This is a genomic window from Roseomonas populi (assembly GCF_024594815.1).
Classification (GTDB): Bacteria; Pseudomonadota; Alphaproteobacteria; order Acetobacterales; family Acetobacteraceae; genus Roseomonas; species Roseomonas populi.
Window position 1 is genome coordinate 1 of the sequence record NZ_JANJOU010000041.1, and the last position, 42,115, is coordinate 42,115.

Consider the following 42,115-nt stretch of genomic DNA (forward strand, 5'->3'; position numbering starts at 1 on the left):
GAGCCCGCGCCGCGCACGGAAACGGCGCCGACGCCCCAGGCCGCTCCCCCGGCCCCGCGCCCCGCGCCCGCCCCGGCCCCCGCGGCCGCGCGGCCGGCGCCTGCCCCGCGCGAGGAGGCTCCGGCGCCCCGCCCGGCGCCTTCCGTCCGTCCGTCCTACGACCGCAGCAGCGACCGCGGCGCTTATGCCCCGCGTCCGGCTGCTGCCCCTGGTGGGGATCGCGGCGGCGAGCGCGGCTATGTCATGCGCACGCCCAGCGGCCCCGGTGGGGATCGCGGCGGCTACGCGCCCCGTCCGGCCGGTGGCCCCGGTGGTGACCGTGGCGGCGAGCGCGGCTACGTCATGCGCACGCCCAGCGGCCCCGGTGGGGACCGCGGCGGCTACGCGCCCCGTCCGGCCGGTGGCCCCGGTGGTGACCGTGGTGGCGAGCGTGGTGGCGAGCGCGGCTACGTCATGCGCACGCCCAGCGGCCCCGGTGGGGATCGCGGTGGCGACCGCGGCGGCTACGCCCCGCGCCCTGGCGGCCCCGGTGGGGACCGCGGCGGCGACCGTGGTGGCTACGCCCCGCGCCCGGCTGGTGGCCCCGGCGGCTACGGCCCGCGCGCGGGTGGCCCGGGTGGTGGTGGCTATGGCGACCGTGCCGGCGGCGGCGGTGCCCCGCTGGCGGCGCGTCGCCCCGGCCCCGTGCCGAGCGGCATCGGCGCGCCCGGCGCCGGCAAGCTCTCCTTGCGGCCCCGCCCTGGCGAGGGTCCCGCCCCCGGTTCGCTGGAGGACGAGAACCGCCGTCCGCCGCCGCGCCGCCTCGGCGGCCCGGCGCCTGCCGGCGCGCGCAAGCCGGTCCCTGCCCCCGCGAAGAAGGGCATGGCCCCGGTCGATCGCCGGCATGGCCGCATCGACGTGGCCGCGGCGATCGAGGGTGACGACGATCGCGGGCGCAGCCTTGCCTCCGTCCGCCGCGCCCGCGAGCGCGAGCGGCGCCAGGCCGAGCTCGCCCGCCTCCGCTCCGGCCAGGAGCGCGTGGTGCGCGACGTGGTCATCCCCGACATCATCACCGTGCAGGAGCTGGCGAACCGCATGGCCGCCCGCGCCGGCGAGGTGGTGAAGGCGCTGTTCCGCATGGGCGTGATGGCCACCATCACCCAGTCCATCGACGCAGACACGGCGGAGCTGGTGGCGACCGAGTTCGGCCACCGCATCCGCCGCGTGTCGGAGGCCGATGTGGAGCAGGGCCTCGAGGGCGAGGTGGACACCGAGGAGAACCTCGAGCCGCGTCCCCCCGTGGTCACGATCATGGGCCACGTCGATCACGGCAAGACGAGCCTTCTGGACGCCCTTCGCAAGACGGACGTGGCGGCGCGCGAGGCGGGTGGCATCACCCAGCACATCGGCGCCTACATGATCCAGATCCCGAGCGGCGACCGCGTGACCTTCATCGACACCCCGGGCCACGAGGCGTTCACCGCCATGCGCGCCCGCGGTGCGAGCGTGACCGACATGGTCGTGCTGGTGGTCGCGGCCGATGACGGCGTGATGCCGCAGACGGTCGAGGCGATTAAGCACGCCCAGGCGGCGAACGTTCCGATGATCGTGGCCATCAACAAGATCGATAAGCCCGGTGTGAACCCGGACCGCGTGCGGCAGGAGCTCCTGCAGCACGAGGTCGTGGTGGAAGCCCTGGGCGGCGACACGCAGGAGATCCAGGTCTCCGCGCTGAAGGGCACGGGCCTCGACAAGCTGCTGGAGGCCATCATCCTCCAGGCCGAGGTGCTGGACCTGAAGGCCAACCCGAACCGGGCGGCCGAGGGTACGGTCATCGAGAGCAAGCTCGACAAGGGCCGGGGCCCCGTGGCCACGGTGCTGGTCCAGAAGGGCACGCTGAACCAGGGCGACATCGTGGTGGCCGGCGCCGAATGGGGCCGCGTGCGCGCGATCATCGACGACATGGGCATCCCGCTGACCGGCGCCGAGCCCTCCGAGCCGGTGGAGATCCTCGGCCTGACGGGTGTTCCGTCGGCCGGCGAGACCTTCGTCGCGGTGGAGGATGAGGGCCGCGCCCGCGAGATTACCGAGTTCCGTCAGCGCAAGGCGCGCGAGAAGGTGGCGGCAGCCGCCGGCGCCGCCCGCGGCACGCTGAACGACATGCTGGCCCGCATCCAGGCGGGCGAGCAGAAGGAGGTGGCGGTCGTCGTCAAGGCGGACGTGCAGGGCTCCTCCGAGGCGCTCGGCGTCACTCTCGGCAAGCTGTCCCGCGAGGAGGTGCGCGTCCGCGTGCTCCACTCCGCGGTCGGCCAGATCACCGAGAGCGACATCCAGCTCGCCAAGGCGTCCAACGCGGTCGTGGTGGCCTTCAACGTGCGTGCGACGACGCAGGCGCGCGAGATGGCGAACCGGGATGGCGTGGAGATCCGCTACTACTCGATCATCTACGAGGTGGCCGACGACATCGAGAAGCTGGTCAAGGGCAAGCTTGCCCCGATCCAGCGCGAGAAGTTCCTGGGCTACGCGCAGATCCTGCAGGTGTTCGAGGTCAAGCGCCTCGGCAACATCGCCGGCTGCCGCGTGACGGAAGGCGTGGTGAAGCGCGGTGCGGGCGTCCGCCTGCTGCGCGACGGCGTCGTCATCCACCAGGGCACCCTCTCCACGCTCCGTCGCTTCAAGGACGACGTGAAGGAGGTCGCGAACGGCTACGAGTGCGGCATGTCCTTCCATAACTACAATGACATCCGCGTCGGCGATCAGATCGAGTGCTACGAGACGGAGACGGTGGCGGCGGACTGATCCGCCCCTCCCCTCTTCGGGTTTGATGATCCGCCGCGCCCCGTGAAAGCGGGGCGCGGCGGACGCTTTTAGGGCTTAAGGACCAATGGCCAGGGACGCCAAGAACCAGGGTGGCGCGGGTGCCCCCTCGCAGCGGATGCTCCGCGTGGCGGAGGAGGTGCGGCACGCGCTCTCCGCCGTCTTCCTGCGCGGGGATGTCAGCGACCCCGACCTCGCGGATGCGCGGGTGACGGTGACAGAGGTGCGGGCCTCCCCCGACCTCAAGCACATGACGGTCTTCGTCTCGCGCCTCGGGACTGCGGCCGATCCGGCGCTGCTGAAGCTGCTGAAGGCAAACCAGCCGGAGCTGCGGAAGCAGGTGGCACGGGCCGTGCGTCTGAAGTTCGCCCCGGAGCTGCACTTCCAGGCGGACACCGCGCTCGACTATGCCATGCAGATCGACGCGGTGATGCGCCGGCCGGAGGTGCAGCGGGACCTGACCCCCCGCCCCGATGCCGACAGGGACGACGACGAGACGTGAACGACCAGCACCTGCCGCCCGAGATGGCACCGATGATCCGGACCATCGCCATGCCGGGCGACACCAATCCGGCCGGCGACATCTTCGGCGGATGGTTGATGGCGCAGATGGACCTGGCGGCGGGAAATGCCGCCGCCCGCCGGGCGCGCGGGCGCTGCGCGACGGTGAACGTTGAGGGGATGACCTTCCACCGGCCCGTGCATGTGGGAGATGAGGTGAGCCTCTACGCCCGCATCCTCTCGGTCGGCCGCACCTCTCTGCGGATCCAGGTCGAGGCCTGGCGGCGGGAGCGGCACTCCGACCTGCGGGAGCGGGTGACGGAGGCGGCCTTTACCTTCGTGGCGCTGGACGAGACGGGGCGCCCGCGGCCGGTGCCGGCCGAGGGGAGCTGAGGGGCCCGGCGTGGGGCTGTTCCTCTACGTTGTCCTGAAGGACGCCCCCTTCTGGCTGCCGAGCTTCCTGGCCTGGTACTTCATCGTCCGCGGCGGGCCGGCCCGGCGGCGCTGGGCCGCCATCCTATGGGTGCCGGCCGTTCTTCTCGTCTCGCTCGGCCCCTGGGCGGCGGGGCGGGAGTTCGGGGACCTGATCGTGATGGTCCTTGTCGCCGCCGCGCTGGGCGGGCTGATGGGATTCTGGCAGCGCCGCATCAACCCGCTTTGAGCCCCGGCGAACCAAGGGGCGCGTGACCCGTTCCCCAGACATGGAACGCCGCATCGCCTGGGTCTGCCAGTGGCTCGACCCCTCCCTGCCCACCAAGGAGCAGGCCGCGCTGAACCTGCGCGACACCACCGTGACCTACATCTCCAAGATGGAGCCGAAGGACGCGATCGCGAAGCTGATCGGCCTGGTGCAGACCAATGGCGAGACGCTGCTGGCCCAGATCTCCCGCACCGCCCGCCTGCCGCCCGGGCAACGGGCCATGCGGATGGGCAGCAACGTGCTGCCCGTCTACAGCCACCCGGCCGTGCGGCCCCTCTACGAGGACCCCGCCCTGAAGCGGGTCGTGGAAACCAGCCTGGCCCCCGCCGCCCGCGCGGCGAAGGAAGGGGGCGTGCGCCTCTCCATGCATCCCGGCCAGTACACGGTTCTGGCGACGGAGAAGGAGCACACCCGCGCCGCCGCGGTGGCCGACATCGAGTACCACACGGACGTCATGCGCCACCTCGGCCAGGCGGGCGGCTGGCACCCGAACGGCGCCCACATCAACGTCCATGCCGGCGGCCGCGCGGCGGGGATCGAGGCCTTCCGCTCCGGCCTCTCCCTTCTCTCCCAGGACGCGCGCAACCTGCTGACGGTGGAGAACGAGGAGACCGCCTACGGGCTGGACGACCTGCTGCCCCTGGCCGACAGCCTGCCCATCGTGCTGGACCTGCACCACCACTGGGTGGTCACGGGCGAGTACCTGGAACCCGACGACCCGCGCATCGCCCGCGTGATCGAGTCCTGGCGCGGCGTGCGGCCGATCATCCACATCAGCGCCCCCAAGCCCGACCTGGTGCCCGACCAGGACCCGGAGGTGCTGCCCGACCGCGCGGCCCTGATCGCCGCCGGCGTCTCCGCCCGCGACCTGCGCGCCCATTCCGCCCGGCTGTGGAACCGGCCCCACGCGGCCTGGGCGGCGCGGCACCTGGAATGGGCGGATATCGAGGTTGAGGCGAAGGAGAAGAACCTGGCCAGCGCGGAGTTCGCGGCGGTCTGCTTCCCGGTGGTGGCGGCCTGAGCGGCCTTAGGGGGGAGGGAGAAGGAATTCTCCCTCCCCCTGGCCCCCACCCTCATCTTCTTCTGGGGGGCTGCCGCGGGATGCGGGGCTTGCGGCGCGCCGAGCGGCCACGCCGCCCGGCACGGGACATGTCCCACCGCGCCAAGCCGAAGAAGATGATGGGGTCCGGGGGAAGGAAGCCCCCGGACAGGTCCTCAGAGTTCCGTTAACGTCACCGGCATCCCACCCACCGGCTGGCGGGGCGGGCCTTCCTGGGCGGTCAGGGCGCGGTCCAGGTAGTGGGCGGCGCTGATGAGGGCGAGGTGGGTGAAGGCCTGGGGGAAGTTGCCGAGGTGCTCTCCGGCGGGGCCGAGTTCCTCGGCGTAGAGGCCGAGGTGGTTGGCGTAGCCGAGCATCTTCTCGAAGAGGAAGCGGGCCATCTTCACGTCACCGGCGCGGGCCAGGCACTCCACGTACCAGAAGGAGCACATGTTGAAGCTGCCCTCGACGCCGTCGAGGCCGTCCACGCTCGCGTCCTCGTAGCGGCGGACGAGGCTGTCATCCACCAGGCGCTCGCCCACCGCCTTGAGGGTGGAGAGCCAGCGCGGGTCCGTGGGGCTGATGAAGCGCATCAGGGGCATGAGAAGGCAGGCGGCGTCCAGGCAGCTGCCGTTCCGGCTCTGCACGAAGGCGCCGATGCGCTCGTTCCAGAAGTTGGTATGGATGTCCTCGTAGATGGCGTCGCGGGCGGCGAGCCATTCGGCGACCGGCGCAGGGAGGGAGCGCTTGAAGGCCAGGCGGATGGCGCGGTCCAGCGCCACCCAGCACATCAGGCGGGAGTGGAGGAAATGGCGGCGGCCGCCTCGCACCTCCCAGATGCCCTCGTCCGGCTGCTCCCAGTTCCTGGCCACCCAGTTCATGGAGCGGGTGATGCCCTGCCAGGCCTCGTGGGAGATCTGCTCGCCGTACTCGTCCGAGAGGTAGGCGGCGTCCATCAGCTCGCCGTAGATGTCGAGCTGAAGCTGGCCCTCGGCACCGTTGCCGATGCGGACGGGGCTTGAGTTCGCGTAGCCGGAGAGGTGGGGGAGGATCGTTTCCTCCAGCTCGCGGTGGCCGTCCAGGCCGTACATCAGCTCCAGCTTGCCGTCCGTGCACTCCTTCTCCCGCGCGGCGAGCCAGCGCATGAAGGCGTTGGCCTCCGCCGTGTGGCCCAGGCGCAGGAAGGCGTAGACGGTGAAGGCGGCGTCCCGGATCCAGGTGTAGCGGTAGTCCCAGTTACGGACGCCGCCGATCGTCTCCGGCAGCCCGAAGGTGGGGGCGGCGACGATGGAGCCGTGCTCGGCCGAGGTCATGAGCTTCAGCGCGAGGGCGGAGCGGTTCACCGTGTCGCGCCAGCGGCCGCGGTAGGTGGAGCGGGCGCTCCATTCCCGCCAGGTGTCGGCGGTGTGCTTGAAGCACTCCGCCACCTCGTTCGGGTCTGCGGGGCGGGCGTGGCCGTGGGCCGCGTCCTCCAGCACGAAGGCGGCGGACTCGTTGGGGGCCAGGGTGAACTCGGCCACGGCGTCGCCGCCCTCGATCCGCAGCGGCACGGTGGCGCGCAGGCGCAAAGCCTGCCCCCCGCCCTCGAAAACGATCGTGCCGGCCTCCTCCCGCACCGCGTGCTCCGCCCGGGCATAGTCCAGGCGGGGGGCGCAGCGCATACGGAAGGCGCGGGGGCTGCGGATGGCCTTGGCCCGGCGCACCAAGCGCTGGGTGGGGCCGAGGGCCATGTAGTCCGAGATCTCCGCCACCCCCTCCTGCGAGAGGAAGCGGGTGAGCAGCACGTTGGTGTCGGGCAGGTAGAGCTGACGGTGTCGGATGCCGTTCAGCTGGGGCGCCAGTTCGAAGCGGCCGCCCTTCTCGTCATCGAGGAGGGAGGCGAAGACGCTCGGGCTGTCGAAGCGGGGCCAGCAGAGGAAGTCCACGGTTCCGTCCAAGCCGATCAGGGCGGCGGTGCGGAGGTCGCCGACGATGCCGTGGTTCTCGATCGGCTCTCCCATTCGGGGCTCACTCCACTTCACCTAAGTTAAACGCGGGTCGGCTGTGAACAGCGCAAACCCTGCCGCGTTTGCCGCGGGGCGACTTCACGGTTCCAGGCGGAACCCTCAGCCGTTGCCGACGAAGCCGGGATAGAGGCTCATCCCGCCATCCACGAAGAGGGTGGTGCCGGTGACGTACTCGGCCTCGTCGGAGAGGAGCCAGGTCACGGCGCGGGCCACGTCCTCGGGCTCCCCGATGCGGCCGTAAGGGATCAGGCGCAGCAGCTTCTCCAGCGCCTCCTCCGTGCCCCAGGCCTCCTTGTTGATGGGGGTGCGGATGGCGCCGGGAGCCACGGCGTTCACCCGGATGCGCTCCGGCGCCAGTTCCTGCGCGAGGGTCTGCATCATCATCCGCACGCCGCCCTTGGCCGCCGCGTAGTTCACATGGCCGGCCCAGGGGATCAGCTCGTGGACGGAGGACATGCAGACGATGCTGGCGCGGGCATGGTTGGGGCGGTCCGGGCCGGCGCGGAAGGCGCGCACGGCCTCCCGGCAGCAGAGGAACTGGCCGGTGAGGTTCACGCCGATCACCGCCTGCCAGTCCTTCAGCGTCATCTCGCCGAGGGGGGCGTCCTTCTGGATACCGGAATTGGCCACCAGCAGGTCCAGCCCGCCGAGCTCGGCCACGGTGTCGTCCACCAGGCGGGTCGCCTCCGCCTCCTCCGAGACGTCGGCGCCGAGGGCGACGGCCCGGCCGCCGGCGGCGCGGATCTCCTCCACCAGCTTCTCCGCCGGCTCCCGGCTGGAATGGTAGTTCACGGCCACCGCCGCCCCGGCCATCGCCAAGCCCCGCGCCACGGCGAAGCCGATGCCGGAGGAGGCGCCCGTGACGAGGGCGCGCCGGCCGGCAAGGATGGGGCGGGTTGCGGTTTCGGGCATGGGCACCTCGGCTGGTTGGGCCGCATGGCCCGGGCAGGGGAACGCCCCCGCCGGCCCGAGGGTTGACCGGCTGCGGTGCAACAGAGTGTTCCGGGTGCGCCGAGTCGGCGGCCGAACACATGCCGAACGCAGCGAGCCGGAAATGACGGTGAATCAGCGATATCGCCCGAGTCGCGCGAACGAATCGCTGACGCGCGTTCCCGGCCGCCAAAACACAAGATCTGGTGGGATGCCCCGCTGAGGGGACACAAGCGCATTCACGGCCCGTTCCGATCCGTGCCTCGGACCCGAATGGGGATCACGGCAGCCCCGCGCCCGTTTCGCCTTCCGTCCGGGGCCGCCGCGCGCTATCCGCCCCGCCCATGGCCACCCTCCCCATCCGACGCGCCCTCCTCTCCGTCTCCGACAAGACGGGGCTGGTGGAGTTCGCCCGAACCCTCGCCGCCCAGGGGGCGGAGATCCTCTCCACCGGCGGCACGGCAAAGGCCCTGCGAGAGGCGGGGATCCCCGTGAAGGAGCTGTCCGACCACACGGGCTTCCCGGAAATCCTGGATGGGCGGGTGAAGACCCTGGTGCCGGGCGTCCACGGCGGGCTGCTGTTCCGGCGGGACGTGCCGGAGCACGTGGCGCAGGTGGAGGCGCACGGGATCGCGCCGATCGACTTGGTCTGCGTGAACCTCTACCCCTTCGAGGCGACCGTCGCGCGCGGCGCCTCCTACGAGGATTGCGTCGAGAACATCGACATCGGCGGGCCGGCGATGATCCGCAGCGCCGCCAAGAACCACGCCCATGTCGCCGTGCTGACCGAGCCGGAGCAGCTGGTGACGGTGGGCAAGGAGATCGCCGAGACGGGCGGGACGAGCCTGGAGACCCGCAAGACCCTCGCCGCCGCCGCCTATGCCCGCACGGCCGCCTATGACGCGGCCATCTCCCGCTGGTTCGCTGCCGAGCTAGAGCAGGACTTCCCGCAGCGCCTCTCCGTGCCGGGGATGCTGAAGCAGACGCTCCGTTACGGCGAGAACCCCCACCAGAAGGCCGCCTTCTACGTGGACGGCACGCACCGCCCGGGCATCGCAACCGCCGAGCAGGTGCAGGGCAAGGAGCTGTCCTACAACAACCTGAACGACACGGACGCCGCCTTCGAGGCGGTGGCGGAGTTCGAGGAGCCGGCGATCGTCATCGTCAAGCACGCCAATCCCTGCGGCGTAGCGGTGGCGGGCGACCTGAACGCGGCCTGGGACGCGGCGCTGCGCTGCGACCCCGTCTCCGCCTTCGGCGGGATCATCGCGGCCAATCGCGTGCTGGATGCGGCGGCGGCGGAGCGGATCACCGCCATCTTCACCGAGGTGGTGATCGCGCCGGACGCGGATGACGCGGCCCGCGCGATCTTCGCGAAGAAGAAGAACCTGCGCCTGCTGCTGACGGGCGGCCTGCCCGATGCCGCCGCGCCGGGGATGACCTTCCGCAGCGTGGGCGGCGGCTTCCTCGCCCAGTCCCGCGATGCCGGCCGCGTGGCCGTGGCGGACCTGAAGGTGGTGACGAAGCGCCAGCCCAGCGCGCAGGAGATGCAGGACCTGATCTTCGCCTTCCGGGTCTGCAAGCACGTGAAGTCGAACGCGATCGTCTATGCCAAGGGCGGGGCGACGGTGGGCATCGGCGCGGGGCAGATGAGCCGGGTGGATTCCGCCCGCATCGCCGCCTGGAAGTCCGCCGAGGCCGCGAAGGCCGCCGGGCTGGACACGCCGCTCGCCCAGGGCTCCGTGGTCGCCTCCGACGCCTTCTTCCCCTTCGCGGACGGGTTGCAGGCGGCGGCGGCAGCGGGCGCGACGGCCGTGATCCAGCCCGGCGGCTCCATGCGCGACAACGAGGTGATCGCGGCGGCCGACGAGGCCGGGCTGGCGATGGTCCTCACGGGGATGCGCCACTTCCGGCACTGAGGGCGTTCGGGGAAGGCTCTGCCTTCCCCCAAGCCCCCCCCATCCGGCGGGAACCCGAGCTTCCCTGCACCTTCCGCCTGTAAAAGACATGCCCACGGCGCGAGGGGCCCCAAAGGGGCCCTCGCGCCGTGGGCGTTTAACGGATGGAAGGTCCAGGAAACTCAGTTTCCTGGCGGGTTGGGGTCCGGGGAAGGGCAGCGCCCTTCCCCGAAAGCACCCTCAGCGCCGAACAGGCCGGCGCGGCCCGCGCGGGATCGGCTGCATGGGCTCGACGCGGATGTGCGCTTCCTCGCCGCCGGGGCGGCGGGCGTTGGCCGCGAAGTGCGCGGCGGCGTAGGGGGCGATCTCCACCTGGGATTCGTGGCCCTGGATGCGGATGCGGCCGATCTCGGCGCGGGAGACGTCGCCGCGCTTGCAGAGGAAGGGCAGCATCCAGCGCGGGTCGGCCTGGCCGTCGCGGCCGACGGAGACGCGGAACCACACGCCCTCGGAGGACGGGGGCGGGCCGCCGGCGCCGCGCGCGCCGTCGTAGTCGCCCGGGGCACGGCGGGGGCGGTCGGAGACGGAGGTCAGCTCCTCGGGCGCGGGCAAGGGCGCACGGAGGAGCTTCACCAGGGCGGCGGCGAGAGCGAGCGGGTCCACGCCGGAGGGGGCGGCGCCATCGGCCTGGCTCCAGCCGGCGGTGTCGTCCTTCGGGGCGCCCTGCAGGCCGGTGAGGGTGCGGGCGATGGCCAGGTCCTCCTCCGCGATCTCCTCGCCCAGGATCTCCGTGGCACGGGCGGCGATGCGCTCGGCGTCCTTGGCGCGCACCTGCTCGGCCGAGGGAGCCGGGCCCCATTCGGCCTGCACGCGCGCGGCGTGGAGCAGGCGCTCCGCGATGCGGCGGCGGGAGGGGGGGACAACGAGGAGACTGGTGCCCTTGCGCCCGGCGCGCCCCGTGCGGCCGGAGCGGTGGAGGAGGGTTTCCGGATCGCGCGGGAGCTCGGCGTGGATCACCAGGTCTAGCTCGGGCAGGTCGATGCCACGGGCGGCCACGTCGGTGGCCACGCAGATGCGGGCCTTGCCGTCGCGCAGGGATTGCAGGGCGCGGGTGCGCTCGGCCTGGGAGAGCTCGCCGGAGAGGGCCACGGTCTCGAAGCCGCGCTCCGTCAGATTCCCGTGCAGCCGGTTCACCGCCGCACGGGTGGAGCAGAACACCATGGAGATGGGCGCATCTTCCAGGCGGAGGGCATTCACCACGGCGCGCTCCACGTCGCCGGAGGAGACCAGAGCGGCGCGGTAGGTGATGTCGCCGTGGGGTTCGTCCTTGGAGGACACCTCGAGGCGCAGGGCGTTCCGCTGGAAGTCCTTCGCCATCTTGGCGATCGGCGCGGGGACGGTGGCGGAGAAGAGGAGGGTGCGGCGCTCCTCCGGCAGGGCGCCGAGGATGGCCTCCAGCTCCTCGCGGAAGCCGAGGTCCAGCATCTCGTCGGCCTCGTCCAGCACGACGGCGCGGATGTCGGAGGTGCGGAGGTTGCCGCGCTCGATGTGGTCGCGCACGCGGCCGGGGGTGCCCACCGCGATCTGGGCGCCGTTCTGGAGGACGCGGCGCTCCGCCACCGGGTCCATGCCGCCGACGCAGGAGGCCACACGGCCGCCGGCCGGGCCGTAGAGCCAGGTCAGCTCCGCCTTCACCTGCAGGGCGAGTTCACGGGTGGGGGCGACGATGAGGGCGAGGGGGGCGCCGGGCGGGGGCAGGCGAGTCCCCTCCCCCAGCAGGTCGGTGGCCATGGCCAAGCCATAGGCGACGGTCTTGCCGGAGCCGGTGCGGGCGGAGACGAGCATGTCCCGGCCCGCCGTGTCCTCCGCCAGCACGGCGGCCTGGACGGGCGTGGGGCTGGCATAGCCGCGGGTGGTCAGGGCATCGCGCAGCGGCGCGGGAAGGGTGTCGAAAGACATCAGTGAGAGGCGTCCGGTGGTTTGGGGCGCCTGGGCGCGGCAGCCCTCCTCCATGGAGGGGCGTGGCGCGGGGGGCGGCGCGGAAAGGGCGGGGCTTCGGCCCCGCGACCGGGCTCATATCGGGGCAGGGCCCGCCCGCCGCAACCGGTGGCTTCGCATCCCAGCCCTGCGCCGGGGCCCCTCGCCTATCCGGCGATGGTGATCTCCGTCTCCAGCAGGGCGCCGGCCTCCAGCAGGATGTCCTCCCGGTAGCGCCCGGCGACGAGCTGGACGCCGAGGGGAGCGGGGCCGGAGAGGTCGGTGGTGACGGTCAGGCCGGGCAGGCTCATCAGCGGCAGGCCCACCTGGGGGAGGAGGGCCTCGATCACCCGGTCGAAGGCCTCGGGCGATTCCAGGTCCAGCAGGTCGGGGAAGGGCGGCTCGGCGGAGACGGGCATGAGGGCCACGGGGTAGCGCTCCAGGAAGAGGCTCCACTCCCGCAGGAAGCCGGCGCGGGCCTGGAGGGCGTCCTGAAAGGCGTTCATGTCCGGCTCGGGGCAGAGGCGCTCCATCTGGGCGAACACGAAGTTGGCGTCGGGGTCGTTCTCCTCGGCCAGGGCCCGCTTCAGGCCGCGGCGGCTCTCGGCGAGCCAGAGCAGGGCCTGGAGGCGGGCGGGCTGCCGCATGGGCGGAACCGGGGTCTCGGCCACGGTCCAGCCAGCGTCCTGCAGGCGGCGGCCGGCGGCACGGACGGCTTCCTCCACCTCGGGCGTGGTGGCCATGCCTTCCGGGCGCACGCAGAGGGCGGCGCGCTTGGGGAAGGGCGCGCCCTGGAGCGGGGCGGGCACCCACCAGGGGTCGCGGGCATCGGGGGCGGACATGGCCTGCAGGGCCAAGCGGATGTCGGCGATGGAGCGGGCGAGCGGGCCAGAGACGGCCATGAGCTGGGCGCCGATGGCGCGCTCCGGGCCGCCCGGGTTCCAGGCGGGGATGCGGCCGATAGTCGGGCGCAGCCCGTGGATGCCGCAGGCATAGGCGGGGTAGCGGACGGAGCCGCCGATATCTGTGCCGTGCCCGATGGCCCCGATCCCCGCCGCAGTGGCCGAGGCCGCGCCGCCGGAGGAGCCGCCGGGGGTCAGGGCGGGGTTGCGGGCGTTTCGCGTATGGCCGTGGAGCGAGTTGCGCGTGAACCAGTGGAGCGAGAAGGCGGGGGTGTTCGTGCGGCCGATGATGACGGCGCCCGCCTTGCGGAGGTTGGACACCACGGGGTTGTCGGCCTTCGCGATCAGGTCCTTCTGGATGCGCAGGCCGTTGGTGGTGGCGTGGCTCTTCTGGTCCACGTTCACCTTCGTGGTCACGGGCACGCCGGCCAGGGGACCAGGGTCCTCCCCGCGCGCGAGGGCGGCGTCCACGGCGCGGGCGGCGGCCAGCGCCTCCTCCGGCATGAACTGCACCACAGCGTTGATGGCGGGGTTGGCGGCATCCAGCCGGGAGAGGGCGTCGCGCGCCACCTCCTCCGCCGAGAGGTCGCGCGCGCGGATTCGGGAAGCGAGCTCTGTCGCGGTGAGGCGCCATGAATCGGTCATGGCCGCCATTCCAGACCGGGCGGGCGGGCTTGTCCAATCGCCCGTGCTCGGCGAGCGCTGCCCGGGTGCCCTTGGAGCAACCTCACGCCTTCGCGCCATACCGCATTGCAGCAAACCCCTCTAAACGGCTGGCGCATGGACCGATCCGCGCAGGGCGTGCTGCTCGCCTTCCTCGCCTATGCCGCCTATGCCGTCAGCGACGCTTCCGTGAAGCTGCTGCACGGCTCGCTCTCGGCCTATGAGGCGGTGTTCTTCGGCGCCCTCTCCGGGGTGGCCGCCCTGCCCTTCATCCGCGAGCCTGGCGAGAGGCTCTCCGGCGTGTTCCGGGCGCGGAACCGGGCCATGTGGGTGCTGCGCGCCGTGGCGGCCTTCACCGGCAGCGTCGGCAGCGTGACCGCCTTCACCCATCTCTCCATGGCGGAGGCCTTCTCCCTCCTCTTCCTCATGCCGACCTTCGTGACGGTCCTGTCCGTGGCCTTCCTGGGGGAGAAGGTGGGGTGGCGGCGCTGGCTGGCGGTGCTGATGGGCTTCGCGGGCGTGCTGGTGGTGCTGCGCCCGGGCTTCCGCGAGCTGAACATCGGCCATCTCGGCGCCGTGGTCGGCGGCCTCTCCGGCGCCGTCACCGTCGTCATGATGCGCGCCTTCGGGCGGACGGAGACGCGCCTCTCCCTCTACGGCGCGGGCCTCGTCGGCCCCGTCCTCGGCGCCGGGCTGCTGATGTTGCCGGAGTTCGCCTGGCCCACGGCGATGCAGTGGGTCTGGATCCTGGGCTACGGGCTGCTGATGGCGCTGGCCAACGTGTTTGTCATGATGGCCTCCAACCGCATCGAGGCGAGCCTGGTGGCGCCGGCGCAGTACAGCCAGATGATCTGGGCGATCCTGTTCGGCTACGCGGTCTTCGGCGACGGGATCGACGCGGTGATGGGCCTGGGCGTCGCCATCATCATCCTCTCCGGCGTCTTCACCTTCATGCGGGAGCGCGTGCGCCGGCCGCGCGGGTGGCGGCGGGCGCCACCCGTGCATCCGCAGTGAGAGGCCGCCCCGCGGGCTAGACCTCCATGTCCGCCGTCTTCAGCAGGGTGGCGAAGGCGAGCTGCATGTCGTGCAGGGTCTGCTGCGGCTCCACGTCCACCCACTCGTCCAGCGAGTGCGCGCCCGCGCCGGCGCCAGCGCTGAGGGCGATGCCGGGCACGCCCATGGAGATGGGGATGCTGGCATCGGTGGAGCTGGCAACGGTCTTCGGCGCAAAGCCCAGGGCCTTCGCGGCGGCGGTGGCGTTCGCCACCAGGGCGCTGTCGCGGTCGATGGCGCCGGCGGGGCGGTCGCCGATCTTCTTCCACTCCGCGGTGATCGCGCCCTTGGCGGTGCTGCGCGCGGCGTTCTCCGCATCCACCGCCTTGCCGACGATCGCCTTGAAGGCGGCGTCGATGCGGGCGAGCTCCTGCGCGGAGTCCGAGCGCAGGTCCACCTCCAGCCACACCTCGTTCGGGATGGAGTTCACGGAGGTGCCGCCGCCGATCACGCTGGCGCTGAAGGTGGTGCGGGGCGAGGCCGGGACCTGCAGGCGGGAGAGGCCGGCCATCGCCTCGGCGAGGGCGAAGGAGGGGCTGACGAGGCCGAAATCCATGAAGCTGTGCCCGCCCGGCCCGCGGAAGGTGATGCGGTAGCGCAGCGAGCCGGTGGCGCCGGAGACGATGGTGCCCATGCCCATCGGGCCTTCCACGGAGATGAAGGCGGCGATCCGCCCGGCGTAGCGGCCCTTCTGAAAGAGGTGCCGGATGCCGCGCAGGTCGCCCAGCCCTTCCTCGCCCACATTGCCGACGAAGAGGATGTCGTGCCGCGTGCGGATGCCCGCCGCGTCCATGGCGCGCAGGAAGGCGAGGTTCATCGCCAGGCTGCGCGTGTCGTCGCCGATGCCGGGGGCGTAGAGGCGCGTTCCCTCCCGCCGCACCTTCAGGTCGGTGCCCGGCGGGAACACCGTGTCCAGGTGCGCGGCGACGACGATGAGCTGGCCGTTGCCGAGGCCGCGGCGCAGCCCCATCACGTTGCCCTCCGTGTCCGTCTCGCACTCCTCCAGCCCGGCCTCCTGCAGCATGGCCAGGTAGGCGCGGCCGCGCTCCTCCTCCTGGAAAAAGGGGGCGGGGATTTCCGTGAGGCGGATGGTCTCCTCGACGAAGCGCTCGTGGTTCGCCGCCAGGTGGCGCAGCGCCTCCCCGTAGGCAGGGCTCTTCATCACGTTCTCGACCATGCTCGGCATCCCCTGGCGGAACGGATGCCCATGCGACGCGCGGGCGGGGATGTCCAGATGCGCCGGACCAGCCTCCCCCGCATGCCGGCCCGCAAGAGACCGCCGGGGGAGCGCACCCCAGGGCCCTGCCTGCAGGGCCCCGCCGCCGCCTCGGGCCGGAAAGCCTCGGCGCCGGGGCTGCGCCCGCCGGCACGAAGGGGCTGCCCGCGGCGATCAGGCCGGCGTGAACATGGGGATGGCCTGGCCGTCCTCGCTCCTCTCGAAAACCAGGCGGACGGGCTGGCCCACCTGTAGCGCCGCGATGTCGCAGCCGACGATGTTGGTCATGATACGCGGCCCCTCCTCCAGCTCCACATAGGCGATGACGTAGGGCACCTTCGTCCGCATCACGCTGAAGGTGTAGATCGTGCCCAGGCCGCTGGCGGGCACGAGTTCCACCTCTCCCTCGTCGTCGAAGGGGTCGATGGGGCGCGGCGGGTAGTGGAAGCGGCCCGTCCTCGCGTTGCGCCCGATTAGCAGCTTTCCGTCTCTCGCCGCGTCCCAGAAGGCGCGGGTGGAGGGGTCGGGGGTGGGGCCCGGCGGCACGCGCCGGGCACTCGTCTCGCTCATCCCCATCACTCCCTCTCCAGCACCAGGGTGGCGCTGCCGTGCCGCGTGCCGAGGGAGCCGCCCGTGCCGTGGGCGAGCGCCAGATCGCAACTCGGCACCTGCACCGCCGGATGGGCTTCCCCGCGCAGCTGGCGCACCGCCTCGATCACCTTGGTGATGCCGCCGCGATTGGCGGGGTGGTTGTTGCAGAGGCCGCCGCCATCCGTGTTGAAGGGCAGCCGGCCCACGCCGCTGATGAGGTTGCCGTCCTGAACGAAGCGGCCGCCCATGCCCTTCTCGCAGAAGCCGAGATCCTCCAGCTGCATCAGCACGGTGATGGTGAAGCTGTCGTAGATGCTGGCGTACTTGATGTCGGCGGGCGTCACCCCGGCCTCCTCGAAGGCGCGGGGGCCGGAGAAGCGCGCGCCGGTATAGGTCAGGTCCAGATCCCCGCCCATCTGGTGCTTCACCGCCTCCCCCGCGCCGCGGATGGTCACCACGGGGCGCTTCAGGCCGCGCGCGATCTCCGGCCGCACCACCACCAGCGCGCCGCCGCCATCGGAGATGACGCAGCAGTCCAGCCGGTGCAGCGGATCCGCGACGAGGGGGGAGGCCAGCACCTCCTCCACCGTCACCACCTTCGGCAGCATCGCGTGCGGATTGTGCTGCGCGTGGTGGGAGGCGGCGACCTTGATCCAGGCCAGCTGCTCGCTCGTCGTGCCGTACTCGTGCATGTGGCGCCTCGCGCACATGGCGTACATGTTCGCGATGGCGGCGCCATAGGGGTACTCGAACTGCACGTCCGGCTGCGCGGGGTTGCCGGCGCGCGGGGCCGTGCCGGTCGCCTGCCCCTCGGAGCGCGGGCGCCCGGCGAGGGTGATCAGCGCCACGTCGCACCGGCCCAGCGCGATCGCCCCCGCCGCATGGGCGACATGGGCGAGGTAGGAGCTGCCGCCGATATCTGTGGAATCCACGTGGCGCAGCCGGTTGAGGCCGAGATAGTCGGCCATGCTCAGCGGCCCCATCCCCGGCGCGTCGCCGGCGCAGAAGTAGCCGTCCACGTCGGCGCGGGTCAGCCCGGCGTCGCGCAGCGCGCCGAGCGCGACCTCGGCATGGAGTTGCGCGGTGCTCTTGTCCTCGGCCTTGCGGGCCGGGTGCTCGTAGGCACCGGCGATGCAGGCCTTGCCTCTGATGCTCACGCGCACTCCCCTCTCCCGCCAGCCCTTGATGCCGGGCGGCATGCCTTGGCGCTCCCCCGCTGCGTCTCCGGCGGCGCAGGACGGGCAAGGGCCGCCGGCATCGCCTCAGCCCTTCGCGCCGAGCGGCCCGAGATAGTCGCGCTTGCCGATCGGCGCGCCAAGGTGGCGGAGGATGTCGTAGGCGGTGGTCACGTGGAAGTAGAAGTTCGGCAGGGCGAAGCCGAGCAGGTACTCCGCGCCCGGCAGCGTGGTCGGGCTGCTGCGGGGCCCGTAGGTCACCGCGCGCTCCTCGCTCCCCTCGAAGCCCTCCGCCGGGACGGATTGCAGGAAGGCGACGGTCGCCTGAATGCGCTGCTGCAGCTCATCGAAGCTCGCCTCCTCGTCCGCGAAGGCAGGCGCGGCGAGACCTGCCAGCCGGGCGGCCGCGAATTTGGAGGTGTCGCTGGCGCGCTGCACCTGGCCGGCCAGGGTGAGCATGTCCGGTGCCAGGCGCGCCCCCACCAGCGCCGCCGGATCCATCCCCGTGCCCACCGCGTGCGCGGCGCCCTTGTCCAGCAGGGCCGAGAGCACGCCCAGGCCCCGCAGGAAGACGGGAACGGAGGCCTGGTACATCGAGAGAGGCATGTCAGCCCTTTCCTTCAGAAATTCTCGGTCCAGGGGCGCAGCTCCGCCTCCTGGGACCAGGCGCTGCGGGGCTGGCGGAGCAGGTCGAGATAGGCCTGCGCGATCGCGTCCGGGTCCAGGAGGCTGTCGGGCTTCCCGGGCGGTTCCGGCCGCCGCGCACTCCGCACGCCGCCATCCACCACGATATGCGCGACGTGGATGCCCTTCGGCCCCAGCTCCCGCGCAGCGCTCTGCGCCAGCCCGCGCAGGGCGAACTTGCCCATCGCGAAGGCGGCGGAGCCGGCGAAGCCCTTCACGCTCGCCGTGGCACCGGTGAGGAGGATAGCGCCCTTCCCGCGCGGCACCATGCGCCGCGCCGCCTCCCGCACCGCGAGGAAGCCGCCGAAACCCGTGATCTCCACCGCCCTGCGGACCGCCTCCGGGTCCAGTTCCGCCAGCGGCCCCGGCGCGCGGGCGCTGGCGTTGTAGATCACCACCTCCGGCGCGCCGATCCGCGCCTCCACGGCCGAGAACAGCGCCTCGACAGAGGCGGGGTCGGCGGCGTCGGCCGGGAAGGCGGCGGCGCCCGTCTCCGCGACCAGCGGGGCAAGCTTCTCCGTGTCGCGGGCAGCGAGGGCGACGGCGAGGCCGGCACGGCCCAGCTGCCGCGCGAGCGAGGCGCTGATGCCCGGGCCCGCGCCGATGATCAGCGCGCTGGCATAGGGAATGGTGGTCATGGGGCGGCCTTTCCGGCATCGCCGCCGAGGCTGCGCCCTGCGGCGGCCAGGATCTTGTCGGAAACGCCGGCCTTCCCGGCGGTGCGGGCCGGCGCCTTCCTACCCGGCAGGCTGGCGAAGGGCGCGGTGTCCCTCTCCCGCCGCACCGCCCCGGGGATCCCCGGCCGCGTCACCCCAGCATCTTCCCGGGATTGAGCACCCGCGCCGGATCCAGCGCGTCCCGCAGGCGGTGCATCAGCTCCATCTCCACCGGGTCCTTGTAGCGGCGCAGTTCGCCGGCCTTCAGCAGCCCGATGCCGTGCTCGGCCGAGATGGAGCCGCCGAGCTCCACCACGATGTCGTGGACCACGGCGTTCATCCGTTCCCACTGGGCCAGGAACGCCGCCTTCTCCATCCCGACGGGCTGGGTGAGGTTGTAGTGGATGTTGCCGTCGCCGAGGTGCCCGAAGGCGCAGACGCGCACGCCGGGCAGGGCTTCCGCGGCCGCCTCGCCGGCGCGGTGCAGGAAGGCGGGGATGCGGGAGACGGGCACGGAGACGTCGTGCTTGATGCTGCCGCCCTCCTTCTTCTGCGCCTCCGGGATGCCCTCGCGCAGGCGCCAGAGGGCGGCGTACCTGGCGCTGCTTTCCGCGATCACGGCGTCGGCCAGGGTGCCGCGCTCGAAGGCCTCCTCCAGGATGCCCTCCAGCACGGGGCGCAGCGTGCCGTCATGGCCGGAACCGGCCAGTTCGATCAGGGCGTACCAGGGGTGGCGCTCGCGCATCGGGTCGTGGCCGCCGGCGTGGCGCGCCACGATCTCCACCGTCAGCCCGGACATCAGCTCGAAGGCTGTCACCGCCTCTCCGGCGCGGTCGCGGGCCAGGGAGAGGAGCGTCAGCGCGTCGGCGGGGTCGCGCAGGGCGCAGAAGGCCGCCACTCGGTCCGTCAGGCGGGGGAAGAGCTTCAGCACGGCGCGGGTGATGATGCCGAGCGTGCCCTCGCTGCCGACGAAAAGGTGCTTCAGCGCGTAGCCCGTATTGTCCTTGTGCAGGGCGCGCAACCCGTTCCACACGCGGCCATCGGCCAGCACCACCTCCAGGCCCAGCACGAGGTCGCGCGCGTTGCCGTAGCGCAGCACGTTAATGCCGCCGGCGTTGCTAGCGAGGTTGCCGCCGATCTGTGCGCTGCCCTGCGCGCCGAGGGAGAGGGGGAAGAGGCGCCCCGCGTGCTCCGCCGCCGCCTGGATGTCGGCAAGGATGCAGCCGGCCTGCACGGTCATGGTGAAGTTCAGCGGATCGACCTCCTCGATCCCGTTCATCCGGCCGAGGGAGAGCAGGACTTCGTGCGGGGCGGTGACGGTGCCGCCGACGAGGCCGGTGTTGCCGCCCTGGGGGACGATCGGGGCGCCTGCCTCCGCGCAGATCCGCACGGCCGCCGCCACCTCCTCCGTGGAGCGCGGCCGCAGCACGATGGGGGCCTGGCCGCGGTAGAGGCTGCGCTCCTCCAGCAGGTAGGCCTCCCGGTCGGTGGCCTCGGTCAGCACCGTGCCATCCGGCAGGGCGGCGCGCAGCCGGTCGGCCAGGTCGGTGGGAAGGGCGCGGGCGGCGGGGCGGATCTCGTTCATGCCGCGCGCTCCAGCGGCGCCTTGCCGCGGAAGAAGGGGGCGGCGGACCGGTCCAGCGCGGGATCGCCGGCCCCGAAAGCGCGGCACCAATCCACCACGGCCTGCCGGGCCGAGGCGTCGCGCATGGCGAGCCCGGCGATGCCGTGGAAGCGCTCCACGAGCGGCTCCCACTCCCAGGGCGCCTCGGGGTCGCCGCGGCGGAAGCTGCGCTCCTCGGACAGCACCCGTCCGTCGAGCGTGGTGACGGTGATGCGCGCCGGGCGCTCCTTCGGGTAGCGCGCGGAGAACTCTGCCGGTGCCAGCACCTCGATCCTGTCGCCCAGCGCCTGCACCGCCTCGTCCCGCACTGCGCTGCCGTCGAAGCCGGTGAAGGAGAGGTCGCCGCCGGAGAGAAGCAGGGCCACGCAGAAATTCGTGGAGAACTTCGCGTCGCCCGCATTCGTCGGCCGGCGCAGCCCGGCCACGTCCAGCAGGGCCTGCGGCGCCTCCACCGTGACGGCGGCGATCTCCTCCACGCGCAGCGTGGCCTTCCGCATCAGGTCCTGCGCGGCGTCCAGCAGGCTGTGCATCTGGCCGCAGACGGGCCAGCCCTTGATGGTGGCCGTCAGGATCATCGGCGCGCCTTCCGGCACGAGGGAGGCGGAGGGTTCCGGGATGAGCTTCCAGGCCGCCAGCATGCCGCGCCCGCCCTCAAGCACGCGCGGCGCGCCGGGGATGCCGGCCTCGGCCAGCAACGCCGCCGTCACGCCGTTGCGGACGGCGATGGCGGGGTGCACGGGCTTCGCCTCCGTCGCTCCGTCCTCCAGGAACTGCCACAGCCCCGCCGCCTGGGTGCCGGCATGGCCGAGGGCCGAGAGCGTCGCCGCCGCGTCCAGGCGCAGCAGGCGCGCGGTGGCGGCCGCCGCGCCGAAGGTGCCTGCGGTGGCGGTGACGTGGTTCGTTGCCGCGTGCGCCTTGCCGAGATGCGCGCCCAGGCGCAGCCCGGCCTCGTAGCCCGCCGCCACGGCGGCGCGCATGTCCGCCACCGTCACGCCCGACCTTGCCTGGGCCAGGGCCAGCACGGCGGGCCAGACGGTGATGCCGGGGTGCATCATCGCGGCGCGGTGGCTGTCGTCGAATTCCCAGAAGTGGCTGATGGCGGCGTTGGCCGCGGCGGCCTCCACCGGCGCCCAGCCGCGCGCGTCGCCCGCCACGGCGCAGCCCGCGCCCCGGTGCGGCATGGTCAGCGCGGCGAAGGCGGCGATGTAGCGGGGGTGGAGATCATGCGCCGTGCCGGCGATCAGCGCCCCCGCCCAGTCCAGCGCGGAGGAGGAGAGTGCGGAATCCACCGCCGCGTCCCCCGCCGCGCCATCCAGCGCCGCCACCCATCCGGCCAGGGGGTGCAGGGCGGGTTCGGTCATGGGTTGGTCTCCCCCTGCGCGATCACGCCGCGCCCGGCCACGGGAATGCGAAGGAAGGTCACGCCCCTCCCCTCCCCGGCCGGGAAGCGCCCCGCGCGGATGTTCACCTGGATGGAGGGCAGCAGGAGCGCGGGGGAGGAAAGGGTGGCGTCCCGCTTCGTGCGGAGTTCCACGAACGCCTGCTCGTCGCGCCCTTCGCCCACGTGGATGTTGCGCGCGCGCTGCTCCGCCACCGTGGTTTCCCAGGCGAAGCTGTCGCGGCCCGGCGCCTTGTAGTCGTGGCAGATGAAGACCCGCGTCTCCGGCGGCAGGGCCAGGATGCGCTGGATGGAGCGGTAGAGCTGGCGCGCGTCGCCGCCCGGGAAGTCCGCCCGCGCCGTGCCGGAATCCGGCATAAACAGCGTGTCGCCGACAAAGACGGCGTCCCCGATCCGGTAGGCCACGTCGGCCGGGGTGTGGCCGGGCACGTGCAGCACCTCCACCTCCAGCCCGCCGAGGGGGAAGGTCTCGCTATCGGCGAAGAGCCGGTCGAAGTCGCCGCCGCCCGGGCGCAGGTCTCGCGCGTCGAACACCGGGCGGAAGATGGCCTGCACCTCCGTGATCCGCGCCCCGATCCCCACCGGCGCGCCGGTCTTCTGCTTGATGTAGGGGGCGGCGGTCAGATGGTCGGCATGGGCGTGGGTCTCCAGGACCAGGTCCAGCCGCAGCTCCCTTTCCGCCACCGCAGCCAGCATGGCATCGGCGGATCTCGTGTCCGCCTCCCCCGCCGCATTGTCCCAGTCCAGGACGGGGTCGATCACCGCCGCCGCCCGCGTCGCCTCGTCCCAGACGAGATAGGAGACGGTGTTCGTGGCCTTGTCGAAGAAGGCCTGGACGGCGGGGCTGGTCATGGCGTGGCTCCTGCTCCTGCGGTGTGGAGAGCGGGTCACGCCGCGGGCCGCCGCTCGCCGGCCTGCCGCCCTACTGGGCGTCGATCCGGACCTTCCGGCTCAACTCCACCCAGCCCTTGATCTCCTTGTCCAGGATCTCGGCCAGGGCCTGGCGCGGGCCGGGCACGAAGGTGACGCCGTCGGCGCGGAAGCGCTCGCGCAGCGCCTCGTTGGAGATCGCCTTGTTCAGCCCGGCGTTCAACTCCTCCAGCACCGGCACGGGAGTGGCGGCGGGGGCGAAGAGGCCGTTCCAGCTGTACACGTCGAAGTCCGGGATTGTCTCGGCAATGGCGGGGACGTCCGGCAGAATCGGCGAGCGGTCCTTCGCGCTCACGGCAAGGAGCTTCGCGCCTTGGGCCCGAAGTGCCAGCGCGTCCGAGAGCTGGGCGAAGATGCCGTGAACGCGCCCGGAGAGGAGATCCGTGCCGACTACGCCGCTGCCGCGATAGGGAACGGGCGTGATCTCCGTCCCGATCCGCAGGCCCAGCAACTCGCCGGCCAGGCGGGTGGCCGTCATCTGGCCGGTGTTGGCCAGCAGGAACTCGCCACGGTGCGCCTTCGCCCAGGCCACGAAGCCCGCGAAGTCGTCCGCCGGGAAGGACTTCGTCACGGTCAGCACGTAGGTCTGCGTCGCCAGCCGGCCCACGGGCGCCAGAAACTGCCGGGGATCGCCGGGCAGGAGATGCGGCTGGAAGGCGGCGGTGATGGAAGTGCCGGGGGTGGCGATGAAGAGCGTGTGCCCGTCCGGCTCCGCCCGCCCGACGGAGGCGGCGGCGATGGCGCCCGAGGCGCCGGGGCGGTTGTCCACCACCACCGGACGCCCGAGCGCGGCCGACATCGGTTCCGCGACCGCGCGGGCAATGATGTCCACCGCGCCCCCCGGCGCGAAGGGTACGGCGAGCAGAACGGGGCGGTTCGCAGCCCCTCCCCCCAATCCCTGGGCACGGGTCAGGCGCGGGGCCGCGAGCGCGGCGGCGCCCCCGGCCAGTCCGGCCATGAGGCGGCGCCGCGTGAGAGCAGAGCGAAGATAGGCGTCGGCCACGATGTGTTCCTCCGAGGGCGCCGCTCCCTGCCGGTTAATCCGGCTTATGTCCAGTTCGGCGCGTGAATTACAGAATTCACCTCATTTTATGGTTGATTCCGGGGTGGAGCCTTAGCCCTCCAACCAGGCGGCGCTGCGGGCCAGCACACGGTCCACGGCAGCCCCGGCCTCGCCGAGATAGCCGCGCGGGTCGGTCATGCCGGTGATCTCCGCGTCGGTGGAAACCTTCGAGATCTCGGGGTGCCGGCGCATGGCGTCCGCGAAGTCCAGCCGGTTCTCGATGCCGTGCATGGAGGCCTCGTAGATCCACTCATGGGCGTTCTGCTTGCCCACCTTCTCCCCGAGCTCGAGCATCACCCGCTCGGAGAGCAGGTAGCCGCGCATCCGGTCCAGGTTCTCCATCATGCGCGCCTTGTCCACGCGCAGGCCCTTGAGAAGGGAGGCGCACTGGAACAGCAGGGCGCCGGCCATCAGGCAGCACTCCGGCACCGCCTTCCACTCGGTCTTCCAGCCGATGCCGTCGCGCTCGCCCTCGGCCACCATCGCCTCCATCATCAGGCCGGCGGAGGCGCGCAGGCCGCGGGCGACGCAGGGCAGGTTCTCCGCGAAGACCGGGTTGCGCTTGTGCGGCATGGTGGAGGAGCCGAGCTTGCCCTCGGTGAAGCCCTCCTCCACCTCGGCGAACTCGTTGCGCTGCATGTTGAACAGCTCGTTGCCGATCTTGCCGATCGTGCCGCCGATCATGTTCAGGATGGAGACGTACTCGGCGAAGCGGTCCCGCGCCGGCGCCCAGGAGATGTCGGGCACGCCGAGGCCGAGCACCGCCATGGTCCCCTCCTCCACCTGCCGGGCCTTCGGCCCGAGCGAGGCCTGGGTGCCCACCGCGCCCACCAGCTCGCCGACGAAGAGGCGGGGCTCGCACTCGCGCAGCCGCTGGTGGTGGCGGCCGATCTCGTCCAGCCAGATGGCGCATTTGTGCCCGAAGGTGATGGGCAGGGCGAGCACGCCATGGGTGCGCCCGGCCATGATCGTGTCCCGGTGCTCCCGCGCCAGCCGGGCCAGCTCACGCCCCACCGCCTTGATGTCCCGCAGGAACAGGGCGTGGCAGTCGCGGATTTGCAGCACCATTCCCGTGTCGAGCACGTCCTGGGTGGTGGCGCCGTAGTGCACCCACTGCCCGGCCTCCGGCGAGCAGGCGGCCTGGAGCTGCTTGATGGCCGGAACCAGCGCGTGCTTCACGCGGCGGATCTCGGCGGCCATCTTCGGGATATCGATGGTGCTGCCCTTCGCGTGGTCCACGATGTCGTCGGCCGCCGTCTGCGGGATGATGCCGAGCCGCGCCTGCGCCGTGGCCAGGGCCGCCTCCACCTCCATCCATTTCTGCACGCGCATGGGCTCGTCGAAGATGGCCCGCGTCTCCTCCGTGCTCCAGTTGTGCTGGAGCGCCTGCATGTCGAAGACGGAGATGCCCATGGTTCCCTCACGGTCCGGCCCAGGGCCGCATTTCAATCAATGAAAGGTATTTTGTTGTTTGAAATCTAACAGTGGCAGGGCCGCCCCCGCAACACCTGGGTGGTTCGCACCGCCAGAGACGTTCATTGATTGCCCGAGACTATCAACAGTTTGTGAGACAACGGCAGCAAGCCGTCCCGATCAACACGTAACCGCGACGGTATACGTGATCTGCCAACAACTTAAGGTTGATTTCTCAATCACTACTAAACTCGGAGGTTTAGCAAAGGGCCTGTTAACGATCCGACCTTGTTGCGTTCTTCTTACGCCTCGTTCCAGGGGCAGCGGTCCAAAAGGCTGGGCCGCGCCCCAAAAGCGCAGAGGGGGATCAATGCCGTCTCACGCCGCCGTTCAGGCTGTCGAGGACCTCGCACGCTACGCCCGGGCGCATGCCCTGGAGGACGCTGACGAGGTCCTGATGGAAATCATGGCCCTGATGATGCGGCCATCCCGCTGGCGGGTCGCCGTTCACTTGAACAAACGATATCCCATGGCCGCCCGCCTCCGCACCGGCGCACCGGCCGCGATGCGGGTCTCCATCCCGCGCCTGCGCCGCCACCGGCAGGCCGGGAGTCAGTCCGGCGGGCTTCCGTCGGACTTGAGCACCTCCCCGGCCAAGTAGAGGCTGCCGCAGACCAGCACGCGGGCGGGCGGCGCGCCCGCCCCTTCCTGGGCCAGGGCCGCGAGGGCATCGGCCACGCGGGGGCCGGGCCGCGCCACGCCGCCCGAGGCGGCCACGATCTCCTCCGGCGGCACGGCCAGGTGCTGCCCTGGCTCGGCCACCGCCCAGGCGGTGGTGGCCAGCGGCAGCAGCGGCGCCAGGAAGTCCGCCACCGCCTTCGACTTCTTCATCCCCACCACGAGGTGCAGCGGCCGGTCCCGCCATTCCCGCAGCTGTTCCGCCAGCGCCACGCCCGCCCCGGCGTTGTGGCCGCCGTCCAGCCAAAGCTCCCAGCCCGCCGGCAGGGCGGCGGAGAGCGCCCCGTGCAGGCGCTGCAGCCGGGCGGGCCAGCGAGCCGTCTCCAGCCCGCGGGTGATGGCGGCCTCCGCCTTCAGCCAGGGCGGGTTCCAGGCGCGCAGGGCGGCGATGGCGATGCCAGCATTCTCCGCCTGGTGCGGCCCGGGCAGGGCGGGGCGCGGCAACGTCAATTCCCCGGCGGCATCGCGGAAGCGCAGCCCCTCCCCGGCCGGTTCCACCCACCAGTCGCGGTCCCGCGCCAGCAGGGGCGCGCCCCTCGCCGCCGCCTCGGCCTCCAGCGCCGCCATGGCCTCGGGCGGCTGGCGGCCGGTCGCGGCGGGGATGCCGGGCTTGATGATCCCGGCCTTCTCCGCCGCGATCTTCGCCAGCGTGTCGCCGAGGAAGTCCGTGTGGTCCATGGAGATGGAGGCGATGCAGCAGGCCGCCGGGCGGTCCACCACGTTCGTCGCGTCGAAGCGCCCGCCCAGCCCCACCTCCAGCACCAGGAGATCCGCCGGCACGCGGCTGAACAGCAGGATGGCGGCGGCGGTGGTGATCTCGAAGACGGTGATGGGGCGGCCGGCATTCGCCGCCTCCACCTCCTCCAGCGCGGCGGCGAAGGCATCGTCCGTCACCAGCGTGCCGGCCAGCCGGATGCGCTCGTGGAAGCGCACGAGGTGGGGGGAGGTGTAGACGTGGACCCGCTGCCCGGCGGCTTCGGCGATGGCGCGCAGGAAGGCGCAGGTGCTGCCCTTGCCGTTGGTGCCGGCCACGTGGACCACGGGCGGCAGGCGGCGCTCCGGGTGGCCCAGAGCGGCGAGGCAGACCTCCAGCCGGTCGAGGCTGAGGTCGATCAGCTTCGGGTGCAGCGCGTGCAGCCGGTCGATGATCCGCTCGGACCGCCCGGCCTCCGCCCCGGGAACCAGACGCAGCCCGGCGGGGGCGCCCGGAAGGTATTCGGGCGGGGCGGAATCGGCCATGGCGGGCGGGCCCCTACTCGGCCGGAGCGGGGGCGACCGGTTCCGCCACCGGCAGCTCGGCCGGCGCGGCGGGGCGCAGGAAGCCGATCAGGCGCGCGAGCGTCGCCTTCATCTCCCCGCGCTTCACGACCATGTCGAGGATCCCGTGCTCCAGCAGGTACTCCGCCCGCTGAAAGCCCTCCGGCAGCTTCTCGCGCACGGTCTGCTCGATCACGCGGGCGCCGGCGAAGCCGATCAGGGCGTTGGGCTCGGCGATCTGGATGTCGCCCAGCATGGCGAAGCTCGCGGTCACGCCGCCCGTGGTGGGGTCGCAGAGCACCACGATGAAGGGCAGCCCCGCCTCCTTCACCATGCGGGTGGCGATGACTGTGCGCGGCATCTGCATGAGGGAGACCGCGCCCTCCTGCATCCGCGCCCCGCCGGAGGCGGTGAAGACGATCAGCGGCGCGTCCTGCAGCACGGCCAGCCGCGCGGCGGTCACGATGCCCTCGCCCACGCCCGCGCCCATGGAGCCGCCCATGAAGCCGAACTCGAAGGCCGCGGCCACGGCCGGGCGCCCCTCAATCGTGCCGTGGGCCACCGCGATCGCGTCATCCATGCCGGATTTCTGCTGCGCCTCACGCAGGCGGTCGCCGTAGCGGCGGGAATCGCGGAAGCGCAGCGGGTCCGCCGGCGCGCGCGGCAGCTCGATGCGCTGCCAGCCCGGGTCGAAGGTGTAGTCCAGGCGGCGCGCGGCCTCGATCCGCATGTGGTGCCCGCATTTCGGGCAGACGTGCAGGCTGCGCTCCAGGTCCTGGTGGAAGATCATCTCCCCGCAATGCGGGCACTTGATCCAGAGGTTCTCCGGCACGTCGCGCTTGGTGCCGAAGAGCGTCTGTATCTTGGGCAGCGCCCAGTCGGAGATCCAGTTCATCGCCGCCTCAATCCGGGCCGGTCCTCCCCCATCATGAAAATGTGGGCCCGGCCGGCGCGGGGGGGAGGTAGTCGCGCCGAGGCTTTCAGCGCAAGGGGCTGTTCCACGGGTAGGGCCGGACCCGCATCGCGGGCATGGACGGATCCCGTCGCCCCGGCGTTATGCTCCGCACCATGCCCCCGGATGATTCCCGCACCACCGATCCCTACAAGGTCCTGGGCGTCGGCCGCACGGCCAGCCCGGAAGAGATCCGCAAGGCGTTCCGCAAGATCGCCAAGGCGAATCACCCTGACCTCAACCCCGGCGACCGGGCGGCGGAGGAGCGGTTCAAGGCCGCCAACGCCGCCAACGACCTCCTCTCCGACCCCGCGAAGCGCGCCCGCTACGACCGGGGCGAGATCGACGCCGCCGGCCAGGAGGTGCCTCCGCGCGGCTACTACCGCGAGCACGCGGAGGGCGCGCAGGGGGCCCGCTATGCCGGGAGCGATGCCTCCGGCGGAGATCCCTTCGCGGGCATGGGCATGGGTGGGGGCAACTTCGACCCGGACGACCTGGAAAGCATCCTCGGCATGTTCCGTGGCGGCATGGGAGGTGGCGGGGGCGCTGGCTTCCGTACCGGCCCGCGCCGGGGGCGCGACGCGAACTACCGCCTGGCCGTGAGCTTCCTGGAGGCGGTGAACGGCGCCACCACCCGGCTGAGCCTGCCCGGCGGCGGCGACCTGGACGTGCGCATCCCCCCGGGCCTGGAGGACGGGCAGGTGCTGCGCCTGCGCGGCAAGGGCAACCCGGGCGCGGAGGGCGGGCCCGACGGCGACGCGCTGATCGAGGTGAGCGTCCGTCCCCACCCGTTCTTCGAGCGCGAGGGCCGCGACCTGCGGCTGCAATTACCTGTGACAATGCGTGAGGCGGTTCTCGGGGGGAAAGTACCTGTCCCGACCCCGCGCGGAGAGGTGATGCTGACGATTCCGCCACGATCCGATTCCGGCGCCCAGCTCCGGCTGCGCGGCCGCGGCGTGGCGGAGGGGGGCGGCCAGCCCGCTGGCGACCTGCTGGTGACGCTGCGCCTGGTGCTCGGCCCCGTGGACGACCGGCTGGAAGATTTCCTGCGCGGCTGGACGCCCGACACCCCCTTCGACCCGCGCGAGGAGATGAGGAGGAAGGCATGATCGCCTTCGAGACGGTGGTGGCGCGCGTCTCCGGCCTGGACGCCGCCCGGCTGGAGGCCTGGATCGCCGAGGGCTGGGTGCGCCCCGCCCGGCAGGAGGGGCGCCCGGTTTTCGAGGAGATCGACCTGGCCCGCTGCCGGTTGATTCTGGAACTGCAGGAGGAGATGGAGGTAGGGGATTCCGCCATGCCCGTCGTCCTCGGCCTGCTGGACCGCCTGCACCGCACCCGCCGCCAGCTCCGCGTGCTGGCGGAGGCGCTGGAGCGCAGCCGCGCCGGCGGAACCGGCCGCGCAGGGCAGAATGGCTGAGCCGGACCTCTCGGGCAGCGTCGGCGCGCTCAGCGCCGCCGTTCTCGGCGCCGCGCTGGACATGGCCGGCCTCGCCGTCATCATCACCGAGGCGGCGCTGGACCCGCCCGGGCCGACGATCCGCTACGTCAACGCCCATACCGAGGCGGTGACGGGCTACGCCGCCGCGGAACTGATCGGCCGCTCCCCCCGCCTCCTCCAGGGCCCGGAGACCAGCCGGGCGGAGCTGGACCGGCTGCGGCGGTGCCTGGAGACGGAGCGCCACTTCATCGGCGCCACCATCAACTACCGCAAGGGCGGCGAGCGCTACCTGAACGAGTGGGTCGTGACAGCCATCACCGGCCCCGGCGGCGAGGTGACGCACTGGCTCTCCATCCAGCGCGACGTGACCGCCGAGGGCCGGAACCACCCGCGCGCCGAGGAGCTGCGCCAGCGCACGGAATCCATCCTTTCCACCCTGCGCAGCATCGCCGGCCGGAGCGCGGCGCCGCCCGAGGAAAGCCGCGCGCTGGACGACCGGGTCGCGGCCCTCGGCCGCGCCCAGGCCGGGGGCGAGGCCGGGCTGGAAACGTTGCTGCGCGCGGAGCTCGGCCCCTGGCCCGCCCAGGCCGTGCTGGACGGGCCGCCCGTCACGCTGCGCCCCGGCTTGGCCGGGCCCCTCGCCCTGGCCCTGCACGAGCTGGCCGCCCACGCCGCCCGCCGCGGCGCCCTGGCCGTGCCCGGAGGCCGCCTGGCGGTGCGCTGGCGCAAGGAGGGCGGGCGGCTGGTCATCGACTGGCAGGAAGGCGGCGTGCCCGAGCCGGACGCCAGCGGCCTGCGCAGCGGCTACGCGCGCCAGGTGCTGGACGAGGCCCTGGCCTTCGCCCTGGGCGGTGAGGCCCAGGTTCAGATGAGGGCGGACGGGCTGGCCTGCCGAATCGCGGTGCCGTTCGAGAGGTGATGCCGGGGGAGGCCTTGCCTCCCCCGGGCCCTCTACGAGCGGGCAGGATCCTGCCCCTGCAGTCGCCTAGGGTCACGGACCCGAGACGCACCTTCGTCGATGCTTCCGACTTCCAGAAGAAGATGATGGTGCGGGGTTCGGGGGGAGGGAGAATTCCTTCTTCCTTCCCCCGGGATAGAGCACCGGCGGAAGACGAGCCCGGACAAGTCCTACCGGCCTGGAACATGCATGAGCAGCCTGGCCGAAGCGCAGGGTGCTCACGGGAATGTGGACGGGCCGCGCGAAAGTATTTTAGGCTTCAACGAAACGACACGGAGGCTTCCAATGACCCTGAATCGACGCGGCCTGCTGGCCTCGGGCGCGGCCCTCGGGCTCGGCGCCGCCTCCCTCGCGCGGCCGGCGCTGGCGCAGGCGGCACCGTTGAAGATCGGGATGATCACCACCCTTTCCGGCGCGGGCGGCTACATCGGCCAGGACATCCGCGACGCCTTCATGCTGGCCATGGAGATGGAGGGCGGGAAGCTCGGCGGCACGCCGATCCAGCTGCTGGTGGAGGATGACGGTTTCCGCCCCGGCCAGGGCAAGCAGGTGGCCGAGCGGTTCATGAAGAACGAGCGCGTGAAGCTGCTGACGGGCATCATCTTCTCCAACATCCTCGGCGCCGTGGTGGGCGACGTGCTGGATGCGGGCGGCATCTACGTCTCGCCGAACGCGTCTCCGTCGAACCTGGCGGGGAAGGAGTGCCACAAGAACTTCTGGTCCGTCGCGTGGCAGAACGACAGCCTGCACGAGAGCGCGGGGCAGCTGGCCAACAACCTCGGCCAGAAGAAGATGTTCATCCTGGCGCCCAACTACCAGGCCGGGCGCGACGCGCTGACGGGCTTCAAGCGCCTCTACAAGGGGCAGGTCGCGGGCGAGGTCTATACGCGCCTGGACCAGACGGACTACGCGGCGGAGATGGCGCAGATCCGCGCGGCGGCGCCGGACGGCGTGTACCAGTTCCACCCCGGCGGCCTGGGGATCAGCTTCCTCCGGCAGTACGTGCAGGCCGGGCTGCTCTCCAACATCCCGATGACGCTCGCCTCGCCCTCCATGGACGCGACGACGCTGGCGGCCGTGGGCGATGCGGCGGTGGGGATCAATCTCACCAGCCAGTGGAACAGCGACCTCGACGTGCCGGCGAGCAAGCGCTTCGTCGCGGCGTTCCAGGCGAAGTACAACCGCATCCCCACCTTCTACGCGCAGCAGAGCTTCGACACCGCGCTGGCGATCGGCGCGGCCCTGAAGGGCACGGGAGGCAAGGTGGACGACACCGAGGCCTTCTACCGCGCGATGAAGCCCGCGAACTTCGAGAGCACGCGCGGGAAGTTCGCCTTCGGCGCCAACAACCACCCGATCCAGGACTGGTGGGCGATCAAGGTGGAGAACGTCTCCGGCAAGCCGGCGCTGGTCAGCAAGGACCGGGTGCTGACGAACCACGGGGACGTCTACGCGGCCCAGTGCAAGTTCTGACCTGCAAGTTCTGACTTGCAAGTTCTGATCTGAGGAGACGAGCGTGGCGCTTCTGCTGGAGCAGTTGCTGAACGGGGTCCAGCTGGGCGTCACGCTGTTCCTGTTGGCAGCGGGGCTGACGCTGGTGTTCGGGATCATGGGCGTGATCAACCTTGCCCATGGTTCGCTCTACATGGTGGGCGCCTATGCGGCGGCGGTGGCGGCCTCCGCCACCGGCTCCGCGATTGTCGCTCTGCTGTCGGGGCTGGCGGCCGCGGCGGGTGTGGGGATGGTGGTGGAGTACGTGGTGCTGCGAAGGCTCTACGCGCGGGACCACCTGGACCAGGTGCTGGCGACCTTCGGGCTGATCCTGTTCTTCAACGAGGGGATGGTGCTGCTCTTCGGCCGCCAACCGCTCTTCGTGAACGTGCCGGAGGCGCTGCGGGGCACGGTGCGCGTGCTGCCCGGCGTGGACTACCCGATCTACCGCGTGGCGATCATCGCGGTGGGGCTGCTGGTGGCGCTGGGCCTCTACCTGCTGATCCAGCGGACGCGGGTGGGGATGCTGGTTCGCGCGGGCGCGACACACCGGGAGATGGTGCGGGCGCTCGGCGTGGACGTGCGGCTGCTCTACACGCTGGTTTTCGGGCTGGGCGCGCTGCTGGCGGGGCTGGCGGGGGTGATGACCGGCCCGATCCTCTCCGTGCAGGTGGGGATGGGCGAGCAGATCCTGATCCTCACCTTCGTCGTCGTCGTCATCGGCGGGATCGGATCGGTGCGCGGGGCGCTGTTCGGGGCGGTGCTGGTCGGGCTGGTGGACACGGTGCTGCGCGCCTACGTGCCGGGGCTGCTGCGGCAGGTGATGGAAGGGTCTGAGGCGGACGCGCTGGGCGCGGGCCTCGCCTCGATGGGGGTGTACCTGCTGATGGCGCTGGTGCTTCTGGTGAAGCCGCGCGGGCTGTTCCCGGCTCATGCCTGAGGGGTCCATGCACAAGATGCTTCGCGACGAGCGGGCCTGGGCGGTGGCGCTGCTGCTGCTCGCGGCCCTCATCCCCGTGGTGGCGCCGATGCTGGACAGCCCGGCGACGGTGGGGCTGGCCACGCGCATCGTGATCTACGCGATCGCGGCCTCCTCGCTGAACCTCATCCTCGGCCATGCCGGGCTCGTCTCCTTCGGGCACGCGGCCTATTTCGGGCTGGGCGGCTACGCGGTGGGGATCCTCTACGCGCATTACAGCTCCGGCGAGCCGTTCCTCGGCTTCATCCCCGGCTCGAACGACCTGCTGGTGACGATGCCTGTCGCGATCATCGTGGGCGGCATCGGCGCCGCGATCATCGGCGCGCTCTCGTTTCGTACGGCGGGGGTGCAGTTCATCATGATCACCCTCGCCTTCGCGCAGATGCTCTACTTCCTCTTCGTCTCGCTGAAGGCCTATGGCGGCGATGACGGGCTGGCGATCCGGCGCGTGGCGCCGGTGCTCGGCATGAACCTGCGCGATGCGGCCACGCTGTTCTGGATCTGCCTCGGGCTACTGGCCGTGTGGCTGTTTCTGATGGACCGCATCGCTCGCTCCCGCTTCGGGCGGGTGCTGGCGGGCGTGCGGCAGGGGGAGCGGCGCATGGCCGCGCTCGGCGTGCGGACCTATTTCTACAAGCTGGTCGCCTTCGTCATCGCGGGGATGGGCGCGGCCATGGCGGGGGCGCTGATGGTGAATTACCTGCGCTTCGTCTCGCCGGACATGATGGCCTGGACCAAGTCCGGCGAGATGATGATCATGGTCATCCTCGGCGGCCTGGGCACGCTGCTGGGGCCGGTGATCGGCGCGGGCGTGCTGGTGACGCTGGAATACACCCTCTCCGGCCTGACGGAGCACTGGCAATTCATCGAGGGGCCGATCCTGCTGCTGGTCGTGCTCTTCGCGCGCGGCGGGCTGATGGGCGCGGTGCGGCGGCTGGCGGGGCGGCGCGTCCCGGCCCCTGAAGCGGTGCCGCACGGGGAGTTGCCGCAAGCTCAGAAGCCCCTGGGCGAGGCGCTTCCGGAGGCGGTGCGACATGGCTGAAGTGCCCGTCCTCTCCGTCCAGCATCTGGTCAAGCGCTTCGGCGGCCTGACCGCGACGGACGACCTGAACCTTGAGGTGCTGCCGGGCGAACTGCACGCGCTGATCGGCCCGAACGGCGCGGGCAAGACCACCGCCATCGGCCAGATCATGGGGGAGATCACGCCCGATCGGGGCCGCATCCTCTTCATGGGGGAGGAGGTGACGCGGCTTTCGGCGCCGGCCCGCGTGGCGCGTGGCCTGGCCCGCACCTTCCAGATCACGCAGCTGCTGGAGGACGACACGGCGGAGGCGAATGTGGCGCTGGCCGTGCAGGCGCGGGCCGGGCACTCCTTCCGCTTCTGGCGCGACGCCTCGCGCGATGCGCGGCTGCTGGAGCCGGCGCGGGCGGCGCTGGAGGAGGCGGGGCTGCCCCGCGCGCGCTGGGCGCTGCCGGTGGCCGACATCTCCCACGGGGAGCGCAAGCAGCTGGAACTGGCGGTGGCGCTGGCGAGCCGGCCACGGATGCTGCTGCTGGACGAGCCGATGGCCGGGCTCGGCGCCAGCGAATCCCTGCGCATGACGGAGGTGCTGCGGCGCCTGAAGGGCCGCATCCCCATGCTGCTGGTGGAGCACGACATGGACGCGGTGTTCAGCCTGGCCGACCGGTGTTCCGTGCTGGTTTATGGCCACTGCATCGCCTGCGACACGCCGGACGGGATCCGGCACGACCCGCAGGTGCGGGCTGCCTACCTCTCGGAAGAGGAGGCGGTCTGATGCTGGAGGTCGAAGGGCTGCGCGCCGGCTATGGCGGGGCCGAGGTGCTGTTCGACGTGAACCTGCGCGTCGGCCCCGGCGAGGTGGTGACGCTGCTCGGCCGCAACGGCATGGGCAAGACCACCACGGTCCGCGCCATCATGGGGCTGAACCCGCCGCGCGGCGGCCGCGTGAAGTTCCGGGGCGCCGTTGTCTCCGGCCTACCGCCGGAAGGCGTGGCGCGGCGGGGGATCGGGCTGGTGCCGGAAGGGCGGCAGGTCTTCCCGACGCTGACGGTGCGGGAGAACCTCGTCGCCACCGCGGCGGACCGGGAGAAGGCCCGCAATCCCTGGACGCTGGAGCGGGTCTTCGCCCTGTTCCCGCGGCTGAGGGAGCGGGCGGGGCAGTCCGCACGCACCCTCTCGGGCGGGGAGCAACAGATGCTGGCCATCGGCCGCGCGCTGATGACCAACCCGCACCTGGTGATCCTGGACGAAGCGACCGAAGGGCTGGCGCCGGTGATCCGGGCGGAGATCTGGACGACGCTGGCCGCGCTGAAGGCCGAAGGACAGGCGATCCTGCTGATTGACAAGACCCTGGCGGCGCTGCGGCGGCTGGCGGACCGGCACACGGTGCTGGAGAAGGGGCGCACCGTGTGGGAGGGCAGCGGGGAGGAGCTGGACCGCGACTTCGCGCGGGTGAAGGGATGGATCGGGGTTTGAAGGGAGGGGAAATGCCTTCCCCCTCCGCCGTCGTCCTACCCGATGACGCGCACCGCCGTGGAGCCGGTGCCGGAATACATGGCTTGGTCGCGGGCGATCGTCTCAGCCTCGACCCGCTTGGCCTCCTTCGCGCGGAGCCCGTTCAGCTCCGCCTGCGCGGCCTCTCCCGCGCGGATGCGGGCGCGGGCGCGGCGGCGGGAGGGGCCGCCGGCGGCCCAGGCGATGAAGGCGCCGAGCAGGAAGGCGAGCGCCGCGATCAGCAGCACGGCCAGCGCCAGCGGCGTCTGCCAGGTCAGGTCGAAGGGCCAGAGCCCGACCTGCACGGGCTGCATGTTCGAGACGGCGAACAGCACGATGACGATGAGAAGGGGCAGGAACAGCAACCAGCGCCACATCGGCGGAACTCCTGTGGTGTCAGCCTTCCGTGGCCTTGGCGGGTGGGGCCTTGGCCGGAGAGGCCTTCGAGGCGGCGGCTTGGCGCGGGCTCTGGAGCGGGCCGCCATTGACCCTCTCGCGCAATTCCTTGCCGGGCTTGAAGTAGGGGACGGCCTTGCCGGACACCGCAACGGACTCGCCGGTGCGGGGGTTGCGGCCGGTGCGGGCATCGCGCTTCTTGGCGGAGAAGGCACCGAAGCCGCGCAGCTCCACCCGGTCCCCGCGGGAGAGGGCGGCGGTGATCTCCTCGAAGATCGTGGCCACGATCAGCTCCACATCGGGCTGGCGCAGGTGGGGGTTGGCCGCCGCCAGGGCCGTGATGAGTTCCGACTTCGTCATGCCAGTGGTGTCACCGAGGGGCCGTCCGGGCTGAATCAACGAGGAGGCTGCCAAAGCGTCCCCGTGCCGTCAACGTTCAGAACGCCGCCAAGCCCTTCTGAAACCACGGTTTTCACGATCGGTGGCAAGGCGGCTGCCAGGGTCTCGCCCAGCGCGGTGCCGATGGCGGCGCCGAAGGTGCGCTCCCGCAGGTCTCGCGCACGGAGGTCGCGCACGGGCAGGTCCTCGGAGAGGTTGTGCGCGGAGGCAAGGTGGGCGCGGGCCTCCTTCTCCCCGCCGATGGCATCGACCAGCCCGGCGGACAGAGCCTGGCGGCCGGTCATGATGCGGCCGTCGGCCACGGCGCGCACGCGGTCCTCCGGCATGTGGCGGCCCTCGGTCACGCGGCGGACGAACTGGTCGTAGAGGTCCTGCACAACGGCGCGCAGCGCGGCGCGGCCCTCCTCGGTGAGAGGACGGAAGGGGCTGGGCTGGTCCTTCAGCGGGCCGGAGGTGATCGCCTCCGCGCGCAGGCCGAGGCTGCGCATCGCGTCCTGCGCGTCGAAGGATTGCAGCAGGACGCCGATGGAGCCGGTCACGCTGCCTTCCCGCGCGAAGATGCGCTCGGCGGGCATGGCGATCATGTAGCCGGCCGAGGCGGCGGTGCCGCCGAAGGTGGCCACCAGCGGCTTCGCCGCACGGAATCGGGCCAGGGCGGCGTGCAGGGCCTCGCCCCCCGCCACGGTGCCGCCTGGGCTGTCCACCGCCAGGATCATGCCGCGCACCGAATCGGACTTCGCGGCGCGGTCGATGGCCTCCACCAGCCGGCGGTCGTCCGTGATGGTGCCGGACACGGTGAGGCGGAGGATATGAGGGCCGCCGAAAGGAGCGGCGAGCGAGGCCCCTTCCCCGTTCAGCGCCACCGCGCCGGCAGCCAGGCTGCCGAGGACCGCCAGGATCGCGAGAAGGCGCCAGAGGCCGCGGCTGCGCTTCAGGCGGCGGCGGTCCAGCAGCAGGTCCGCCTCCAGCCCGCCCGGGGCTGCGGGCGGCGGCGCGGCGGCGGCCTCGGTCGGGGGCGCGGGCCAGGGGGAGGGCGTTGCCATGCCGCGTCTATGCACGCCCCGGGCAGGCCGCGCCAGAAGCAGGTGGCGCCTGCGCGGCCGCGCGCGCCGGCGCGGCGCAAAACCGGCGCCCCGTCGCGTGACATGGGACCGCAGCCCGGGTTAGACATGATGCGCTCTCCAGGCCCGGCCGCCGGATGCGGGCCGGATCCCTCCGGGCCCCCCCCCCCCCCCCCCCCCCCCCCCCCCGCCCCCCCCCCCCCCCGCCGGGCCGCTCGATCGGGACCACGCCCATGCGCCTCGCGCTCCTCGCCCTTCCGGTCCTCCTCGCCGCCACGGCCGCTCCCTTCACCGAGGCCGCGGCGCAGGCCCAGTTGCGCTCTCGCGCCATCGCCAACGGCGTCACGCCGACCTCCACCGGCGACGCGACCTGCGACGACGCGGTGGCGGCCTGGCGCGCCTGCATCGCCGCCTCCCCGAAGGCGCCGGCGGACAAGGCGCAGGCGAATACGGAAGTGGACAAGTTCGTGCGCGACGTGTTCGACGCCCGCGGACCGCACCGCGACGACCTGATCCGCGCCTGCGGGCCCACCGCCTCCGGCTACCGCCTCATGGTCGAGAACGGGACCTGCGCCAGCAACATCACCGGCGCGCGGGACGACCAGGCGACGCGCGTTGGCACGCCGCCCTCCGCGATCGCGGCGCAGCGGCGGGCGCAGCGGTAGGTTCTCTCATTCTGCGCTGATGGCCTGTCCCGGGGAGAGGAAGAAAGAATTCTTCCTCTCCCCGGGACAGGCCATCATCCTCTTCTACCAGTTGGTCCGGTTTCGCTGATGGTGCGCCTCAGGTCGATGACCCGAGGCGATTGCAAGGGCTGAATCAAGCCCTCCACACGGCACACCGCCGCAAACCATGCCCGCGGCAGCCCCATCGCGGGGTCCGGGTGGCCGTTGCCGCCCCGGCGGGAGAGGTGTGGAGAGGGCGGCGCCCTCTCCACGGCCGTTCAGCGCCGGCGCCGGAGCAGCAGGTGAACGGCCCCGGTATTGGCCCGGTGGGGGTGCGCGGCGCCAAGGATCAGCGGCCGCAGTGAGGGCAGGTTGAGCCAGTGGGGGAGTTCGCGGCGAAGGATGCCCCCTTCCCCGCTGCCCTTGCCGGTGACGATCGCCACGCAGCGCACGCCATCCGCATGGGCGTCCCGGATGAAGGAGAGGGTGGCGCCGTGCGCCTCCTCGGCGCGGCGGCCATGGAGGTCGAGCGTGCGTTCCGGGCGGATCTTGCCGCGGCGGAGGTCGCGCCAGCGGCGGTCATCCAGCCCCGCGCCGGGCTGGCCCACGGCGATGGAAGGCACGCGGGCGGGGGCGGCGGGCCGGGGCGGCGGGGCCGGTGCCGCGGCGGGCGGCTGGGGGGCTGCCGCGGGCTCGGGCGCGGGCGGCGGAGGGGCGTCCCGGCCGGGCAGGGCCTCCACGCCGTGCAGGGCCAGGTAGGCGTGCCACAGGGCCCGCTCGGCCTGCGAGACGGGGCGGGGCCCCCGGCGCTTCGTGGGTGCCATCAGTCGGCGGGGTTGGCGATCTCGCCGGGGCGGGCGATCGGCTCGCGCGCGGCGGCCGGGCGGGGGTCGGCAGTCTCGGAGAGCAGGGTGCGGGCGGCGGGATCATCCTCGATCAGGATGACGTGCAGGCGGCGGGGGCCGTGGGCGCCCAGCTCCAGGGTCTGCTCGATGTCGGCGGAGCGGGAGGGACCGGTGACGAGCATGACGTTGCGGGGCATGAAGCCACCCGAAGGCTCGGCACCGCCGCGCTCGGCCCGCAGACGGTCCCAGGCCTCCTCATAGGCGCCGAGGATGTCGGAGGCGCGGAGGATCGCGATCTCCGTCTCCGGCAGGATGTTGAGGGTGGTCGGGCGCTCCGGGCCGGAGGGGAAGACGAGGGTGCCGGTCTCCGCCACCCCGGCCCAGGCGTGCTGGACGGAGACGACATCGGTGGGCACCGCGCGGCGCGTCTCGAAGGCCAGCATGGGGCGGTCCGCCCAGGGCAGCGCGGCAAGGGCGGGGTGCGGGGCTAGGACGAAGCGGGGCTCGAGGTTCTGCGCGGCCAGGTAATCCACCACGGCGGCGGGGACGGAGGCGGCGTCCTCCACCCGCTCCACGGTGCCGAATTCCTTCTCCACGTTCTTCACGAACATCGCGATGCGCTCGGGGCCGGAGAGGCGGGCGCGGGCGGGGATGAGGTGGCGGGGATGGGTGGCCAGGCGGCCATCCAGCATCGCGGCCTGGTCGGCCGGCAGCGCGCCGCGGCGCAGCCCGCGCCGGACGGCGCCGAGGATCGCTTCCCTGGAGATGTCGGAACCCGTGGCCATGCGCGCTTGTAGCATATGGTTCATCATCTGGCCCGCAGGGCGGGCCCGGAAAGAGAAAGGGCCGGGGGATCGCTCCCCCGGCCCTTTTCGGCTCACGCCGCCTCGCTCTCCGAGCGGCGGGCGTGCTTCTTGCGCTCGTGCGGGTCGAGGTAGCGCTTGCGGAGGCGAACCGCGGTCGGCGTCACCTCCACAAGCTCGTCCTCCTCGATATAGGCGATCGCCTGTTCCAGGCTCATGCGGCGGGGCGGAACCAGCAGAAGCGCCTCATCCTTGCCGGCGGCGCGGATGTTGGTGAGCTTCTTCTCCTTGATCGGGTTCACGTCCAGGTCGTTCTCGCGCGAGTGCTCGCCGAGGATCATGCCCACGTAGACCTTCACGCCCGGATCTACGAAGAGCGCGCCGCGCTCCTGCAGGGCGAAGAGGGAGTACTGCACCGCCTCGCCGTCCGAGTTGGAGATGAGGCTGCCCTTGATGCGGCCCTCGATGGAGCCGGCCCAGGGGCGGTAGCCGATGAACAGGCGGTTCATCATGCCGGTGCCGCGCGTGTCCGTCATGAACTCGCCGTGGTAGCCGATCAGGCCGCGCGACGGGATCTCGAAGGTCAGGCGCACCTTGCCGCCGCCGGAGGGCCGCATGTCCTGCATCATGCCCTTGCGCAGCGCCATCTTCTCGACGACCACGCCCGAGTAGGTCTCATCGACGTCGATGAGGACCTCCTCGTAGGGCTCCTCCTTCTCGCCGGTCTCCGGGTTCACCTGCGTCAGCACGCGGGGGCGCCCGATGGTCAGCTCGAAGCCCTCGCGCCGCATCGTCTCGATCAGCACGCCGAGCTGGAGCTCGCCGCGGCCCGCCACCTCGAAGGCATCCACTTCCTCGGACACCTTCACCTTGATGGCGACGTTGCCCTCGATCTCCTTGAACAGGCGATCGCGGATCTGGCGCGACGTGACCTTCTTGCCCTCGCGGCCGCCCAGCGGGCCGTCGTTGATGCGGAAGGTCATGGTCAGGGTCGGCGGATCGACCGGGATGGCCGGCAGCGGCTCCGTCACCTCGGGGGAGGCGATGGTGTCGGGGATCGTGGCGTCGGACAGGCCGGCGATGGCGATGATGTCGCCCGCCTGCACCTCGTCCACCGGCACGCGCTCGAGGCCGGAGAAGGTCATCAGCTTCGTCAGCCGGCCCGTCTCCACCACCGTGCCGTCCTGGCGCAGCACGCGCACGGGCATGTTCACCTTCGCGGTGCCCTGCTCCACGCGGCCCGTCAGGATGCGGCCGAGGAAGTTGTCCGCCTCAAGGATGGAGGCGTTCATGGCGAAGGGCGCGTTCACGTCCACCTGCGGCGCCGGCACGTGGCTGAGGATCAGGTCGAACATCGGGGACAGGTCCTTGCGGGGCCCGTCCATCGACATGTCGGCCCAGCCCTGGCGGCCGGAGGCGAACATAGTATGGAAGTCCAGCTGCTCGTCCGTCGCGCCCAGGGCGGCGAAGAGGTCGAACACCTCGTTCAGCACCTCGTCGGCGCGGGCGTCCTGGCGGTCCACCTTGTTGATGACCACGATCGGCTTCAGGCCGCGGGCCAGCGCCTTGGTCAGCACGAACTTCGTCTGCGGCAGCGGGCCCTCGGCCGCGTCGCAGAGCACGATGGCGCCATCCACCATGGACAGGATGCGCTCCACCTCGCCGCCGAAGTCGGCGTGGCCTGGCGTGTCCACGATGTTGATCTTGGTCCCCTTCCAGTCCACCGCGGTGGACTTGGCGAGGATGGTGATGCCGCGCTCGCGCTCCAGGTCGTTGCGGTCCATGGCGCGCTCGGCCACCTGCTGGTTGGCGCGGAAGGCGCCGGCCTGCTTCAGGAGATTATCGACGAGCGTGGTCTTGCCGTGGTCGACGTGGGCGATAATCGCCACGTTACGGATGTTCTGCGTCACCGCGCGATGTTCCTCTGTGCGCGATGCGGGCCCATCCCCGTGGCCGGATTCCCGGGCCCATCGCGCCGTTTCGCCGTTCCGTGCGGTCCGGCGGCCTCCGCCCGAAGATCCAACCCATATGGAAGGCCCCGCGCGCATCGGCGGCGGGGCCTTTCTTCGGCGGTTCGGCGTGTTGCGGCGGAGAGATAGCGTGCCGCACACCGGATTGCGAGGGTTTCCGTGCCACAACCCCATGCGGGGAAAGCGGGCCTGATGCCGGTGCGGCCCTGCCTCCAGGGGGCTCCGCCCCCTGGACCCCCGCCAGGAGGCTGAGCCTCCTGGACCTGCATCGGGCTGCCGCAGGACTGACTTGAGGCGTGGCGCCTGACGATCAGGCTTTGATCCTGCCCTTGCAGTCGCCGCGGGTCATCGACCCGAGGCGCGCGGTCAGAGAAGCACGATCAACTCGAAGAAGAAGATGATGGTGAGGGGTCCGGGGGGGGGGAAAATTAC

39 protein-coding genes are annotated in these 42,115 nt (G+C 72.0%); 16 read left to right on the plus strand and 23 right to left on the minus strand.

Annotation, left to right across the window (positions count from 1 at the left end; translation table 11 throughout):
* Nucleotides 1–861: 861 nt before the first annotated feature.
* The 5 genes from infB to NRP21_RS27225 all read left to right on the plus strand — a co-directional run bounded on the left by infB (nucleotide 862) and on the right by NRP21_RS27225 (nucleotide 5,018).
* Complete coding sequence (gene infB, locus NRP21_RS27205; RefSeq protein WP_257719428.1) at nucleotides 862–2,778, plus strand: translation initiation factor IF-2; 1,917 nt, start codon at nucleotides 862–864, stop codon at nucleotides 2,776–2,778.
* Nucleotides 2,779–2,863: 85 nt separating this feature from the next.
* The gene (gene rbfA, locus NRP21_RS27210; protein ID WP_257719392.1) at nucleotides 2,864–3,298 is read left to right on the plus strand and encodes a 30S ribosome-binding factor RbfA; all 435 of its coding nucleotides are present in this window, start codon (nucleotides 2,864–2,866) and stop codon (nucleotides 3,296–3,298) included.
* Between the two features lie 23 nt (nucleotides 3,299–3,321).
* Complete coding sequence (locus tag NRP21_RS27215; RefSeq protein ID WP_257719429.1) at nucleotides 3,322–3,690, plus strand: acyl-CoA thioesterase; 369 nt, start codon at nucleotides 3,322–3,324, stop codon at nucleotides 3,688–3,690.
* 10 nt (nucleotides 3,691–3,700) lie between these two features.
* Complete coding sequence (locus NRP21_RS27220) at nucleotides 3,701–3,958, plus strand: hypothetical protein (protein ID WP_257719393.1); 258 nt, start codon at nucleotides 3,701–3,703, stop codon at nucleotides 3,956–3,958.
* Nucleotides 3,959–3,980: 22 nt separating this feature from the next.
* The gene (locus tag NRP21_RS27225; protein WP_257719394.1) at nucleotides 3,981–5,018 is read left to right on the plus strand and encodes an apurinic/apyrimidinic endonuclease family protein; all 1,038 of its coding nucleotides are present in this window, start codon (nucleotides 3,981–3,983) and stop codon (nucleotides 5,016–5,018) included.
* Between the two features lie 194 nt (nucleotides 5,019–5,212).
* Here NRP21_RS27225 and NRP21_RS27230 read toward each other — a convergent pair whose 3' ends face one another.
* Complete coding sequence (locus NRP21_RS27230) at nucleotides 5,213–7,057, minus strand: glycoside hydrolase family 15 protein (protein ID WP_257719395.1); 1,845 nt, start codon at nucleotides 7,055–7,057, stop codon at nucleotides 5,213–5,215.
* A gap of 84 nt (nucleotides 7,058–7,141) precedes the next feature.
* Complete coding sequence (locus NRP21_RS27235) at nucleotides 7,142–7,954, minus strand: SDR family oxidoreductase (protein ID WP_257719396.1); 813 nt, start codon at nucleotides 7,952–7,954, stop codon at nucleotides 7,142–7,144.
* Between the two features lie 362 nt (nucleotides 7,955–8,316).
* On the opposite strand from NRP21_RS27235, the gene purH reads away from it, so the two are divergent.
* Nucleotides 8,317–9,891, plus strand: a complete 1,575-nt coding sequence (purH, locus tag NRP21_RS27240) for a bifunctional phosphoribosylaminoimidazolecarboxamide formyltransferase/IMP cyclohydrolase (protein ID WP_257719397.1) — start codon at nucleotides 8,317–8,319, stop codon at nucleotides 9,889–9,891.
* Nucleotides 9,892–10,110: 219 nt separating this feature from the next.
* On the opposite strand, the gene NRP21_RS27245 is transcribed toward purH, so the two are convergent.
* Nucleotides 10,111–11,829, minus strand: coding sequence for a DEAD/DEAH box helicase (locus NRP21_RS27245; RefSeq protein ID WP_257719398.1), 1,719 nt, complete (start codon nucleotides 11,827–11,829; stop codon nucleotides 10,111–10,113).
* A 185-nt stretch (nucleotides 11,830–12,014) separates the two neighbouring features.
* Entirely contained in the window at nucleotides 12,015–13,394 is a 1,380-nt protein-coding gene (locus NRP21_RS27250; protein ID WP_257719399.1) for an amidase family protein, read from the minus strand.
* A 135-nt stretch (nucleotides 13,395–13,529) separates the two neighbouring features.
* Here NRP21_RS27250 and NRP21_RS27255 point away from each other — a divergent pair, with 135 nt between their 5' ends.
* On the plus strand, nucleotides 13,530–14,426 hold the full coding sequence (locus tag NRP21_RS27255; RefSeq protein WP_257719400.1) for a DMT family transporter: 897 nt from the start codon (nucleotides 13,530–13,532) through the stop codon (nucleotides 14,424–14,426).
* A gap of 16 nt (nucleotides 14,427–14,442) precedes the next feature.
* On the opposite strand, the gene NRP21_RS27260 is transcribed toward NRP21_RS27255, so the two are convergent.
* The 13 genes from NRP21_RS27260 to accD all read right to left on the minus strand — a co-directional run bounded on the left by NRP21_RS27260 (nucleotide 14,443) and on the right by accD (nucleotide 28,106).
* Nucleotides 14,443–15,642: a M20/M25/M40 family metallo-hydrolase gene (locus NRP21_RS27260; protein WP_257719401.1), complete on the minus strand. Its 1,200-nt coding sequence runs from the start codon at nucleotides 15,640–15,642 to the stop codon at nucleotides 14,443–14,445.
* Nucleotides 15,643–15,855: 213 nt separating this feature from the next.
* Nucleotides 15,856–16,251 (minus strand): Zn-ribbon domain-containing OB-fold protein, encoded by a 396-nt coding sequence (locus tag NRP21_RS27265; RefSeq protein ID WP_257719402.1) that lies wholly within the window; start codon nucleotides 16,249–16,251, stop codon nucleotides 15,856–15,858.
* Between the two features lie 5 nt (nucleotides 16,252–16,256).
* On the minus strand, nucleotides 16,257–17,429 hold the full coding sequence (locus tag NRP21_RS27270; RefSeq protein ID WP_257719403.1) for a thiolase domain-containing protein: 1,173 nt from the start codon (nucleotides 17,427–17,429) through the stop codon (nucleotides 16,257–16,259).
* 105 nt (nucleotides 17,430–17,534) lie between these two features.
* Entirely contained in the window at nucleotides 17,535–18,053 is a 519-nt protein-coding gene (locus NRP21_RS27275; protein WP_257719404.1) for a DUF1993 domain-containing protein, read from the minus strand.
* Nucleotides 18,054–18,067: 14 nt separating this feature from the next.
* Complete coding sequence (locus NRP21_RS27280; protein ID WP_257719405.1) at nucleotides 18,068–18,769, minus strand: SDR family NAD(P)-dependent oxidoreductase; 702 nt, start codon at nucleotides 18,767–18,769, stop codon at nucleotides 18,068–18,070.
* The gene (locus tag NRP21_RS27285) at nucleotides 18,766–18,942 is read right to left on the minus strand and encodes a hypothetical protein (protein WP_257719406.1); all 177 of its coding nucleotides are present in this window, start codon (nucleotides 18,940–18,942) and stop codon (nucleotides 18,766–18,768) included. The genes NRP21_RS27280 and NRP21_RS27285 overlap by 4 nt, the downstream gene beginning before the upstream one ends.
* Complete coding sequence (locus tag NRP21_RS27290; RefSeq protein ID WP_257719407.1) at nucleotides 18,939–20,372, minus strand: FAD-binding oxidoreductase; 1,434 nt, start codon at nucleotides 20,370–20,372, stop codon at nucleotides 18,939–18,941. The genes NRP21_RS27285 and NRP21_RS27290 overlap by 4 nt, the downstream gene beginning before the upstream one ends.
* On the minus strand, nucleotides 20,369–21,772 hold the full coding sequence (locus tag NRP21_RS27295; protein WP_257719408.1) for an MmgE/PrpD family protein: 1,404 nt from the start codon (nucleotides 21,770–21,772) through the stop codon (nucleotides 20,369–20,371). Before NRP21_RS27295 ends, NRP21_RS27290 begins: the two co-directional genes overlap by 4 nt.
* Entirely contained in the window at nucleotides 21,769–22,662 is an 894-nt protein-coding gene (locus tag NRP21_RS27300; protein WP_257719409.1) for an MBL fold metallo-hydrolase, read from the minus strand. Before NRP21_RS27300 ends, NRP21_RS27295 begins: the two co-directional genes overlap by 4 nt.
* A gap of 70 nt (nucleotides 22,663–22,732) precedes the next feature.
* Nucleotides 22,733–23,743 (minus strand): Bug family tripartite tricarboxylate transporter substrate binding protein, encoded by a 1,011-nt coding sequence (locus tag NRP21_RS27305; protein WP_257719410.1) that lies wholly within the window; start codon nucleotides 23,741–23,743, stop codon nucleotides 22,733–22,735.
* Nucleotides 23,744–23,854: 111 nt separating this feature from the next.
* Complete coding sequence (purB, locus tag NRP21_RS27310; protein WP_257719411.1) at nucleotides 23,855–25,216, minus strand: adenylosuccinate lyase; 1,362 nt, start codon at nucleotides 25,214–25,216, stop codon at nucleotides 23,855–23,857.
* A 612-nt stretch (nucleotides 25,217–25,828) separates the two neighbouring features.
* A complete protein-coding gene (locus tag NRP21_RS27315) occupies nucleotides 25,829–27,193 on the minus strand; it encodes a bifunctional folylpolyglutamate synthase/dihydrofolate synthase (RefSeq protein WP_257719412.1) in 1,365 nt (454 codons plus the stop codon).
* 13 nt (nucleotides 27,194–27,206) lie between these two features.
* Entirely contained in the window at nucleotides 27,207–28,106 is a 900-nt protein-coding gene (accD, locus tag NRP21_RS27320; RefSeq protein ID WP_257719413.1) for an acetyl-CoA carboxylase, carboxyltransferase subunit beta, read from the minus strand.
* A gap of 173 nt (nucleotides 28,107–28,279) precedes the next feature.
* Here accD and NRP21_RS27325 point away from each other — a divergent pair, with 173 nt between their 5' ends.
* The 8 genes from NRP21_RS27325 to NRP21_RS27360 all read left to right on the plus strand — a co-directional run bounded on the left by NRP21_RS27325 (nucleotide 28,280) and on the right by NRP21_RS27360 (nucleotide 35,526).
* The gene (locus tag NRP21_RS27325) at nucleotides 28,280–29,272 is read left to right on the plus strand and encodes a J domain-containing protein (RefSeq protein WP_257719430.1); all 993 of its coding nucleotides are present in this window, start codon (nucleotides 28,280–28,282) and stop codon (nucleotides 29,270–29,272) included.
* On the plus strand, nucleotides 29,269–29,580 hold the full coding sequence (locus tag NRP21_RS27330) for a chaperone modulator CbpM (RefSeq protein ID WP_257719414.1): 312 nt from the start codon (nucleotides 29,269–29,271) through the stop codon (nucleotides 29,578–29,580). Before NRP21_RS27325 ends, NRP21_RS27330 begins: the two co-directional genes overlap by 4 nt.
* A complete protein-coding gene (locus tag NRP21_RS27335) occupies nucleotides 29,573–30,520 on the plus strand; it encodes a PAS domain S-box protein (protein ID WP_257719415.1) in 948 nt (315 codons plus the stop codon). Before NRP21_RS27330 ends, NRP21_RS27335 begins: the two co-directional genes overlap by 8 nt.
* Nucleotides 30,521–30,844: 324 nt before the next feature.
* Nucleotides 30,845–32,032 carry an ABC transporter substrate-binding protein gene (locus NRP21_RS27340; RefSeq protein WP_257719416.1) on the plus strand — a complete coding sequence of 396 codons (1,188 nt, stop codon included), beginning with the start codon at nucleotides 30,845–30,847 and terminating at the stop codon, nucleotides 32,030–32,032.
* A 43-nt stretch (nucleotides 32,033–32,075) separates the two neighbouring features.
* The gene (locus NRP21_RS27345) at nucleotides 32,076–32,990 is read left to right on the plus strand and encodes a branched-chain amino acid ABC transporter permease (protein WP_257719417.1); all 915 of its coding nucleotides are present in this window, start codon (nucleotides 32,076–32,078) and stop codon (nucleotides 32,988–32,990) included.
* 7 nt (nucleotides 32,991–32,997) lie between these two features.
* Nucleotides 32,998–34,071, plus strand: coding sequence for a branched-chain amino acid ABC transporter permease (locus NRP21_RS27350; RefSeq protein ID WP_257719418.1), 1,074 nt, complete (start codon nucleotides 32,998–33,000; stop codon nucleotides 34,069–34,071).
* On the plus strand, nucleotides 34,064–34,825 hold the full coding sequence (locus NRP21_RS27355) for an ABC transporter ATP-binding protein (protein ID WP_257719419.1): 762 nt from the start codon (nucleotides 34,064–34,066) through the stop codon (nucleotides 34,823–34,825). The genes NRP21_RS27350 and NRP21_RS27355 overlap by 8 nt, the downstream gene beginning before the upstream one ends.
* A complete protein-coding gene (locus tag NRP21_RS27360) occupies nucleotides 34,825–35,526 on the plus strand; it encodes an ABC transporter ATP-binding protein (protein WP_257719420.1) in 702 nt (233 codons plus the stop codon). Before NRP21_RS27355 ends, NRP21_RS27360 begins: the two co-directional genes overlap by 1 nt.
* Nucleotides 35,527–35,561: 35 nt before the next feature.
* Here the strand turns inward: NRP21_RS27360 and NRP21_RS27365 are convergent, their stop codons facing one another.
* From NRP21_RS27365 to sppA, 3 genes are read right to left on the minus strand one after another with little or no spacing between them, the layout of a single operon-like run.
* On the minus strand, nucleotides 35,562–35,921 hold the full coding sequence (locus NRP21_RS27365) for a lipopolysaccharide assembly protein LapA domain-containing protein (protein WP_257719421.1): 360 nt from the start codon (nucleotides 35,919–35,921) through the stop codon (nucleotides 35,562–35,564).
* A 19-nt stretch (nucleotides 35,922–35,940) separates the two neighbouring features.
* Nucleotides 35,941–36,300 (minus strand): integration host factor subunit beta, encoded by a 360-nt coding sequence (ihfB, locus tag NRP21_RS27370; RefSeq protein ID WP_257719422.1) that lies wholly within the window; start codon nucleotides 36,298–36,300, stop codon nucleotides 35,941–35,943.
* Nucleotides 36,301–36,335: 35 nt separating this feature from the next.
* Nucleotides 36,336–37,382 carry a signal peptide peptidase SppA gene (sppA, locus tag NRP21_RS27375; protein ID WP_257719423.1) on the minus strand — a complete coding sequence of 349 codons (1,047 nt, stop codon included), beginning with the start codon at nucleotides 37,380–37,382 and terminating at the stop codon, nucleotides 36,336–36,338.
* 251 nt (nucleotides 37,383–37,633) lie between these two features.
* On the opposite strand from sppA, the gene NRP21_RS27380 reads away from it, so the two are divergent.
* A complete protein-coding gene (locus NRP21_RS27380) occupies nucleotides 37,634–38,065 on the plus strand; it encodes a hypothetical protein (RefSeq protein WP_257719424.1) in 432 nt (143 codons plus the stop codon).
* Nucleotides 38,066–38,343: 278 nt separating this feature from the next.
* Here the strand turns inward: NRP21_RS27380 and NRP21_RS27385 are convergent, their stop codons facing one another.
* The 3 genes from NRP21_RS27385 to typA form a co-directional block, all read right to left on the minus strand.
* Entirely contained in the window at nucleotides 38,344–38,889 is a 546-nt protein-coding gene (locus NRP21_RS27385) for a Smr/MutS family protein (RefSeq protein WP_257719425.1), read from the minus strand.
* Nucleotides 38,889–39,710 carry a LutC/YkgG family protein gene (locus tag NRP21_RS27390; protein ID WP_257719426.1) on the minus strand — a complete coding sequence of 274 codons (822 nt, stop codon included), beginning with the start codon at nucleotides 39,708–39,710 and terminating at the stop codon, nucleotides 38,889–38,891. The genes NRP21_RS27385 and NRP21_RS27390 overlap by 1 nt, the downstream gene beginning before the upstream one ends.
* A 77-nt stretch (nucleotides 39,711–39,787) precedes the next feature.
* Complete coding sequence (gene typA, locus NRP21_RS27395) at nucleotides 39,788–41,623, minus strand: translational GTPase TypA (RefSeq protein WP_257719427.1); 1,836 nt, start codon at nucleotides 41,621–41,623, stop codon at nucleotides 39,788–39,790.
* Between the last annotated feature and the right edge of the window lie 492 nt (nucleotides 41,624–42,115).

What these genes read in the sequence shown, in the direction of transcription:
- infB (WP_257719428.1), top strand. Translation starts at nt 862, where the DNA reads ATGGCCCCGGTCGATCGCCGGCATGGCCGCATCGACGTGGCCGCGGCG.
- rbfA (WP_257719392.1), top strand. Translation starts at nt 2,864, where the DNA reads ATGGCCAGGGACGCCAAGAACCAGGGTGGCGCGGGTGCCCCCTCGCAG.
- NRP21_RS27215 (WP_257719429.1), top strand. Translation starts at nt 3,322, where the DNA reads ATGGCACCGATGATCCGGACCATCGCCATGCCGGGCGACACCAATCCG.
- NRP21_RS27235 (WP_257719396.1), bottom strand. Translation starts at nt 7,954, where the DNA reads ATGCCCGAAACCGCAACCCGCCCCATCCTTGCCGGCCGGCGCGCCCTC.
- purH (WP_257719397.1), top strand. Translation starts at nt 8,317, where the DNA reads ATGGCCACCCTCCCCATCCGACGCGCCCTCCTCTCCGTCTCCGACAAG.
- NRP21_RS27245 (WP_257719398.1), bottom strand. Translation starts at nt 11,829, where the DNA reads ATGTCTTTCGACACCCTTCCCGCGCCGCTGCGCGATGCCCTGACCACC.
- NRP21_RS27250 (WP_257719399.1), bottom strand. Translation starts at nt 13,394, where the DNA reads ATGACCGATTCATGGCGCCTCACCGCGACAGAGCTCGCTTCCCGAATC.
- NRP21_RS27255 (WP_257719400.1), top strand. Translation starts at nt 13,530, where the DNA reads ATGGACCGATCCGCGCAGGGCGTGCTGCTCGCCTTCCTCGCCTATGCC.
- NRP21_RS27260 (WP_257719401.1), bottom strand. Translation starts at nt 15,642, where the DNA reads ATGGTCGAGAACGTGATGAAGAGCCCTGCCTACGGGGAGGCGCTGCGC.
- NRP21_RS27265 (WP_257719402.1), bottom strand. Translation starts at nt 16,251, where the DNA reads ATGAGCGAGACGAGTGCCCGGCGCGTGCCGCCGGGCCCCACCCCCGAC.
- NRP21_RS27275 (WP_257719404.1), bottom strand. Translation starts at nt 18,053, where the DNA reads ATGCCTCTCTCGATGTACCAGGCCTCCGTTCCCGTCTTCCTGCGGGGC.
- NRP21_RS27280 (WP_257719405.1), bottom strand. Translation starts at nt 18,769, where the DNA reads ATGACCACCATTCCCTATGCCAGCGCGCTGATCATCGGCGCGGGCCCG.
- NRP21_RS27290 (WP_257719407.1), bottom strand. Translation starts at nt 20,372, where the DNA reads ATGAACGAGATCCGCCCCGCCGCCCGCGCCCTTCCCACCGACCTGGCC.
- NRP21_RS27295 (WP_257719408.1), bottom strand. Translation starts at nt 21,772, where the DNA reads ATGACCGAACCCGCCCTGCACCCCCTGGCCGGATGGGTGGCGGCGCTG.
- NRP21_RS27300 (WP_257719409.1), bottom strand. Translation starts at nt 22,662, where the DNA reads ATGACCAGCCCCGCCGTCCAGGCCTTCTTCGACAAGGCCACGAACACC.
- purB (WP_257719411.1), bottom strand. Translation starts at nt 25,216, where the DNA reads ATGGGCATCTCCGTCTTCGACATGCAGGCGCTCCAGCACAACTGGAGC.
- NRP21_RS27315 (WP_257719412.1), bottom strand. Translation starts at nt 27,193, where the DNA reads ATGGCCGATTCCGCCCCGCCCGAATACCTTCCGGGCGCCCCCGCCGGG.
- accD (WP_257719413.1), bottom strand. Translation starts at nt 28,106, where the DNA reads ATGAACTGGATCTCCGACTGGGCGCTGCCCAAGATACAGACGCTCTTC.
- NRP21_RS27325 (WP_257719430.1), top strand. Translation starts at nt 28,280, where the DNA reads ATGCCCCCGGATGATTCCCGCACCACCGATCCCTACAAGGTCCTGGGC.
- NRP21_RS27330 (WP_257719414.1), top strand. Translation starts at nt 29,269, where the DNA reads ATGATCGCCTTCGAGACGGTGGTGGCGCGCGTCTCCGGCCTGGACGCC.
- NRP21_RS27335 (WP_257719415.1), top strand. Translation starts at nt 29,573, where the DNA reads ATGGCTGAGCCGGACCTCTCGGGCAGCGTCGGCGCGCTCAGCGCCGCC.
- NRP21_RS27340 (WP_257719416.1), top strand. Translation starts at nt 30,845, where the DNA reads ATGACCCTGAATCGACGCGGCCTGCTGGCCTCGGGCGCGGCCCTCGGG.
- NRP21_RS27350 (WP_257719418.1), top strand. Translation starts at nt 32,998, where the DNA reads ATGCACAAGATGCTTCGCGACGAGCGGGCCTGGGCGGTGGCGCTGCTG.
- NRP21_RS27355 (WP_257719419.1), top strand. Translation starts at nt 34,064, where the DNA reads ATGGCTGAAGTGCCCGTCCTCTCCGTCCAGCATCTGGTCAAGCGCTTC.
- NRP21_RS27360 (WP_257719420.1), top strand. Translation starts at nt 34,825, where the DNA reads ATGCTGGAGGTCGAAGGGCTGCGCGCCGGCTATGGCGGGGCCGAGGTG.
- NRP21_RS27365 (WP_257719421.1), bottom strand. Translation starts at nt 35,921, where the DNA reads ATGTGGCGCTGGTTGCTGTTCCTGCCCCTTCTCATCGTCATCGTGCTG.
- ihfB (WP_257719422.1), bottom strand. Translation starts at nt 36,300, where the DNA reads ATGACGAAGTCGGAACTCATCACGGCCCTGGCGGCGGCCAACCCCCAC.
- sppA (WP_257719423.1), bottom strand. Translation starts at nt 37,382, where the DNA reads ATGGCAACGCCCTCCCCCTGGCCCGCGCCCCCGACCGAGGCCGCCGCC.
- NRP21_RS27380 (WP_257719424.1), top strand. Translation starts at nt 37,634, where the DNA reads ATGCGCCTCGCGCTCCTCGCCCTTCCGGTCCTCCTCGCCGCCACGGCC.
- NRP21_RS27385 (WP_257719425.1), bottom strand. Translation starts at nt 38,889, where the DNA reads ATGGCACCCACGAAGCGCCGGGGGCCCCGCCCCGTCTCGCAGGCCGAG.
- NRP21_RS27390 (WP_257719426.1), bottom strand. Translation starts at nt 39,710, where the DNA reads ATGCTACAAGCGCGCATGGCCACGGGTTCCGACATCTCCAGGGAAGCG.